Source organism: Solidesulfovibrio fructosivorans JJ] (genome assembly GCF_000179555.1).
Lineage (GTDB): Bacteria > Desulfobacterota > Desulfovibrionia > Desulfovibrionales > Desulfovibrionaceae > Solidesulfovibrio > Solidesulfovibrio fructosivorans.
Genome location: NZ_AECZ01000034.1, coordinates 1 through 43672, shown reverse-complemented (window position 1 = coordinate 43672; position 43672 = coordinate 1). Strand labels below are relative to the sequence as shown.

Annotated in this window: 37 protein-coding genes; 20 read left to right on the top strand and 17 right to left on the bottom strand. The window is 65.3% G+C overall.

Annotation, left to right across the window (positions count from 1 at the left end; genetic code table 11):
* Positions 1-54: 54 nt before the first annotated feature.
* The 9 genes from treY to DESFRDRAFT_RS17405 form a co-directional block, all read right to left on the bottom strand.
* On the bottom strand, positions 55-2874 hold the full coding sequence (gene treY / locus DESFRDRAFT_RS17445; RefSeq protein WP_005996145.1) for a malto-oligosyltrehalose synthase: 2820 nt from the start codon (positions 2872-2874) through the stop codon (positions 55-57).
* A complete protein-coding gene (locus DESFRDRAFT_RS17440; protein ID WP_005996143.1) occupies positions 2871-5297 on the bottom strand; it encodes a DUF3536 domain-containing protein in 2427 nt (808 codons plus the stop codon). Before DESFRDRAFT_RS17440 ends, treY begins: the two co-directional genes overlap by 4 nt.
* Entirely contained in the window at positions 5294-7156 is a 1863-nt protein-coding gene (gene treZ / locus DESFRDRAFT_RS17435; protein WP_005996141.1) for a malto-oligosyltrehalose trehalohydrolase, read from the bottom strand. Before treZ ends, DESFRDRAFT_RS17440 begins: the two co-directional genes overlap by 4 nt.
* A 67-nt stretch (positions 7157-7223) precedes the next feature.
* Entirely contained in the window at positions 7224-8564 is a 1341-nt protein-coding gene (gene radA, locus DESFRDRAFT_RS17430) for a DNA repair protein RadA (protein WP_005996139.1), read from the bottom strand.
* A gap of 46 nt (positions 8565-8610) precedes the next feature.
* Positions 8611-9657, bottom strand: a complete 1047-nt coding sequence (locus DESFRDRAFT_RS17425; protein ID WP_005996137.1) for a DUF3426 domain-containing protein — start codon at positions 9655-9657, stop codon at positions 8611-8613.
* A 60-nt stretch (positions 9658-9717) separates the two neighbouring features.
* Positions 9718-10236, bottom strand: coding sequence for a hypoxanthine phosphoribosyltransferase (hpt, locus tag DESFRDRAFT_RS17420; protein WP_005996135.1), 519 nt, complete (start codon positions 10234-10236; stop codon positions 9718-9720).
* A 30-nt stretch (positions 10237-10266) separates the two neighbouring features.
* A complete protein-coding gene (locus DESFRDRAFT_RS17415) occupies positions 10267-10734 on the bottom strand; it encodes an N-acetyltransferase (protein ID WP_005996133.1) in 468 nt (155 codons plus the stop codon).
* The gene (locus DESFRDRAFT_RS17410; RefSeq protein ID WP_005996132.1) at positions 10731-11204 is read right to left on the bottom strand and encodes a TlpA family protein disulfide reductase; all 474 of its coding nucleotides are present in this window, start codon (positions 11202-11204) and stop codon (positions 10731-10733) included. Before DESFRDRAFT_RS17410 ends, DESFRDRAFT_RS17415 begins: the two co-directional genes overlap by 4 nt.
* Positions 11205-11471: 267 nt before the next feature.
* Positions 11472-13880, bottom strand: a complete 2409-nt coding sequence (locus tag DESFRDRAFT_RS17405) for a homocysteine S-methyltransferase family protein (RefSeq protein WP_005996130.1) — start codon at positions 13878-13880, stop codon at positions 11472-11474.
* 201 nt (positions 13881-14081) lie between these two features.
* Between DESFRDRAFT_RS17405 and DESFRDRAFT_RS17400 the strand changes: the two genes are divergently transcribed.
* The 6 genes from DESFRDRAFT_RS17400 (at position 14082) to glpX (ending at position 21557) form a co-directional block, all read left to right on the top strand.
* Complete coding sequence (locus DESFRDRAFT_RS17400) at positions 14082-15116, top strand: sigma-70 family RNA polymerase sigma factor (RefSeq protein ID WP_005996128.1); 1035 nt, start codon at positions 14082-14084, stop codon at positions 15114-15116.
* Between the two features lie 69 nt (positions 15117-15185).
* Positions 15186-16889, top strand: a complete 1704-nt coding sequence (locus tag DESFRDRAFT_RS17395) for a tetratricopeptide repeat protein (protein ID WP_005996126.1) — start codon at positions 15186-15188, stop codon at positions 16887-16889.
* Positions 16889-17713 (top strand): hypothetical protein, encoded by an 825-nt coding sequence (locus tag DESFRDRAFT_RS17390; RefSeq protein WP_005996124.1) that lies wholly within the window; start codon positions 16889-16891, stop codon positions 17711-17713. Before DESFRDRAFT_RS17395 ends, DESFRDRAFT_RS17390 begins: the two co-directional genes overlap by 1 nt.
* Positions 17714-17764: 51 nt before the next feature.
* The gene (rpiB, locus tag DESFRDRAFT_RS17385; protein WP_005996122.1) at positions 17765-18220 is read left to right on the top strand and encodes a ribose 5-phosphate isomerase B; all 456 of its coding nucleotides are present in this window, start codon (positions 17765-17767) and stop codon (positions 18218-18220) included.
* 27 nt (positions 18221-18247) lie between these two features.
* Positions 18248-20245: a transketolase gene (gene tkt / locus DESFRDRAFT_RS17380; RefSeq protein ID WP_005996121.1), complete on the top strand. Its 1998-nt coding sequence runs from the start codon at positions 18248-18250 to the stop codon at positions 20243-20245.
* A gap of 328 nt (positions 20246-20573) precedes the next feature.
* Positions 20574-21557, top strand: a complete 984-nt coding sequence (gene glpX / locus DESFRDRAFT_RS17375) for a class II fructose-bisphosphatase (RefSeq protein ID WP_005996119.1) — start codon at positions 20574-20576, stop codon at positions 21555-21557.
* A gap of 103 nt (positions 21558-21660) precedes the next feature.
* Here glpX and DESFRDRAFT_RS17370 read toward each other — a convergent pair whose 3' ends face one another.
* The 6 genes from DESFRDRAFT_RS17370 to DESFRDRAFT_RS17345 all read right to left on the bottom strand — a co-directional run bounded on the left by DESFRDRAFT_RS17370 (position 21661) and on the right by DESFRDRAFT_RS17345 (position 26389).
* On the bottom strand, positions 21661-22008 hold the full coding sequence (locus DESFRDRAFT_RS17370; RefSeq protein WP_005996117.1) for a hypothetical protein: 348 nt from the start codon (positions 22006-22008) through the stop codon (positions 21661-21663).
* Between the two features lie 31 nt (positions 22009-22039).
* Positions 22040-22774, bottom strand: coding sequence for a SagB/ThcOx family dehydrogenase (locus tag DESFRDRAFT_RS17365; protein WP_233489645.1), 735 nt, complete (start codon positions 22772-22774; stop codon positions 22040-22042).
* A gap of 108 nt (positions 22775-22882) precedes the next feature.
* A complete protein-coding gene (locus DESFRDRAFT_RS17360) occupies positions 22883-23722 on the bottom strand; it encodes a 2-oxoacid:ferredoxin oxidoreductase subunit beta (RefSeq protein ID WP_005996115.1) in 840 nt (279 codons plus the stop codon).
* A gap of 9 nt (positions 23723-23731) precedes the next feature.
* Positions 23732-25411, bottom strand: a complete 1680-nt coding sequence (locus DESFRDRAFT_RS17355) for a 2-oxoacid:acceptor oxidoreductase subunit alpha (RefSeq protein WP_005996114.1) — start codon at positions 25409-25411, stop codon at positions 23732-23734.
* A gap of 84 nt (positions 25412-25495) precedes the next feature.
* Positions 25496-26008: a ferritin gene (locus tag DESFRDRAFT_RS17350; protein ID WP_005996113.1), complete on the bottom strand. Its 513-nt coding sequence runs from the start codon at positions 26006-26008 to the stop codon at positions 25496-25498.
* A 3-nt stretch (positions 26009-26011) separates the two neighbouring features.
* Positions 26012-26389 (bottom strand): desulfoferrodoxin, encoded by a 378-nt coding sequence (locus tag DESFRDRAFT_RS17345; RefSeq protein WP_005996112.1) that lies wholly within the window; start codon positions 26387-26389, stop codon positions 26012-26014.
* A gap of 227 nt (positions 26390-26616) precedes the next feature.
* On the opposite strand from DESFRDRAFT_RS17345, the gene DESFRDRAFT_RS22360 reads away from it, so the two are divergent.
* The 7 genes from DESFRDRAFT_RS22360 to DESFRDRAFT_RS17315 all read left to right on the top strand — a co-directional run bounded on the left by DESFRDRAFT_RS22360 (position 26617) and on the right by DESFRDRAFT_RS17315 (position 33306).
* Positions 26617-27186 carry a hypothetical protein gene (locus tag DESFRDRAFT_RS22360; RefSeq protein ID WP_144005074.1) on the top strand — a complete coding sequence of 190 codons (570 nt, stop codon included), beginning with the start codon at positions 26617-26619 and terminating at the stop codon, positions 27184-27186.
* Between the two features lie 14 nt (positions 27187-27200).
* Positions 27201-27860, top strand: coding sequence for a FlgO family outer membrane protein (locus tag DESFRDRAFT_RS17340; RefSeq protein ID WP_005996111.1), 660 nt, complete (start codon positions 27201-27203; stop codon positions 27858-27860).
* 244 nt (positions 27861-28104) lie between these two features.
* On the top strand, positions 28105-28893 hold the full coding sequence (locus DESFRDRAFT_RS17335; RefSeq protein WP_005996110.1) for a response regulator: 789 nt from the start codon (positions 28105-28107) through the stop codon (positions 28891-28893).
* Positions 28872-31220: a penicillin-binding protein 1C gene (gene pbpC, locus DESFRDRAFT_RS17330; RefSeq protein WP_005996109.1), complete on the top strand. Its 2349-nt coding sequence runs from the start codon at positions 28872-28874 to the stop codon at positions 31218-31220. Before DESFRDRAFT_RS17335 ends, pbpC begins: the two co-directional genes overlap by 22 nt.
* Before the next feature lie 15 nt (positions 31221-31235).
* Positions 31236-31529: an MTH1187 family thiamine-binding protein gene (locus DESFRDRAFT_RS17325; protein WP_005996108.1), complete on the top strand. Its 294-nt coding sequence runs from the start codon at positions 31236-31238 to the stop codon at positions 31527-31529.
* Between the two features lie 152 nt (positions 31530-31681).
* Positions 31682-32413 carry a hypothetical protein gene (locus tag DESFRDRAFT_RS17320; protein ID WP_005996107.1) on the top strand — a complete coding sequence of 244 codons (732 nt, stop codon included), beginning with the start codon at positions 31682-31684 and terminating at the stop codon, positions 32411-32413.
* 140 nt (positions 32414-32553) lie between these two features.
* Entirely contained in the window at positions 32554-33306 is a 753-nt protein-coding gene (locus tag DESFRDRAFT_RS17315; protein ID WP_005996105.1) for an N-acetylmuramoyl-L-alanine amidase family protein, read from the top strand.
* 202 nt (positions 33307-33508) lie between these two features.
* On the opposite strand, the gene DESFRDRAFT_RS17310 is transcribed toward DESFRDRAFT_RS17315, so the two are convergent.
* On the bottom strand, positions 33509-34489 hold the full coding sequence (locus tag DESFRDRAFT_RS17310) for a chemotaxis protein (RefSeq protein WP_005996104.1): 981 nt from the start codon (positions 34487-34489) through the stop codon (positions 33509-33511).
* A 207-nt stretch (positions 34490-34696) separates the two neighbouring features.
* On the opposite strand from DESFRDRAFT_RS17310, the gene DESFRDRAFT_RS17305 reads away from it, so the two are divergent.
* A complete protein-coding gene (locus DESFRDRAFT_RS17305; RefSeq protein ID WP_005996103.1) occupies positions 34697-35482 on the top strand; it encodes a substrate-binding periplasmic protein in 786 nt (261 codons plus the stop codon).
* Between the two features lie 63 nt (positions 35483-35545).
* On the opposite strand, the gene DESFRDRAFT_RS17300 is transcribed toward DESFRDRAFT_RS17305, so the two are convergent.
* Positions 35546-35995, bottom strand: coding sequence for a metal-dependent hydrolase (locus tag DESFRDRAFT_RS17300; protein WP_005996102.1), 450 nt, complete (start codon positions 35993-35995; stop codon positions 35546-35548).
* 112 nt (positions 35996-36107) lie between these two features.
* Between DESFRDRAFT_RS17300 and DESFRDRAFT_RS17295 the strand changes: the two genes are divergently transcribed.
* The 6 genes from DESFRDRAFT_RS17295 to DESFRDRAFT_RS17270 all read left to right on the top strand — a co-directional run bounded on the left by DESFRDRAFT_RS17295 (position 36108) and on the right by DESFRDRAFT_RS17270 (position 43587).
* Positions 36108-36470 carry a glutaredoxin family protein gene (locus DESFRDRAFT_RS17295; RefSeq protein WP_005996101.1) on the top strand — a complete coding sequence of 121 codons (363 nt, stop codon included), beginning with the start codon at positions 36108-36110 and terminating at the stop codon, positions 36468-36470.
* Between the two features lie 31 nt (positions 36471-36501).
* Positions 36502-37689, top strand: coding sequence for a pyridoxal phosphate-dependent aminotransferase (locus DESFRDRAFT_RS17290; RefSeq protein ID WP_005996100.1), 1188 nt, complete (start codon positions 36502-36504; stop codon positions 37687-37689).
* A gap of 117 nt (positions 37690-37806) precedes the next feature.
* Positions 37807-39471 carry a class I SAM-dependent methyltransferase gene (locus DESFRDRAFT_RS17285; protein ID WP_005996099.1) on the top strand — a complete coding sequence of 555 codons (1665 nt, stop codon included), beginning with the start codon at positions 37807-37809 and terminating at the stop codon, positions 39469-39471.
* A 72-nt stretch (positions 39472-39543) separates the two neighbouring features.
* Positions 39544-41016 (top strand): MFS transporter, encoded by a 1473-nt coding sequence (locus tag DESFRDRAFT_RS17280; protein ID WP_005996098.1) that lies wholly within the window; start codon positions 39544-39546, stop codon positions 41014-41016.
* 131 nt (positions 41017-41147) lie between these two features.
* Positions 41148-41561, top strand: coding sequence for a MarR family winged helix-turn-helix transcriptional regulator (locus DESFRDRAFT_RS17275; RefSeq protein WP_233489644.1), 414 nt, complete (start codon positions 41148-41150; stop codon positions 41559-41561).
* A gap of 49 nt (positions 41562-41610) precedes the next feature.
* Complete coding sequence (locus DESFRDRAFT_RS17270) at positions 41611-43587, top strand: monovalent cation:proton antiporter family protein (protein ID WP_005996096.1); 1977 nt, start codon at positions 41611-41613, stop codon at positions 43585-43587.
* The last annotated feature ends 85 nt before the right edge of the window (positions 43588-43672 follow it).

Sequence of the window (43672 nt, the reverse complement as noted above, 5' to 3'; positions counted from 1 at the left end):
GGGAGGGGGGTCCGGGGGGAACCCTTTCTTCAGAAAGGGTTCCCCCCGGATTCTCTATTCTTCCTCCGCTTCCTTCTTCCCACTGACGAGAAGCGCCACCGGGAAGTCCCGCAGCACGTCCTTGATGTAGCATTCGCCGCAGGAGAACCGCCGGCCGGTCATGACGTCGGTGAGTTCGGTGATGCCAGGGGCGGATTCCATAAGCCGCGTATCCTCCCAGATGCCGCCCAGGGCGAAGACGGACTCGCCCCGGGACAGCGCGGCGATGCGCCGGGGCACGATAGCCAGGGCGGCCTCGCCCTCGAAGGTGCGCCAGAAGCCGAAGAGGCGTTTGGCCTGGCTGCCTTCGAACCGGGCCGGAACATAGGCCCCGGAGGTGAAAAGCGCCGGCTGGGCGCGTCTGGCGCAAAGCCCCCGCCACAGCGTAAAAAACTTCACCCGGCCGTCCTCGGGCGCGGCGATGAGGGACGCGCAAAGCGCCGCCGGATCTGCGTCGAAAGCCTTCTCGAGGGCGGCGAGTCGCTTGGCCCGGGCGGCGAAATCCACGGGGCGCCGGTTGTCCGGGTCGACGAAGGACAGATCCCAGTCCTCGGTTCCCTGGTACAGGTCCGGCATGCCGGGACAGGCCATTTTGAGCACCATCTGGGCCAGGGAATAGGAAAAGCCCAGATCCGTCACGCGGCGGCAAAGCGGCGCGAACGCGTCCAGAAAGGCATTCCTGGGCGAAGCGCGCAACATGCGGGCGGCGAAATCCGTGAGCGCATTTTCGTATTCCAGGTCCGGATTGAGCCAGTTGGAGCGTTCCTTGCCCTCGCGCACGGCCTTGATCAGAAACGCGGCCAGCCGCTCCTTGAATTGCGGCAATTCTCCGGGATCGACCGGATAATGGGCCAAAATCGCCTGATAAAGCATGTACTCGTCGTTTTTATCCGGCGCGAGCTTGTCCCCGATCCGAGTCTTGCGGCGCTGGTTGGTACGCGAAAAGCGAATCAGCGCCGCCCGCCAGACGTCGGGAAGCTCGGAAAGCGCGGCCAGACGCAGTCGCGCATCCTCGCCGCGCTTGGTGTCGTGGGTGGCGGTAGCGCTCATAGCCGTGGGCCACTGTTTGGCCCGGTCCTCCATGACGTGGTGGAAGGCCCCCGCCGAAAGGCCGAAGGTCCCGGGCTCGCCGCCCACTTCGTTTAAGCAGAGAAGCCTGTTGAGCACGTAAAAGGCCGTGTCTTCCACGCCCTTGGCCATAAGCGGACCGGTCACCTGCTGGAAGCGCATGGCGATCCTGGCCCACTGCATCTTTTTCCCCTCGCTGAAGTTCTCGTCGTATTGCAGAAGCAGGAAACGCTCGAGAAAATCCAGCTCATAGGCCAGGTCGTCGTTGTGGAGCTTGGCGCTGCGCACGGCCGTGCGGATGTACTCGATGTCCACCGGCCGGATGGCATCCGGGGAGATGTAGGTGCGGTAGACCGGAAAATGGGCCAGCACCTCGGACAGCGCCCGCTTGGTCGAACGCAGGGTGATGTCGAAGCCCTGCCGGTCCAGGCTGGAAACGGCGTTTATCAACCGGGCCAGATTTTCCACGTCGCCATACATGTGGGTTTCGATGATGCGGCGCTTTTTCCAGACCACCAGATCCTCGGCCCGCTGTCGTCGGCCGGTGTAGCCGGCGTAGATCTTTTCAAAGGCCTTTTCCCTGGTCCCGTCCACGAAGAGATGACAGACGGCGTTCATGAAATCGTAGCCCGTGGAGCCGGCGATGGGCCAGAACGCGGGCAAGGGCTCGTCGCCGACGCAGATTTTCTCCACCACCAGATAGGCGTCGCCGACAGCCTCGCGCAGCCGGCGCAGATAGCGCGAGGGATCGTAGAGCCCGTCGATATGGTCCACGCGAAGCCCGGAGAAAAGCCCCTCCCGCACCAGCTCCAGAATCTTGCCGTGGGAGTGGCGAAAAACCGCCTCGTTTTCGACCCGAAGCGAGATGAGGTCGTTTATGGAGAAGAACCGGCGATAGTTGATCTCCTCGCCGGCCACCTTCCAGTAGGACAAGCGGAAGTACTGCTCGTACAGGATGTTTTCCAAAAGCGCCCGACGATCGCCCTGGCCCTCGATCTCCTCGGTGCCGTTGACCTTGGCCAAATTGCCCTGGACATACTCGCGCACGGGCGGGCTTGTCTCGATCAGTTCGTAGAGCATCTGCTTGACGAAATAGATCTGGTCGTAGCGGTCGGTCTGGGGATCGTCTGGCGGCAGGGACTTGATGGTGTAGAGAATGCCGAGGAGCTTGATGAAGTCCGGGGAATCGCGGCCGATCTTGCGGCGCAGCGCATCAAGGCCCAAGGTGAGGATCCGCAGGTACGAGTCGATGCGCAGCGGAAAGCGCAGGTCGTAGTAGCTCACGAAAAAGCCGTCGCGGTCGAACCCGATGGCGATCTCGCCGTTTTCCAGGGTGCGTCCGTAGAAGTTGCCGAGAAACGGGGCCAGCATCCGGCCCTTGATGCTTTCGTAGGGATGGTCCCAGTCGATGTCGAAGTAGTGGTAGTAGCGTGACGAAGGGCCATTTTCCAGGACGTCCACCAGCATGCGGTTGTCGCCGGAGACGGCCATGTGGTTGGGCACGATGTCCTGAATCCAGCCGAGACCGCGTTTTTTGGCTTCGGCGGCCAGGGCGCGGAACTCCTCTTCGCCACCGAGTTCGGGATTGATCTCCTTGTGGTCGCACACGTCGTAGCCGTGGGTCGATCCGGGGCGGGCCCGGAAGATGGGCGAAGCGTAGATATGGGTGACGCCGAGGGCGGCCAGGTAATCGAGGACGGCCCGGCAATCCGTGAAGGTGAAGGTCGGGGAAAACTGCAACCGATAGGTGGCAAGCGGCGCGCTCATGCCGGCACCCTCACATGCAACGCGTCGGCCACGGCCTTGAAGGCGGCCAGCCAGCGGCGGGCGGCCCCGTCGCCCCCGGCCGCTTCCCCGGCCTTGTCCGGGTAGTGGCTGCGCGAAAGTTCGAACACCACGTTCTGGGCCTTCCAAAGACTGAGCCCCATGGACAGGCCGCCAAGGCGCGCCAGGGCCTCCTTGACGTTGTCGAGGACCCTGACCTCCCGGGGCTCCTTGCCGAAGGCCGCCAACCGGCGGTTGACCCACTGGGCGGCCAGAAGCCCCAGGGCGTCGTTATCCAGGGAGAGTCCGAAGTCCCTGGCTTCCTTGATGCGCCCGTCCAGGCGCTCGAGGTCCATATCCTCTCCGGCGAGCAGCCGCTTGAGATCGGTTTCCACGACAAAGGCGGCGGCGTCCAGGAAGTGGCGCGGCGGCGGCACGGACAGCCATTGCAGGAAGCGCAGCACGGGGTAGTTGTTCTCGAAAACCTGGCGATAGGTGGCCTCGGCCTCCTGGTAGGCCGGGGAAAGCACCTCGGCCACCACCTTGCGCTGCTCGTCGCGGAACAGGTGCCAGATGGAATAGATGTTCTGCCCGAAATGGGCGTCAAGGGTGCGGATGGTCTCGGGCAGGTCGCCGCGCTCGAAGGCCCGACGCAGGGCGTCCTCCATGCCGCGCATGGCCTCGGGGTCCCCGAGGGAGGCGATGCCGCAGGTCAGGTTGTGGTCGCCGGCATGGATGACGGCGAACTGCACGTCGAGGTGCTCCAGCGTGACCACCGAGGCGATCGAGGCCCGTCCCGTCACCAGGCGCGACCGGCCGGCCCGCTCGCGAAGCGCGATGGTGCCGTTCACCGTATAGCAGCCGAAGGCATACTCTTCGGGATAGTCCTCGAACAGCGAGGAGATGGCGTAGTGCGCGCCGACCCTGGGCAGGGCCACGGCGGCCGGCTTGGCGTATTTTTCATAGGCGGTAAGCCCGCTTTGCAGCACGTTGCTCGGGGCCTGGCGCAACTTTTCGGCAAAGGCGCTTTCCAGGGAGACGCCGTCGAGCTCCAGGCCGAGCTGGATGGCCCGGGCGGCATATTGGAGGATCTGCACCGTCTCGATGCCGGAGATTTCGTCGAAGAACCAGCCGCAGCTGGTGAAAATGAGCATGGCGTAGCGCTGCAATTCCATGAGCTTGAGCGCGGTGACCATGTTTTGCGGCGAAAGACGCTTTCTGGAGTGGGCGGCGAGAAAGGCGGACACCCGCTCGGGGGAACGGTCGAGCATGACCTCGATGTAGGCGTCGCGGGCCTTCCAGATGCCTTTAAAATAGGCCGGGGCCAAGCGTTCGTGGATCTCGACGCACTTGTCGCGCAGCCAGTTCATGGCCTCCCGAAGCGGCGCGCGCCACTGTTGGTTCCAGCCGCCGTGCATGCCGGAATTGCAGCCGCAATCGGAACGCCAGCGCTCCACGCCGTGGATGCAGCTCCAGGAGGAATTCTCGAAGATCGCGGCCTCGAACCGGGGGGGGTGCCGGTCGAGGTAGGCGGCGTAGTTTATGAGCTCGACCGAAGGGTCGGCGTCAATAAGCGACAGGCAATAGGTGAGCGCCATCTCGCCGAAGGAGTGGTGGTGGCCGTAGGTCTCGCCGTCGGTGGCGATGTGCACGATCTGCGGCCAGTCGCGGCCGGCGTCGGTAAAGGCGGCCATGAGCCGGGAGTGGAAAGCCTCGCCCGTGGCCAGCATGTCGCCGAAGGCCAGGTCCTGGGAGATGGGGCCGTCGTAGAAAAAGACGCTGATGGATTTTCCCCGGGGAAGCTTCACGAGGTAGGGCGTGGTCGGGTCCACCCGGCTGTCGGAGACGTCCTGCCAGGCCCCGCCGCCAAGGGGCCGCACCCTGGCCGCCTGCCTGGGGGCCAGGACTGTGAAGCGGATGCCGGCGTCGGCCAGGATGGTCAGGGTCTCCAGGTCCACGGCCGTTTCCGGCAGCCACATGCCCTCGGGGTCGCGCCCGAACCGGGAGCGAAAATCGGCGATTCCCCAACGGACCTGGGTGATCTTGTCGCGCCGGGAGGCCAGGGGCATGATCATATGGGAAAATGCCTGGGCCATGGCCGAGCCATGCCCGTCGAAGCGCTCCATGGACAGCCTGTCCGCGTCCACGATGGCCTGATGGAGTTTGGGGTGGTGGCGGTGCATCCAGGAGAGCAAGGTGGGGCCGAAGTTGAAACTGATCTTGGAATAGTTGTTGATGATGTCGACGATACGGCCTTCGCCGTCCAGGATGCGGGAGGCGGAATTGGGGCCGTAGCACTCGGCCGTGATGCGTTCGTTCCAGTCGTGATACGGATGGGCCGAGTCCTGGACCTCGACTTCCTCCAGCCAGGGGTTTTCCCGTGGCGGCTGGTAAAAATGGCCGTGAATGCAGATGTAGCGGCTCATGTGGGCATGCTCTCCGAAAATTTGTACACGCAGGCGCAATGCGCCGGCAGGGAAAAAAAGCTCGAGGACAGACGCTCTGGCGACATGGCGCCCCAGCCGCCGAAACGGACCTCGGCGGCGTCCAGGAGCCGGACGTAGTCGCCGGGCCGGCCGGCCGTGCCGACCTTGACCCGGGTCGGACGCTTGCCGGCATTGAAGAGGCACAGGTAGCGGCCGTCGGCCCCCCGACGCTCCATGGCCAGGGCGCGGTAGGCGTCCAGGGGCCAGACCCGGGTCAGGCGGCGGCGCGTGTCGGACAGAGCCGGGCTTGCGGCGCGAAGGCGCAACAACTCCCGGTACCAGGCGAACATGGCGGCGTGATCGGGCGAGGCGAGCTTGGCCCAATCCGGACGGCTGGCCTCGAAGGTCGCCTGGGCAAAGGGGTCCGGCGGCTCGCCGCGCCAGCGAAACGAGGCGAACTCACGCTTGCGCCCTTTGCGCACCGCATCGACGAGTCCGGCGTCCAGATGACTGATACAGTAAAGAAACGGCCTGTCCTCGCCCCACTCCTCGCCCATGAACAAAAGCGGCGAGCCCGGGGATAAAATGAGCAGCGCGGCGGCAAGCCTGGCCGCTTCGGGGCCGACCAGCGTGACCAGCCGTTCGCCAAGGGCCCGGTTGCCGATCTGGTCGTGGTTCTGGATGCAGTTGATGAAGCGGTCGGCCGGGAGATGCGCGGCGTCGCCGCCCCGGCGGTGGCCGAAAAACGGGGAATGACGTCCGGCGTAGGCAAAACCTTCGGCCATGGTCGCGATCAGGTCGTCGCGGCTACCGTAATCGGCGTAGTAGCCACGCTTTTCCCTGGTTAGTAGCGCATGGACGGCGTGGTGGAAATCGTCGTTCCAGACGCCGTCGAGGCCCATGCCGCCGGCGGCTTTTTCGGTAATGACGGCCGGATCGTTGAGATGCGTCTCGGCCACGACGAAGACGCGCCGGCCCGCGCCGGCCGCCCAGGCCTGGACCCTGTCGGCCAGTTCGGCGGCCACATGGACCGGACTCTGGTCGTAGATGGCGTGCACGGCGTCGAGGCGCAGGCCGTCGATATGATACTCCCGCAGCCAGTAAAGCGCGTTGCCGATGAAATAGTCCCGCACCGGGCCGCTGCCCGGGCCGTCGAAGTTGACGGACTCGCCCCAGGGCGTGTGGTAGCGGTCGGTGAAATAGGGGCCGAAATCGCGCAGGTAATTTCCTTCGGGGCCGAGGTGGTTGTAGACGACGTCGAGGACAACGGCGATCCCGGCGGCGTGACAGGCGTCGACGAGCCGGGCGAGCCCTTCCGGGCCGCCGTAGGCCGCGGCCGGGGCATAGGGATAGACGCCGTCGTAGCCCCAGTTGCGCCCTCCCGGAAACTGGGCCACGGGCATGAGTTCCAGGCAGGTGACGCCCAGTTCGCGCAGGTGCGCCAAGCGCGTTATGGCCGCGTCGAAAGTGCCTTCCGGGGTGAACGCGCCGACATGGATTTCGTAGGTAACGCGATTCTCCGGCGCGGGCGGGGCAAAGCCGGCGTCGGTCCAGGCGAAGGCGTCGGTATCGACCAGGGACGAAGGGCTGTGGACGTCGTCGGGCTGATGGCGCGAGGCGGGGTCGGCCCGGCGAAGGTCGCCGTCGAGTTCGAACAGGTAGCGCGCGCCAGGGGCGAGCCCGGCTGTTTCGACCGTGAAATAACCGCCCGCAAGCGGCTCCATGGGGAGATTCAGGTCTTTTTCAGGCAGGATCAGGGCAAGTTTTTTGCGTTTGGGCGCCCAGACGGTGAAGCGCCAGGAATCGGAGCCGGTTTTTTGCGGGCCGACCGGCAACGACCCGGAGAAGATTCGCTGCATACATATTTGTATGCACCAATCTCAAGGAAGGGTCAAATCACGATGACAGCCGGATGCGCTGCGCGTGTCACGCCTTGGCGAAAAGCAGGCGCGCCAGATCGGGCAGGGTCTCGACCTTGGAGCCGAGCCCGGCGGCGTTCGGGCACAGTATGGGGCCGTAGCCCAGGCGCTCGGCCTGCTTGAGCCGCGTGTCATGGCCGGCCACGGGACGGATGCGGCCGGACAGGTCCACCTCGCCCCAGAAAACCGCCCCGGCCGGCAACGGCCGGTCGTAAAACGAGGACAGCACGGCGGCGGCGATGCCGAGATCCAGCCCCGGGTCGGGAATTTTGAGCCCGCCCCCGATCTTGGCGTACAGGTCCACCTGGCCGAGGTTCAGGCGCAGGCGCTTTTCCAAAACCGCCAACAGCAGGTGCAGCCGGCCGACGTCGAGCCCCAGCGCCGCCCGGCGGGGCATGGACAAAAAGGATTTGGCGGCGAGCGCCTGGACCTCCACGGCAAAAGGCCGGCGTCCCTCCACGGCCATGACCACGGCTGAGCCAGATACGGCCGGGTCGCGGTCGCCAAGGAAAAACGTGGAAGGATCGGGCACTTCCGAAAGCCCCCGTTCGCGCATCTCCATGACGAGCAATTCGTCGGTCGGACCGTAGCGGTTTTTGAGCACGCGCAGGATGCGGAAAAGATGGCGGCGCTCGCCTTCGAGGTAGAGCACGGTGTCGACCATGTGCTCCAGGAGCTTGGGCCCGGCGATCTGGCCGTCCTTGGTCACGTGGCCGACGAGCATGAGGCAGGCCTGGCCGCGCTTGGCCGCCTCCACACAGGAGGCCGCGACGCCGCGCACCTGGGAAACGGAACCGGGAGCGCCCTCCACGCCGGAAACATGCATGGTCTGGACGGAATCGACGATGACGAGGTCCGGGGCGGGCGTCGCGCCAAGGATGTCCACGGCCGCGCCGGCATCGGTGGTGGCGGCGGCGAGAAGCCCCTCGTGCAGGACGCCAAGGCGCTCGGCCCGGGCCTTGAGTTGGGGCAGGGATTCCTCGCCCGAAACGTAGACCACGCGCCGGCCGGAGGCGGCGGCAAGGCCCGCCAGTTGCAAGAGTAAAGTGGATTTGCCGATGCCCGGTTCGCCGCCGAGCAGCACGGCCCCGCCCGGGGTCAGCCCGCCGCCGAGCACCCGGTCCAGGCCGTCGATGCCGGTCGGCGCGGGAGTGAAATCCTCGCCCGGATGGCTGCCCAGCGGCACGGGCGTCGCGGAGGCGGAAGCAAGCGCCTTGGAGCCGCCCGGCCCGGCCAGGCCCTCGACCAGCGTGTTCCAGGCCCCGCAACGAGGACACTGTCCCCGCCAGGTGGGGGACACCCCGCCGCAGGCCGAGCACGTGTAGACTTTCTTGGCCTTGGCCGCCATGCCGTTGCCGCCGCTCCCGTCGCGCCCGGGGGAAAAGGGCGCGGCACTACTGCCGGGGAGGGTCCTTGACGTCGATGACCTTGACGCCGAATTCCTTGACCGCTTCGGGCGGATCGAAAAAGACGACCATGAACGGCGCTTCGCCGCCCGGGGCGATGTTGGTGTTGTTGGTGAGGATGCCGACCTGGGACGTCAGCGCGTTTTTCAGCTCGTCGCGGGTCATGACCTGCAACTGGAACAGCGAAACCGTATTGCCGGCCAGCTCCTGCTGGGAGGCGAGAGAATCGCCCTTCTCGTCGAAGAGCGTCGCCTCGAGCTTGATCATTTCCTTGGGCGTCTTGAAATTGTTGACCGCCTTGCCCTCGATCACGAAAAGCTGCCCCGCCTTCTCGTTGGACACGTAGTACTGGCGGACGTTTTGCAGCATGATGTCCTTGACCTTGGCCGTCTCCTCGGGCTTTTTCGCGCCCGCCTCCTCGGCGGGTTTCTCCGGCGCGGGCCTTTCGGCCTTCTCGGCCTTGCCGCCCTTTTCCGGCGTTGCCGGGGCCTCGGCCGCCGGTGGCGTCGCCTCCGGCTTGCCGGCCTTTTTGCCCGGCATCAGGTCGAGAAAATAGATGGCGGCGAACATGGCCGCGAGCACCAGCACCACGGCGCCGATGATGATGCCGATGCGACGGCGTCGGTCTTTTGACACCGCACTGCCAGGGAGCGGAATGTCCGCCACGTCGTCGAGGCTGAATCCCGGCTTGACCGGGCCGGTGTCGGGCTCCTCCTCGGGCTCTTCCCCTTCGGCCGGAGCCTCGTAGGATTCGGAATGAAAAAGATCGGGCGGCACGTCGTCCGAAGCGGCCTCGGCGACACGTTCCTCCGCTGCGGGAGCAGCCTCGGCCGCGCCCGCGGCGGCCGGCGTTTCGGCCATATCGTCGGGGAAATCGAAATCCGACAGGTCGTCCGAAGGGGCTGCCGCCGGAGTCGGCGGATCGACATGGAAGACCTTGCGGCATTTGCCGCAACGCAGCTTGGCGCCGTCCGGGCCGAGGCGGTCATCGGGCAGATTGAACTTGGACTGGCAATTCGGGCACTGTACTATCATGGCGATTTATCCCATGCCGGTTGCGGTTTGGGTCACGCTATGCAATTTCGAGGCCGCACGCTACCCAACCAACTCGTACACGCCGCGCAGCCGGCGCAATCGTTCCCCCACGTCCATGCCGTAGCCCACGAGATAGACGGGCGGCGCGGGGAACCCGACGAAGTCCGCCGTCACGTCCACCTCGCGGCGATAGGCCTTGTCCAGCAAGGTGCAGACCTTGAGGCTGGCCGGATTGCGCCGCGACAGGATTTCCAAGAGATAGGACAGGCTGCGGCCGGTGTCCACGATATCCTCCACCAGGAGCACATGACGTCCGGCGATGTCGGTTTGCAAATCCATGAGAAACTGCAGTTCTCCGGGCGCGGTGCCGGCGCCGTAGCTGGCCACCCGGATGAAATCGAGCACCGGGCAGAAATCCAGGGCCCGCAACAGATCGGCCATGAAGGGCAACGCTCCCTTGAGCACGCCGACCATGACCACGTCCTTGCCGGCGTAATGGGCCGACACCTCCCGACCAAGCTCGGCCACCCGCGCCGCGATGGCCGCTTCGCCGAACACCTCGCGCAATGTTTCCGCCATGTTCTCCGAAATCTTCCTTCGGTTTCGCGCCTACATTTCCATGATCAGCGCGTGTTCGTCGCACTCGGGAAATTTCGGGCAGTTGATGCAATCGGCCCAGACCTTCTGCGGCAGCTGTTCCTTTTCCGCCGGGACAAAGCCCAGGCGCTCGAAGAAATGCGGCCGGTAGGTCAGGGTGAAAACCTTGAAAATGCCAAGCGTCACGGCGTCGGACAGGCAGGCCTCCACCAGCTTGCCGCCCCAGCCCTGCTTCTGGATTTCCTCGCGCACGGCCAGGGAGCGTATCTCGGCGATATCCTCCCAGGTGATGGACAGGGCGCAGCAACCGAGAATGCCCGGGACATCGTGGCCGGCCAGGACGAAAAAGTCGCGTAGGTGGCTGTAAAGCTGGTTGAACGAGCGCGGCAGCAGGAATTCCTTTTTGGCGCAGTCCATAAGCAGCGCATGGATCTGCTTGACGTCCTGGATTCTCGCCTTGCGAATGAAAAGCTTGCTCATGAACCGATGTCTTTGAGCAGGGTATCTATGGCCTGCCGCAGCATGTCGCCGGGCATGTACCCGGCATGGTTGACCGCCTGTTGCCCCTTGCCGTCGTAAATGAGCGTCTTGGGGATCATCTTGACGCCGAAAGTGGACATCACGTCCGGATCGGCCAGATGGACCGGGAAATTGAACGGCGTCTGCTTGACGAAGCGGAAATACTCACCCTGGTCCTGGTCGAGGGAAACGCCGATGAAAACGACCTTGTCAGGCGGGTAATGCCTGCGGGCCTCAATGAAGTCCGGAATCTCCATCAAACAGGGTCGGCACCAGGAGGCGAAAAAGTCCACCACCACGACCTTGCCCTGGGCGGCCACAACGGCGTCGAGCACGCCCTGCCCCTTGATCGGGCCGGCATCCTGGGCCAACCCGCGCGATACCGACGCGAACAGCAAGGCCAGCATGAAAAAAACTATGCGTTTGCGCAAGGATAATCCTCCGAAATGACGACTTCAAAGCGGGCGCGGACGCCCGCTCCGTGCCAGATGCTTTTAGGATAAATGAAGCTGGGGGGAAACCTTGTCTTCCGAAAGGTTCTCCCCCCAGGCCCCCTTTCCAAAGACTTTCAATAAAACTCGCGTGTTGGTAAAAAACCAGCACCCTTTGAAAACTTGAGGAAGGGGAGAGCGCGAGAGGGGAGAACCCTTTCTTGAAAGGGTTTCCCCTCTCGCCTTCTCTTCATCTTCCATAAAATCTTACCCGCCGATGAGGGCCTTGGCCTGGCGGACGGCGTCCACGGCGTCCGCGGCGTGGGCGTCGGCTCCGATGGACTTGGCGAAGGCGGCGGTCACCACGGCCCCGCCGACCATGACCTTGGCCGTAAGCCCGCGCTCCTTGACCAGGCGCACGGTGTCTTCCATGCGCACCATGGTGGTGGTCATGAGCGCCGAGAGGCCGATGATATCGGCCTTGCGCTGCTGGGCCTCGTCCACGATGCGCGCGGCGGGCACGTCCTTGCCCAGGTCGATGACCTCGAAGCCGTGGTTTTTGAGCATCAGACACACGATGTTCTTGCCGATGTCGTGGATGTCGCCCTCGACCGTGGCCATGACGATGCGGGCCTTCTCGGCTCCGGACGTTTCGGCCAGAAGCGGCTCCAGGCGAGTGAACCCGGCGCGCATGGTTTCGGCGGCGACGAGGAGCTGGGGCAGGAAGAATTCCTTGCGCTCGTAGCGTTCGCCCACTTCCATGATGCCGGGGATGAGTTCCTCGCTTAAGATCGAGGCCGGGGAGCGCCCCTCAGCCAGGGCGGCGTCGATGAGCCCATCGAGTTCGGCCCGCCGGCCCTTGATGACGGCCTGGCGCAGGGGGCTGCCCCCCTCCTCGCTCTTGGCCGCGGCCGCCGGAGCGGAACCGCCGCCGGACGAGGACGACTTCCAGCCGGCGTAGCGCTCGATGAAGCGGCCGGCCTGGGGATCGCGGTCGAGAAGCACCTCGCAGGCCGCGCCGGTTTCCATGAGCCGGGCCACATTGGGGTTGGCGATGGCCGCCGCGAGCCCGGCCCCCAGGCACATGGCGAAAAAGGCGGCGTTGACGAGCTCCCGGGCCGGCAGGCCGAAGGAAATGTTGGACAGGCCAAGGACCGTGGGCAGACCCCAGGCCTCGCGGCAGTGGCGGATGGTCTCCAGGCAGGCGAGTCCCGCCTCGGCCTTGGAGGAAACGGTGAGAGCCAGGGCGTCGACCAGGATCAGCCGCCTGGGGATGCGCAGGGACTCGGCCTGGGCGAGCAGCTCCTCGATGATGGCCAGGCGCTCGGCGGCCGTGACCGGCAGCTTGCGGCCTTTAAGCGGCAGCAAAATGAACGGCGCGCCGTGATCGCGGCAGAGGGGGCCCAAAAGCTCCATGCGGCCGGGTTCGCCGCTGATGGAATTGACCAGCGGCGTTGCCGGCGAGGCCCAAAGCGCGTTGGTCAGCGCCTCGGCATTGTTGGAATCGAGGCACAGCGGCAGGCGCTGGCGCTTGGTCAGCTCCAGGGCCAGCCCGGGAAGCGTCTTGGTCTCGTCGACCATGGGCGCGCCCACGTTGACGTCGAGGATGGACGCGCCGGCGGCCGCCTGCTCCTCGGCAAAGGCCAGGGCCTTGGCGTATTCCCCGGCCACGAGCTCGGCGGCCAACTCCGCCTTGCCGGTGGGATTGATGCGCTCGCCGATGACGGCGCAGGGGCTTTTGCCGCCGAGCGCCACGGTCAGCGCCCGGGAGGCGACGGCCAGGACCGGCCGGTCCGGCGCCTCGGGCCGCGTCCAGGAGCGCCCGGAAAGGGCCTTGGCCAGGGCGGCGATATGGGCCGGGGTGGTGCCGCAGCAGCCGGAAAGGGCCTTGGCCCCGAGGTCGGCGAAGCGGGCCGTTTTTTCGGCGAATTCCTCCGGCCCCATGGGGAAGACGGTCTGGCCGTTTTCCAGACGCGGCATGCCGGCGTTGGGCTTGACGAAAAAGGGCGTGGAAAGCCGCCGGGAATAGACCTCGCCCACATGCCGCATGTCGTCGGGCCCGGCGCCGCAGTTGACGCCGATGAGGTCCACGCCCAGGTTCTCCATGACGTCGACGAAGACCTCCGGCGCGGAACCGGTCAGGCTGGCCGCGCCCTCATAGGTCATGCACACGGCCACGGGCAGGTCGCACACTTCGCGACAGGCCAGCACCAACGCCTTGGCCTCGGCCACGTCGAAATGGGTCTCGCCGACGATCAGGTCGCAGCCGCCGGCGGCCAGCCCCCGAATCTGCTCGACGAAGGCGGCCACGAGCTCACGCAGCGTCACCTTGCCCAAGGGGGCGACGAACTGGCCCGTGGGGCCGACCGAGCCGGCGACAAAGGCCGTGCTCCCGGCCGCCTGGCGGGCCAGGTGGGCCATCTCGCGGTTGAGCGCGACAACATCCGTGCCGGCGGGCAGCTTGTACCGGGAACCGCCGAAGGTGTTGGCGGTGATGACGCGGGACCCGGCTTCGATGTATTCCCTGTGGGTGGCCACGATGGCCTCGGGATGGGACAGCCCGAAAAGTTCCGGCGACTGCCCCGGGGCGAGCCCCCGTCCCTGGAGCAGCGTGCCCATGGCTCCGTCGAAAACGAGGAGGCCCGCGTCCGTCAGCGCTTTTCTGAAATCGCCCACGTCATCTCCTTAAAAGTCTTGTTGAACCGGCGGATTGGCAAGGTGAAACGCGGCCGGTCTACTGAAAATCGTTGAAAAGGACAAATCAAAACTTTACACTGAATGATAGGCATGCGAGACGGCGCTTCCAGGCGGGAGCGCCACGCCGTATCAGCTACCGACTGCGCGCCTGCCCGCACCATCTAACCCGGCCTTTATCCGATGGAACATCGAGACGATCAAGATATTTCACCTGACGACGCCGATATCGACATCGACATCGACGACACGGAGCATAACGACGCCCCGGACGACGCCGAAGAGAAGGTCATCGACGCCGCGCCCGTCGACGATTTCCGGCTGCCGGCCCCCAGGGCCGGTTCATCCGGTTCGCTTTCCACGCGCGACCCGCTCCAGCTCTATTTGCGCGAGATCGGCAAATTTCCCATGCTCAAACCCGAGGAGGAGCAGGAGCTGGCCCGGCGCGTGCGCGATTCGGGCGACGAGAAGGCGGCCTTCCGCCTCATCTCCTCCCACCTGCGGCTGGTGGTCAAAATCGCCATGGACTTTCAGCGCCGCTGGATGCAAAACGTGCTCGACCTCATCCAGGAAGGCAATGTCGGCCTCATGCGCGCCGTGACCAAATTCGACCCCGACAAGGGCATCAAGTTCTCCTACTACGCCGCCTACTGGATCAAAGCGTATATCCTCAAATACATCATGGACAACTGGCGCATGGTGAAGATCGGGACCACCCAGGCCCAGCGCAAGCTGTTCTACAACCTGAACAAGGAGCGCAACCGCCTCCAGACACTGGGTTTCGACCCCAGCGCCTCCCAGCTTTCCGAAGCCTTGAACGTCACCGAGTCCGACATCGTGGAAATGGACCAGCGCCTAAGCGGCAACGACCTGTCCCTCGACGTGTCGCTCGGCGAGGACTCCACGTCCACCCGCCTGGACTTTCTGCCGGCGCTGACCCCCGGCATCGAGGAAATTCTGGCCGGCGACGAAATCTCGCACCAGCTCGAAAAACACATCCAGACCATCCGGCCCTCGCTCAATGAAAAGGAACTCGACCTGCTGGACAACCGCATCCTGTCCGACTCCCCGGTGACCCTGCGGGAGATCGGGGCAAAATACGGCATCACCCGGGAACGCGTGCGGCAGATCGAGGCCCGTCTTCTGGAAAAACTCAAGGAACACCTGTCCAAGCGCATCGAGGATTTTTCCTCGGATTGGATCCACAGGGAAGAATAGCGGCGCGGACCTCCGCCGGCCGCAAGGCCGATGGCGGACGGTCCGGGTTCGCCGCATCGGACGCCGGATATGCCTGACGCAACGAAACGCCGCTTTTCCAAGCGCCTGCCCGTGTTCATGGTGCTGGTGCTTTTGCCGTGCCTGCTTTCCAACTCCTGCGCCTCCAGCCGGCCGGCCCGGTCGGCCTATGCCGCCAAGGGCCTTTCGGCCAACGCGGACAGCGCCTACCGTTTTCTCGTCTACCAGGACCTCATGCGCCAGGGGAAAAAGGACGAGGCCGTGGCCGCGCTGGAGGAGTTGGTCAAAAAATACCCTTCGCCGGAACTGGCCGTGGAGCTGGCCAATCTCCAGTGGGGGCTCAATCAGCGCGAAAAAGCCACCGCCACCCTGGAGGCGGCCGCGACCGCCTTTCCGGCCTCGCGGCAGCTGACCCTCTATCTCGCCAACGCCTACCAGATGCGCCGCATGGGCGATAAGGCCGTGGCCACGCTCGGGAAATTCCTCGCCGCCCATCCGACCGACGCCCCGGCCAGAAGGGAGTTGGCCTCGCTTCTGGAAGACGCGGGCAAGCACAAGGAAGCCTTGCAAGTCCTCTCGCGCATCCCCGAGGCCGACCGCGACGCCGCGACCTGCTACCTCATGGCCAAGGCCATGGCCGGGCTCGGCCGAAACGCCAAGGCCGTCACGCTGCTGCGCCAGGCCGTGGACAAGGACCAGACGCTTCTGCCCGCCTGGCTCGACCTCGGCGGACTGCTCGAAAGCCAGGGCGACCTGGCCGGGGCCGAAGAGGCCTACCGCAAGATGCTGTCCCAGGACGCCGGCTCCCCGGAAGTCCAAGCCAGGCTCCTGCGGGTGCTGCTGAGGCGCAAGCAGCCGGATCAGGCCCTGAAGCTTTTGCGCGACGAAGCACCGGACAAGCCCCATCTGCTGGACGCCATGTCGGCCTTCCTCGAGGCCGGCTATACGAAGCAGGCCCGGCAGGCCCTGGACATGCTCGTGGCCGCCGATCCCGGGAGCCCGGACCTGCCGTTCTACAAGGCGGTCCTGGCCTACGAAGGGGACAAGAACCCCAAGAAGGCCCTGGAGATCCTGGCCGCAGTCGCGCCGGACAACCCCAATTACGACAAGAGCCTGAGCTTTCGCATCCAGATCGCCACGGAGCTTGGCGACTACGCCAAGGCCGAGGGACTCGTGCGCGAGGCCAGGACCCGCTATCCCGACCGCAAGGAATTCATCGCCGTGGAGGCCGCCCTGCTCGACAAGCGCGGCGACACGGCCCAGGCGGCAAAGGTGCTGGAAAAGGCCCTGGCCGCCTCCCCCGACGACCTGGACCTCCTGTACCGCTACGGCGTGGCCCTGGAAAAGCTCAAGCGCCGCGGCGAGGCCAAGGCCGTGATGGAAAAAATCGTGGCCAAGGACCCGGTCAATCCCGACGCCCTCAACTACCTCGGCTATTCCCTGGCCGAGGAGGGGCGCGACCTGGACAAGGCCGTGGACATGATCCGGCTGGCCCTGTCCAAGGAGCCGGACAACCCCTTCTTCCTGGATTCCCTGGCCTGGGCCCAATACAAGCTCGGGCACATCGACGAAGCCCTGGCCACCATCCGCAAGGCCGCCATCCCCAAGGTCAAGGACGCCATCGTCTGGGAGCACTACGGCGACATCGCCGCCGCCGCCGGCCACAAGGCCGAGGCCCAGAAAGCCTACCGCACCGCCCTGGATCTGGGATCGGAAAGCCCCAAGGCGGTCAAGAAAAAGCTCGGAGCCCTGTGATGCGACGCTTCCCCCTGCCGCCGCGCCTCCTCGTGTGGATATTCCTGGCCCTGCTCGCCACGGGCTGCGCCGCGCCGCGTCCCGGCCGGATGGGCTCGGGCGAGGCCAAGGCCGTGTACGCGTCCTTCGTGGCCGGCCAGGCCAAAAACACGCCGGCCCCGGCCTTCTCCCTGGCCGGCTCCATGAGCTTTAGCCGGGGCTCCCGCTCCGGCCGCCTCAACTTCCGCTTCTACGGCAACTACGTCGATCCCGTGCGCCTGGACCTGAGTACGCCCATCGGCGGGGCCTACGCCCACCTGCGCGAGGACGGCGCGGAATTTTCCGCCTTCGTGCCCGGCCGCGACACCCTCTACCGCCACGAGGGCACGCGGGAAGGCGCGGCCCGGCTCGGCATGCCGCTGCCCTTTACCCTGCGCGAGATGGCCGCCCTGGTCTCGGGCCGCTTCGGGGAACTGGTCCCGGCCCGATACGCCTCGGCCCAAAATACCGCCGACGGCTACGAATACCACTTTACCGGGGACCCGCGTCTTTCCGCCCTGACCCTTGACTTCGCGGGCAATCCGCGACATCTCACCGGGGTAGGCGTGGAACCCTGGCGCGTGACCTTCGATAACGACGAAGCCGCTCCCGGCATGGCCGTACCGGTCGCCCGCAAGCTGGTTTTGACCACGCCCGGCGGCACATCCCTGATCATTCGCGTCAAAAGCCTGCAGGCGCGCCAGTCGCCCTACCCGGCCGCCGACCTGGAACTGCCCGTTCCGCCAAACGCCACTGTGCGCGGGCTCGACGCCGCCCCGGGCGATTCGCCCCTGCCGGAACTGTAAGCGCCGCCCGCGTCAAGCCCCCTGTCGTCAACCGCCAACCGCGGAGCAATCATGCCCAAAACCGTTTTCATCGGCTCCGACCATGCCGGCGTGTCGCTCAAGGCCGCCATGGTCGAGCACCTGCGCGCCGCCGGCCACGACGTGACCGACCTTGGCCCCGCCGACGCCAAAAGCGTCGACTACCCCGACTACGCCAAGGCCGTTTGCGCCAAGGTCCTCGACACCCCGGGCTGCGCCGGCATCCTCATCTGCGGCACTGGCATCGGCATGTCCATGGCCGCCAACCGCATGCCCGGCATCCGGGCCGCGCTTTGCGTCAACGAATACCTGGCCCGCATGACCCGCCTCCACAACGACGCCAACGTCCTGTGCCTTGGCGAACGCGTCATCGGAACGGGACTGGCCGCCTCCATCGTCGACGTCTTCCTCGCCACGGACTTCGAGGGCGGACGTCATCAGCGGCGCGTGGACCTCATCGAATCCTGCGGCCTGGCCGCATCCCTCTAACCCCAAAGCCCATCAGAGGATTCTGCCATGACCGCCAACGCATCCGCCATCGACATCAAAGCCGTGCGCGCCATCAAGGGCCTGATCATGGACGCCACCCGCAAGGCCTCCTCCGGCCACCCGGGCGGGGCCATGTCCTCGGCCGATATGGCGTATGTGCTGTTCAAGGACTACCTGCGCTTCGACCCGGCCGACCCGAAATGGTTTGACCGCGACCGCTTCGTGCTCTCGGCCGGACACGAGTCCATGCTTCAATACGCCCTGCTCTACCTGCGCGGCGTTTTGACCATGGAAGACCTCATGCATTTCCGCCAGTTCCACAGCAAGACCCCGGGCCACCCGGAAAATTTCGACACCCCCGGCGTGGAATGCACCACCGGGCCGCTCGGCCAGGGCTTTTCCATGTCCGTGGGCATGGCCGTGGCCGAGGAAATGCTGCGCCAACGCCTGGGCGAGGATATCGTCTCCCACTACACCTACGTGCTGTCCTCCGACGGCGACGTGCAGACCCCGGTCTTCCAGGGTTCCGCCGCGTTGGCCGGCCTGTGGGGCCTGGGACGGCTCATCGTGCTGTTCGACAAAAACAGCGTCCAGCTGGCCAGCCCCACGAGCGTGTGCGACGACACCGACCACAAGAAGCTTTTCGAGGCCCTGGGCTGGCACGTCGTCGAGATCAACGGCCACGACCACGCCGCCATCCGCCAGGCCCTGGACGCGGCCCGGGCCGAGACCCAGAAGCCGAGCATCATCATCGGCCACACCATCATCGCCAAGGGCTCCTTCTCCATGGAAGGCAAAAGCGCTTCCCACGGCGCGCCGTTTTCCGACAAGGAAATCGAGGAGACCAAGAAGCTCCTGGAACTGCCCGTGGACAAGACGTTTTACATGCCCGAAGACGCGGCCGCGCATTTCCGCGCCCGCTTCCCCGAGCTGGAAACGGCCGCCAAAAACTGGAACAAGGCCCTGGAAGACCGCTTGAACAGCGATCCCGTCTTCGAGGACCTCTGGCGGCAGATCAAGCGCGCACCCGGCAACCGCGACCTGGCCTGGCCGGTGTTCGAGCCGAGCAAAGCCGTGGCCACCCGCTCCGCCTGGGGCGCCTGCCTGGGCGGACTCATCGACCAGATGCCGCTTCTGGTCGGCGGCTCGGCCGACCTGGACCCCTCCAACCAGACCGAAAAGTTCCGCGACATCACCGGGATCTTCGGCAAGGCCAACCGCAAAGGCCGGGCGCTTTGCTTCGGCGTGCGCGAGTTCCCCATGACCGCCATCGTCAACGGCATAAGCCTCCACGGCGCCCTGACGCCCTTCAGCGCCACCTTCCTCATCTTTTCCGACTACGCCAGAAACGCCCTGCGCATGGCCGCGCTCCAGCGCACGCCCGCCCTGCACGTCTACACCCACGACTCCTTTTACGTGGGCGAGGACGGCCCGACCCACGAGCCCATCGAACAAATCAGTTCGCTGCGGCTCATTCCCAACATGCTGGTCATGCGCCCGGCCGACGCCAACGAAACCGCGGCCTGCCTGGACGCGGCCCTGTCCCAGACCAGCCGGCCGACCTGCCTGCTCCTGACGCGCCAGAACCTGCCCATCCTCGATCCGGCCGCGTACCCGGCCCTGAAGGACGGCGTGAAGCACGGCGGCTACGTGCTGGCCGAGGCCGCCTCGGGCAAGCCGGACATGATCCTCATGGCCTCGGGCTCGGAAGTCTCGCTGGCCATTGCCGCCGCCAAGCTCCTGCCGGAAATCTCCATCCGCATCGTCAGCATGCCCTGCATGGAGCTTTTCAACGAGCAGCCCGAAGATTACAAAAACGCGGTGCTGCCGCCGGACGTGCCCTTCCGCTACGCCACCGAGGCCGGACGGCCGGAACTGTGGTGCCAATACACCGGCCGCCTCGACCGCGTGCACGGCATCTCCCACTTCGGCGCATCCGCCCCGGCCGGCAAGCTGGCCGAAGCCTACGGATTTACCCCCGAACACCTCGCCGCCAAGATCAAAGCCGCCTACGCCGCAAAGTAAGGCAAGGGGAGAAGAGACAAGAAAGTGCGAGAGGGGAAACCCTTTGAAAAGGGTTCTCCCCTCTCGCGCTCTCCCCTTCCTAAACTTTTTAACGGGGGGAATTCCCCAACAGGCTTTCCCGACAGGGCGTTTTAAAAAGAACGCCCTTTTTTCTTTTATTCCTTTCCCTCTTCATCTTCTCCATCTCGAAAGTTTAGACTTTCCACCTCGTTTCCAGTATCCCCCTTGAAAAGTTTTTTGGGGGGGAGGGGCGCGGGGAGGGGACCCTTTTTTTCAAAAAAGGGTCCCCTCCCCGCACGCCTTTTCTCAATAAAAGGAGCACCACCGAATGGAAGCGCCGGACAGAAATCTCGGGTTGGACTTGGTACGTGTGACGGAAGCGGCGGCGCTGAGTTCCTCGCGCTGGCTCGGTCGCGGCGACAAGAACTCTGGCGACCAGGCGGCCGTGGACGCCATGCGGCTTTCGTTCAACACCCTGCCCATCGAGGGCATGATCATCATCGGCGAAGGGGAAAAGGACGAGGCCCCCATGCTCTACAACGGCGAGCGGGTGGGCAGCGGTCAGGGCCATGCCGTGGACGTGGCCGTGGACCCGGTCGAAGGCACGAATCTGCTTGCGTACGGCCGACCGAACGCCATTTCCGTGGTCGGCGTCGCGCCGCGCGGGTCCATGTACGATCCCGGGCCGAGCTATTACATGCAGAAGCTGGTGGTCCCGTCCGAGGCCAAGGACGTGGCCGACCTGGACGCGCCGGTGGGGGACAATCTCAAAAAGATCGCCAAGGCGCTCGGCAAGGACGTGGACGATCTGGTGGTCTTCGTGCTCGACAAGCCGCGCCACAAGGCGCTCATCGAATCCATCCGGGCGGTCGGGGCGCGCATCCAGCTCCATACCGACGGCGACGTGGCCGGGTCGCTTATGGCCGTGGACCCGGACAACGTGGTCGACGTCATGCTCGGCACGGGCGGCACCCCGGAAGGCGTGCTCTCGGCCTGCGCCATACGGGCCCTGGGCGGCCGGCTGCTGGCCCGGCTCGATCCCCAGAAGGAAGAGGAAAAACAGGCCCTGGCCGCCGCCGGCATCGACTGCAAACGCATCTTCACCGAGGAGACGCTGGTCAAAAGCGACGACACCTACTTCGCCGCCACCGGCATCTCCGGCGGCACGTTCCTCCATGGCGTCAAATTCACCGGCACCCACGCCATCACCCACTCCATGGTCATGCGCGGCAAAACCGGCACCATGCGACGCATCGAAACGCGCATCCGGCTGGATAAGTTGATGGAAATCAGCGCGGTGAAATACGACTAGAGAGCCTCCGGCGGCCAGGGGGAAACTTTTTGAAAAAAGTTTCCCCCTGGACCCCCTTTAAAAACTTTCCCAAGGAGGCAGCATCTCCCCCGGAAATCTTTCCCTAAAAAATCAACACGGTAAAACCGTCGTTCATGTAGCGGGCCATGCCGGGGTGACCGTGCATATCGTCGAGCAGCGCGAAACCTTCGGCCACGGCCGCCTCCTGGCTGCCGAGCTGATGCGAGCAAGCCCTGCACACGCCGGCGATAAGCCCCAGGGCTTTGGTTTTCTCGAAAATCGCGTGCATGGGATTGTCCTTTTTGGCCAGCTCGGCCACGAGCTTGGTCGCCTCGCCTTCCAGGATCACCTGCACCTCGTAGTCTTTTTCCCGAAAATCGATGGCGTTTAAAAGCACGTGGATAAAGCAGGACAGGTCGCCGCGAAAAGCGAAAAGCGCTACCTTTTTCATAGCAAGCCTCCTTTGCGGCGCGGGCCGGGCGTCACACCTTGCCGACAGGCGCCAGGTAGATGGTGAATTCCGTTTCTCCGTCGAGCCCGAGCAGGGCGTCCATGGCTTCCTGGTCATAGGCGGCGATGGCGCAGGTGCCGGACCGGATCGCCTCGCAGGCCAAGTACAGGTTCTGGCAGACATGGCCGGCATCCAGGGCGATGACCTTGTACGAAGCATCCCCGTAGCGCCATTCCATGCGCGCGGGAATGGTCGTCCAGATAAACGTCGCCGCGCCCCGGGCCACGAAGCGCTGGTTGAACGCGGCCTGCCCGAGCTGCATTTCCAATTGATCGGACGCGGCCAGAGGCAACAGCGCGTGCTCCACCGGCAAATAACGGTACAGCCCCGGAGCGACGCCCTCCACCCGAAAGATGGCGAGATAGGTTTCCAGGGCATGGCGGCAGCCGGCCGAGGGCACGGTCCGATACGCGACCGTGGACAGCGTCCTGCGAATGCCCTGGGTGCTCCACAGCAGGAAGGACAGTTCCTCCAGGGACAGCGCTTCGGGCTTGAAAGCGCGGTGGGACTTGCGGTCGGCGATGGCCCTTTTGACGGACACGTTGCCGACGCCGGGCCAGCCGTTGGGACCGGGAAGGGCGAAAAGCGTCGCCGACGCCGGATAGGGCTTTTGCAACGGCGGCGGCTCGATGCCCCGGCTCTGCTCCGTTGCCGTGAAATCCACCATCTTGCGGATGGTGTCTTTCAAGAAAAACTTCAAGTCCATACGCATCCAATTCCTCCCGGTTTTTCCACTCCGCGACGCCAGGACCGCCGGTAAGACCTCACGACGCCAAAACGGCGCGACAGCCGTCCCCGCGTTCCCCCTCCCGGATCAGGCGTAGCCCGCGATGATGGCGGCCAGAGCCGCCATGTCCGGTTCACGGGCGGCAAGCGGTCCCGCCTCCGTCAGCGGAAAGGCCGGCCGGTCGCTTTTCCACAGCACGCCGATGGGGATATTGTCCCCGAATTCCATGGCCTTGGCCAGGGCGGCCTGGAAGTTCGCGGGGTCGTGGTCGCCGCCAAGCTTGTAACAGCGCTCCTTGTACCAGGCAAAGGTGTTGACCTTGTTAAAGGACACGCACGGTTGCAGCACGTCGACGAGGGAAAACCCGGGATGGCGCGCGGCCTGGACGATAAGGTCGGCCAGATGGTCGATCTCCCCGGCGAATCCCCGGGCCACGAATCCCGCGCCCATGGTCACGGCCACGGCCACGGGATTGAAGGGGGCGGAGGCCACGCCGTGGGGCTGGGTCTTGGTTTTCTGGCCCATCATGGTGGTGGGGCTGGCCTGGCCTTTGGTCAGGCCGTAAATCTGGTTGTCGTGGACGATGCAGGTCATGTCCACATTGCGCCTCAGCGCGGCCAGAAAATGGTTGCCGCCCTCGCCGTACGAGCAGCCGTCGCCGGATTCGGCGAAAACGGCCAGATCCGGGTTGGCCAGCTTGATGCCCGTGGCCGCCGGCAGGGACCGGCCGTGCAGGCCGTTTATGGTGTTAACCCGAATGTAGTGCGGAGCCTTGGCCGCCTGGCCGATGCCCGTGGAAAAAGCCGCCTTGTGCGGCGGCAGGTCGAGCGCAGCCAGGGCCTTGACCACGGCCTTGCGGATGGAAAAATTGCCGCAACCGGGACACCAGGCCGTTTCGAATTCGCCGTAATCCTTCGCTGTCACCATGGCGTCCTCCTAAAGCCTCTCGAGTATATAGTCCGCCGTGAAGGGCAGGCCGTCGAAGCGGGTTATGAGCGCGTCGCAGACGGAGCCGGTTTCGCGCCGGATGAGCCGGGCCAACTGGCCGGCGAAATTGCCCTCCACCATGACCGTGCGTTTGGCCGTCTCCAGGATCGGCAAAAACGCGTCCGACGCCAGGGGATAAACCTGTGAGAAGTGGAGCACGGCCGTTTTTTCGCCCTGGGCGTTGCGTATGGCCGCCGCCTCCTGGGCCGCCCCGAGGGTCGTGCCCCAGCACACGAGCAGCGTCGCGCCGTCGGCGTTGCCATAAAGGTCCGGCGGCAGGGCCGCCCGGGTCAGGCCCGTGAGCTTGCGCATGCGCTTTTCCTGCATGGTCACGCGCACGGAAAGGTCCTCGGTGATGTGGCCGTCCGGGGTGTGTTCGTCGCTGTCGAGCACCACCGTGGCTTCGGTGAAGCCGGGAACCAGGCGCGGCGACACGCCGGAATCGGTCACGGCGTAACGCTGGTAGCCCGCCGGATCGGCCATGGTCATAAGCGGCCGGGCCACTTGCGGCAACGCGGCAAGGTCGAAGGGGACGACGTCGCGGGAGCTGTCGGCCAGAAACTGGTCGGTGAGGATGAATACCGGCGACTGGAAGCGCTCGGCCGTGTCCACGGCCCGGTGGGCCAGGTGGAAGCACTGCTCCACCGTGCCCGGGGCGAAAATGGCCCTGGGAAATTCGCCGTGTCCGGCGTGGAGCGCCAGATCGAGGTCGGCCTGCTCGGTGCGGGTGGGCAACCCCGTGGCCGGGCCCGGACGCTGGGCCACGACGATGGTGATCGGCGTTTCGAGCATGCCGGAGAGGCTCACGCCCTCGACCATGAGCGCGAAGCCGCCGCCCGAGGTGGAAACCAGGGGTCGGGCCCCGGCATAGGACGCGCCTATGGCCATGATCACGGCCGCGATCTCGTCCTCGGCCTGTTCGCAGACCACGCCCATGCGGTCGCTGTGGTCGATGAGCGCCTGCATGACCGAGGTGCCGGGGGTCATGGGGTAAAACGAGCCGAAGTTGACCCCGGCGGCCAGTCCGCCCAGAGCGATGGCCGTGTTGCCGTTGAGCATGACCCGCTTGCCCCGGGACTGGGCCGGGGCAAGGCAAGCAAAAGAAGTGTTTTGCGCGGCGGTCCAGTCCGTGGCCGCCTGAAATACGGCCAGGTTGTCGGAAACGATCCGGTCGCCCTTCTTGGCGAATTTTTCCCGGATAAGCCCGATGATCCAGGCCGGGTCCAGGCACAAGAGGCTCCCGAGCACGCCCAGGGCGGCCGTATTCTCAAAAAGCGGCTTGGGACACAGTTTTTTGTAGGGAACGGCCAGGCCGGGATGATCGCCAAGGCCGTGGGCCGCGTCGGCCAGGACCAGGGCGCGCGGCGTCAGCCTGTCCCCAAGCAACGAAAGGGTCTGCGCGGAAAGGGCCACCAGCAGGTCGATGCCTTCCGTCGGCGCGGTCACCTCCCGGCTGTCCACGCGGATGGCGTACGTATTGTGTCCGCCCCGGATACGGGACAGGTAATCCTGGGTGACGACGATGGCGTAGCCGGCCCGCACCAGGGCGCGGGACAGAAACTCGCCCACGGTGACGAGGCCTTGTCCGGCTTCGCCGCCGATGACGATGTTGACGGATGCTTCGCCCATATCCAACCACTCCTTGTCCGGCGCAAAAATGACGGCCGCCCACGACGGGCGCGGGCGGCCTGGGTACGACACTCGAAACCGGAACTAGGCCGTGGTGGTCGGCGGGGTGTATACCCGCGTGGCCAGGTCCTTATCCAGCATGAAAGCCCCGCCCGGGTTCTGGTCCACGAGCTTCAGCTTGGCGATCACGTCGGACACGTTGGCCTCTTCCTCGACCTGTTCGTCGATGAACCACTTGAGAAACGACGCCGTGCCATGGTCCTTTTCTTCCAGGGCCAGATCCATGAGCTTGTAGATGCGCGCGGTCACGCCCTCTTCATGGGCCAAGGCCTCCTGGAAGACGGCCAGGGCCGACTCCCAGTCATGGGGTGGGGCGTCGATGGCCTGCAGGATGACCCGGCCGCCGCGTTCCACAATGTAATTGTAGAACTTTTCGGCGTGGGACTTCTCCTCCTGATCCTGGACATGCATCCAGTTGGCGAATCCCATCAGTCCCTTGTCCTCGAAATAGGTGGCCATGGAGACGTAGAGATACGCGGAATAGAGTTCCCAGTGGACCTGATCGTTCAGGGCCTTTTCCATGGTCTTGGAAAGCATGGACTAGTCCTTTTTCCACAAGCCGTGGAGGTTGCAGTATTCCCGGGCGGCCACCGTGGACGCCTCGATGCAGAACAGGGCCTCGGGCTTATCGCCCGGTTTGAGGAACTGGCGGTAGGCCTTGCCGTCGGCGAGAAGCTCGATCCACTCGATGTAGTGCTTTTCCTCCATGGGGTGGGCCACGGCGCCGACCTTGACCAGATAGCCTTTGTCGGTCTTCTCGATGACCGGGACGTGCTTTTCCTTGGCCGCGTCCACGGTGTTCTCGGCCATGAGCTTCATGGGCTGGCCGCAGCAGACCAGCTCGCCGGCACCGCCATGCAGGACCTCGACGATATTACCGCACACTTCGCATTTGTAGACTTGCAGTTGTTCAGCCATGGATTACTCCTTTAGAAGCCCCGTTTTTCGGGAAAGTTGATCGCGACCGGGGCGGGGCGTCCCCGGACGCGGGATGAGCAACACCTTGTTTTTTCATAAAACACTTCTTGGCCGGGTGCGCAACCCCCAAAGGGCGACGGAAGGGAAGGACATAAAGATTTGGCCAAACCGGCCGATGACGCTCACAGAAGGCCCATCCGGGCCGGGGGGGATCGAATATGGAAGGGATGCGCAAACTACTCATATGCGGCGTGGCGACCGTATTTCTGGCCGCTGCCGCGCCGCAATCGCCGGAAACGGCCGAGGCCGGCACGCCGGCACCCCTGCCGACGCAGATTCCCATCCGGGACATAGGTTCCCCGCCGACGCCCAACACGCCGCCCGTACCCTTTACGCCGAAACCCAAGCGCGTACGGCCCCGTCGCGCCACGCGGCACAAAAAACGCGCGCCAAAGCATCCGCCGGTGAAAACGCCAGCGCCGCCGCGGACGCCGGACAATCCATCCATGCCCAAGCTCGAACAGCGCTACGAAGCGCCGACCGAGTCATTGTACCTGCCGCCCGCTCCCGCTCCGGCTCCGGCCAAGGCGGCGGCCAAGGCCCCAAACCCGAATCCCGGACAAGCGCCCGCGCCGGCCCAATTTCCGCCCGAACCCGCGCCGGCCCCGGCGCCTTCCTCCGGCGCCGCATCGACACCAACGCCCGCGCCGCAACCCGCGCCCATGCCGGCCCCGGCAGCGCCCGCGACGCCCAACCAGGCTTCAACGCCGGCCCCCAAGCCGGCTCCGGCCCAATAACCAAGGAGGCCGCCATGACGACAAAACTGCTGCGCCGCCTGTCCCTGGTCCTTATGCTGCCGCTTTTCGCGCCGCTGCTCATGGGCGCGCTTTGCGACCGGACCCCGCCCCCGCCGCCCCAGTACCCGGACGTGGCCATGGCGCTCGCCGCCGACCTCGACCGCCAGCTCGTGCCGCGCCTCGGCATGTACACCCGCGACAACAGCCGGGGGCTCTACTGGGTGGTCATCACCACCCCGGCGGACCTCGGCGACCTGGAGCGGGCCTCGCCCCTGTCGCGCCTCGTCGGCCAGGAGCTTTCCACCGCCTTCGTGGCCCTCGGCTACAACGTGCAGGAAATTCGCAAGGCCAGCGACATCATCTTCAGCCGCCGCCAGGGCGAATTTTCGCTCACCCGCGACGTGCGGGCCCTGGCCACGTCCCGGGCCACCGCCACCCTGGTCGTGGCCGGCACCTACGTCGTCACGCCAAGCGGGGTGCGCTTCGCCATCGAGGTGGTCGACGCGCGCAACAACAACATCGTGGCCGCGGCCAACCGCACCCTGCCCATGGACGCCACAGTGGGTGCGCTTGCCGGCGGAGAGGCGAGCTTTGTCTCGCCCACGGTCTCGACCACCGACCGGACGAGCTTCGAGCGGGACATGCTGCCCTACTCCATGAGCCGGCACTGGTAGGAGCTGTATTTTCACTGGATAATGCCTGGCACTCCAACCAAGCCGGGGCACCGCCGTCATTGTCCCTGCCTTTCCCCTCACCGTAAAAAGTTTTGGGGAGGGGAGAGCGCGAGAGGGGAACCCTTTTTGGCCAAAAAGGGTTCCCCTCTCGCATCTCCGTCCGCCTCCTCCCCCCCCGCCGCCGGCTTGCCAGCGGCGGGGCCATCCCCTATGATTCTTCGCAATTCGGGAAAAGGATGGGAACATGATGGAAAACCGCCATGTCCTGGTCGTGGAGGACAGCCGCGTCCAGGCCAAGATCATAAGCCAGCACATTGCCGAAGCCACGCCCTTCCCCACCATCGTGGCCCACACCCTGGCCGAGGCCGAAGAGGTCATGACCGGCCGCCGCGACGCCATCTTCGTGGCCATCCTGGACCGCAACCTGCCCGACGACCCGGACGGACGCATCGTGCCCCTGGCCACCTCGCTCGGCATCCCGTCGGTGGTCATGACGGCCTCGTTTTCCGAGGAAGTCCGCCAGCTGCTGCTCGAACAGCACGTGGTGGACTACTTCATCAAGAACTACTCCGAGATGGTCGCCATGGAGCGGCTGATCGAGCGGCTCTACAAAAACCAGTTCGTGCGCGCCCTGGTGGTCGACGATTCCAAGCTTTTCCGCCACCGCCTGAAAGAACTGCTCGGAAACCTCAACATCGATGCCCTGGAAGCCGAGGACGGCAGGCAGGCGCTGGAAGTCTTGGCCGCCAATACGGACGTGACCCTGGTCATCACCGACTACAACATGCCGAACCTTGACGGCTTCGGCCTGATCGAGGAAATCCGCCAGACCCGGGACAAGGACAAACTGGCCATCATCGGCGTTTCGGCCGAGGACGGCAGCCACACCGTCAAGTTTCTCAAAATCGGGGCCAACGATTTCCTCATCAAGCCGGTGCAGGTCGAGGAATTCTCCTGCCGGGTCAACCAACAGCTCGACATGCTGGAGATCCTGACCAAATATCGGAAATTGTGCGGCAAGCAGAACAAATAGCACGACCGGCGAAACCGCGTCGCCGCTGGCGCATCCCGGCGTTTGCCGCCGGGCTGGTTCTCGCGGTCGGGCTGGCCTTTTTTTGGGCCACCGCCTCGCCGCCCTTTCCCCTGGCCGCGTTGTCGCCGCCGGGCGCGACGGTGGTCGCGGCCCGAAACGGCACGCCGTTGCGCCTGTATCTGGCCCCGGACGACGCCTGGCGCTTTCCGGTCAAGCTCGCCGCCGTATCCCCCATCCTGCCGCGCCTGATCATCGCCGCCGAGGACAAGCGCTTTTACGACCATCCCGGGGTCGATCCCCTGGCCGTCGTTCGAGCCGCCTTCTCCAACTTGCGCGCCGGGCGCGTGGTCTCCGGCGGCTCCACGCTGACCATGCAGCTGGCCCGGCTGGCCGATCCCAAGCCGCGCACGCTGGCCGCCAAGATCGAAGAGGCGCTGGCCGCCCTGGCCCTGGAGCGCAAGCTGCCCAAGCGGGCCATCCTCGAGCGCTATCTCAATATGGCTCCCTACGGTGGCAATATCGTGGGCGTCGGCGCGGCCAGCATGTTCTACTGCGGCAAGACGCCGGACCGGCTGTCCCTGGCCGAGGCGGCGCTTTTGACCGTCCTGCCGCGCGCGCCTTTCGCCCTGGACCCGACGAAGCACCCGCAAAACGCCAAGGCGGCCCGCGACAGACTGCTTACGGCCCTGGCCAGACGAGGCGTGATCACGGCGGCAGCGGCGGACCAGGCCAAGCGCGTCCCGGTGCCCAAGCGCCTCTACCAACCGCCCTTTTTCGCGCCGCAATTTTGCGACATGGCCCGGGACGAGGCCGGGGCGCTCCCGCGCGTGGACACCACCCTCGATCCCGAGACCCAGAAGGCGGCAACGGACATCCTGCGCGGCCGCAAGGCCTGGCTCGCCAGCCAGGGCATCGGGGCCGTGGCCGCGGTGGTGCTCGACCCGGCCAGCCACGAGGTCCTGGCCATGGTCGGGTCCACGGACTTTTTCGGCGACACCCGCTTTGGCCAGATCAACGGCGCGACCATCCGCCGCTCTCCCGGCTCGGCGCTCAAGCCCTTCCTCTACGCCTACGCCATGGACCAGGGCCTCGTTTTTCCCCAAAGCCAGATCCTCGACATCCCGACCGGATTCGGCAACTACAGCCCCAAAAACTACGACGGGCATTTCCGGGGACGGGTCACCACCGAGCAGGCGCTGGTCACCTCGCTGAACGTCCCCGCCGTGCGGCTATTGAATACGGTCGGCACGTCGCCCTTCCTGGAACTCTTGCGGCGCGGCGGCCTGTCCAGCCTGGACCAGCCGGCGGCGCACTACGGCCTGTCGCTCATTCTCGGCGGCGGCGAGGTGACGCTACTCGCGCTCACCAACCTGTACGCCGATCTGGCCGGCGGCGGCGAGCACCGCCCGCCCCGGCTGCTTCGCGACACGCCGTCCGTACCCGCGATCCGGCTTTTTTCGCCCGAAGCCTGCGCCCTGGTGACCGAGATGCTGACCAAGGTGGAGCGGCCGGACCTGCCGACCTCCTGGGAGCGGGCCCTGGCCGTCCCAGCCGTGGCCTGGAAGACCGGCACCTCCTACGGCCACCGCGACGCCTGGGCCGTGGGCTATAGCGCCGGCCGGGTCATCGGCGTCTGGGTCGGCAACATGGACGGCACGCCGGTTTCTGGCATCTCCGGCACGGTCTACGCCGGGCCGATTCTCTTCGAGCTCTTCCGGGCCCTGGAGCCCCACGGGTCGCGTCTGGCCGCGCCGCCGGGACTCAATATCCGCGAAATCGAGGTCTGCGCCGAAAGCCGCCAACTGCCCGGCCCGGACTGCCCCAGACGCGTGACGGCCAAAATCATCCCCGGCGTGACCAGACTCGGCCCCTGCCCCGTCCACCACCGCCTGCTCGTGGACGCGGTTTCGGGGCTGGCCCTTTCCGGGGACTGCCTGGCCACCCACGCGGCCAAGTCCGTGACGGTGACCAGCTACCCGGCCGAGCTGGTGTCCTGGTGGCGCGGGGTCGGCATTCCCTTTGTCCCCCCACCCGGTCCGGAACCGGGCTGCGGCGCGCCGCGCGGGGAAGGACCGCGCATCGTTTCGCCAAGCCCCGGCACGCCCTACGTATACCGCCGCGACGCCCCGGCCGCTTTCCAACGCATCGCGCTTACCGCCGACGCCCCGGCCGGGAGCCGGCGGCTGTCCTGGTACGTGGACGGAACGCTGACCGCCCAGGGCGCGCCCGGAGCCACGCTTTTCTGGCAGCCGAGCCCCGGCAGCCACCGGCTCGTGGCCGTGGACGACCAGGGCCGGGCCGACGCCGTCACCGTGCATATCGAATGAGAAGGAGGAAACGCCATGAGCGCCGTTTTGGATTTCTCGATCTTTCCGCTGGACAAGGGCGTGAGCCTGTCCGCCTACGTGGCCAGGGCCATCCGCATCGTCAAGGAAAGCGGCCTGCCCTACGTGTTCTCGCCCATGTCGACCAGCGTCGAGGGGGAATGGGACGAAGTGCTGGCCTTGGTGACCCGCTGCAAGGACGAGCTGGCCAAGGACTGCGACCGCATTCATGTCGCCATACGGGTGGACTGGCGTGACGGCCCCGGCGGGCGGCTTTCGGCCAAGGTCAAATCCGTGGAGGAAAAGCTGTAGACCGGCCGCGCGACCCGCAACCGTTGCCAAGCAACGTACCCGGGGTTACACAAGCAAAGGCGCAGGCATCCCGCAAGCGCCTTTGCCCAGGTCCGCCCCAGGCCGGCCGTCGGGTCGGCATACCCGCACACCGCAACATCCGAGGAGTGATCATGCTCAATCAGCTGGCGCAAATGGACATGAGCATATACTTCCAGTCTGTCGTCTTCCTGATCTTTATCGCCATTTTACTAAGACTGCACTGGAAAATCGGCTCGTTCATGCACGTTGCCTCGGCCATCGTAAAATATGTGGTGCTAATCTGCATCTTCATCTATATTTTTCTCAACTGGGCCAGTGACGTCAATCCGAGCCTGCGCAACAGCAGCCTGCTCATCATGACGCTCATCAATATCTATCTGCTGTGGCATATCATCATCTCCTCCGTGGAGCTTCCCTATCGCCGGGCGCTTAGAAGCTGTGTGGACGGCGTCTGCACCATGACCGACCTTGAACAGGCTTTCAACAACGGAAAGCGCTACTACAAGATCCGTTACTTGTGGACTTCTCTCGGCAGCGGCGTCGCGCCCTGGCGGTTTCTGCGCGGCATCGCGGCCGAACGCACCCGCGACGACCTGCATCGCGTGTTCGTCGGTCTCGATCCCAAAAGCTCCATCTTCGGCTCGAGCCTCTTCAACCATTTCCTGCTCCAGCAGCTAGACGCCGACAAGTCCATGGACGCCGCCAAGCGGGCCGAACGCCGCCGCGCTATAGAATTTCTGGGCAGCGACCCCTGGCTGTCGGAAAAGACCGGGGAATTTTTGAACCACCTGCTCGCCACGCCGGAAGGCCTGTTGGAAAAAGGCCTCAAGGACACGTTGCAGGACGCCGGCAAGATCGCCTGACGCCGCTACGGCTCCGGGGGCGAGAGGCAACCGCCCGCAACGCGCATCGTCTCTCGCCCGCGCCTCTCCCCTGTTTTTGCCTCACGGGCCGTCAGAGCGGAAGCCACAACCAGCCCAATCGAAACAACGGGAGGGCGAACATGGGCGCACGCGCAAAGAGCCCCCTTTTCCTGGCAGCGCTCGTTCTGGCCTGCCTGCTTTCCCCGATATCAGCCGAGGCCAAATGCCGGCCGGCGGCGCTGTCCATCGCCGTGGACGCCGGGCACGGGCCGAAAATTTCCGGCGCGACCAGCGCCACCGGCCAGCCGGAATACGCCTTCAACCTGCGCCTGGCCAAACAGGTCGTCGCCGCCCTCAAAGCGGCCGGTTTCAGCCGCGCCTTTCTGCTCGATCCCAAGGGAGCAGACCTGCCTCCGGCGGCCAGGGCCGCCCGGGCCAATGCGGCGGGAGCAGGACTTCTGCTCTCCATCCACCACGATTCGGCGCAGCCCCAATTCTTCGAGACCTGGACCGTGGACGGCAAGACCCGCCGCTACTGCGACCGCTATCACGGCTATTCGGTGTTCTATTCGGGGAGAAACCCCAGGGCGGCGGCCAGCCTGGATCTGGCCAAACGCATCGGCGGCCGGATGACCGCGGCGGGCTTTCCCTTCACCCGCCACCACGCGGCGGACATCCCGGGCGAACGCCGGCCGCTTGTCGACGACAAGGCCGGGGTCTACCGCTACGACGGGCTGGCGGTGCTGGCCAGGGCGCGCATGCCGGCCGTGCTGCTGGAGGCGGGAGTCATCGTCAACCGGGAAGAGGAAAAGGAACTCGCCGGCGGCAAGCGACAGGAAAAAACCGCCCAGGCCATCGCCCAGGCCGTCACGAACTGGTGCGCCGCGCCATAGGCGCTTGAAAAGAGACTGGGGGGAAACCTTTCTTGCAGAAAGGTTCTCCCCCCAGCCCCCCTTTCCAAAGACTTTTAATAGGATACTTTGCCTATTACGAACAAATTCAACCTATTATAAAGTTTAGGAAGGGGAGAGCGCGAGAGGGGAGAACCCTTTGCAAAAGGGTTTCCCCTCTCGCACTGTCTTCATCTCCCCTCCTCTAAACATTCGCGGCCAGGCGCTCCCAGGCCAGGGCCCGGGCGCGTTCGGCGAGCTGGAGCATTTCGGGCTTGGAGATCTGGTCGTCCGCTCCCACGGCCTCGCCCTTGTGGCGCAGGCTGTCGGTGATAAGCGATGAAAAGAGGATGACGGGCAGTTGCTTGAGCACCGGGTCCTCTTTGACCTTGCGGGTGAGACTGTGACCGTCCATGGCCGGCATTTCGATATCCGACACCAGGACGTGCACGAAATCGGTGATGGGCCTGTTTTCCCTGGCCGCGGCTTCTTTCCACTCGGTCAGTTGCTCCCAGGCGATGCGGCCGTTGATCGTGCGCGTCACCTCGAAGCCGGCCTTTTCCAGCGACGTCCCGATCATGCGGCGGATGGTGGTGGAATCGTCGGCGATAAGGGCCTTGAACACCATATCCTTGTCGGGCAGCTCCTTGTGGCGCTCGACAAAGACCTCATGGTCGAGTTCCTTGAGCGCCAGATTGGGATTGAGTTCGGCCACGATCTTTTCCATGTCCAGGATGAAGACCACCCGCTTTTCGAGCTGCACCACGCCCGTGACGGAGTTGCCGGAATAGGTCTGGACCTGGATGCTCGGCGGCTCGATCCGCTCCCAGCTGAGGCGATGGATGCGGGTGACGCCGGAAACGCGAAAAGCGCTGACCACCCGGTTGAATTCCGTCACCACCACCTTGTCGGAATCCGCTTCCGATCGCTCCTTGCCGAGCCAGACCGCAAGATCGACCAGAGGCACCACCTTGTCGCGCAAATTGAAGGTGCCAAGCACGCAGGGATGCGGCGCCTGGGGCATCTCCGTGACTTTGGGCAGACGGATGATCTCCAGCACCTTGGCCACGTTGACCCCGTAATACCCGGTGTAAACCTTGCCGGAAGGCGTTGGCTCCTCCAGAAAAAACTCCACGATTTCAAGCTCATTCGTACCAGACTCAAGAAGGATATTCGTATTGCTCATGGCGCAGGGGCTCCGGGGCGGACTGTGCGGGCGATAAAGACCTTCTGGAAAGAATATTGGAAATATTACGCCGTTGTCGAGAAAAAAAGCAAGAACCGGCGAGCAAGGGAGGGCGAATTGACACATCCCGCGCTTCCTGGCAGCCTTGCAAAAGTGGAAAGGTTATAAAAAGGCATGCCTTCATCCTGAATTATCCGGGATAATGCCATGAAGAAATGTCTTTTCCGTGCCATTTTGGCGCTTCTTGCCATGGCGCCCTGCCTGACCGGCCCGGTTCGGGCGGCCGGTGAGCCGGTCACGCTTTTCGTTTTCGACAGGCAGCCCTATTACCATCTGGATAGCGGCCGCCCCGACGGCGGCTTCCTCCTCACCCTGGCCCAAATCGTCTTCCGGCGGGCCGGCGTGCCCTACCGCATCCGGGAAATGCCGCCCGGCCGCATCCTGGCCACGTTCGAAACCGAGGACGTCAATTCCTGCGCCGTGGGTTGGCTGCAAACGCCCGCGCGTCAGCGCTTCGCCCGCTTCAGCGCTCCCATCTACGTCAACAAGCCTCTAGGCGTCGCCGTGCGCGCGCCGCTCGCGGCAAAGGACGGTCCCCAACCACTCGGCGACCTTCTCAAAAAACATTGGAAATGGGGGCTCCGCCTGGGCTTTTCCTATGGCCAAGCCCTGGATGCGGCGTTTGCCGCCGCGCCGGCCGGCACGGTCACGCGTTTTTCCGATCCCACGATCATGCTGCGTCTTTTGGCCAAGGGCCGGCTGGACGCCATACTGATCGAGCCCGAGGAACTCTCCTGGCTGCTTGAGCGGGAACCGCGATTGGCGGCCGCAATGCGTTTCGTGCCGCTAGCCGGGGCCAAGCCCCGGGCCCGGCACATCATGTGCGACGACGCCGTTTCACCGGACGTCATGCGCCGGCTCGATGCCGCCATCGACGAAATCCTCGGCCCCGCCTCGGACACAATCCGACGGACCGAGGCCATGCGGCATTAGATCCGGCAGGCGAATGCTCTATTCGTGTATAAGGTCCGACGCCCAGCTGTAAAAAAGGCGGATTCAGGCGATACGGTCAAGCAGCAGGTGGGAAAAATAGCCGAGCACGGCGGCGATGTAATACGGCAGGAACGGCCGCCACGGCATGCCCAACAGCAGCATGGGCCCAAGCAGGATGGTGCACGGCACGAGAAGCGCCGCCCACCAAGTGTGGGTCCAGCCCCGATGGGAGCCGATGGCCGGCAACAGGCCGCAAAACCCGAGCACAGCCGCGTAGCGGTATTGTTGTCGGACAATAAGGATGGCATCGGCCAGAAGCGCCGCGCCGTAAAAAAACCGCCGTCCCGTGGAGTCGGTGTCCACGTCGGGGAAAAGGCCCCCCAGGATGGCGAAAAACCCCAGGCCGGCCATGGTCTCGTAGCCGGGGCGGTAGACGCCGAGCCACCAAGCCCCGGCCACCGCCGCGCCGGTCACCACCGCCGCGCCGGCCATATGCGTCTTGTATCCCGGCATGGACAGGCTGGTAGCATTGCCGACGCCCCCCTGGCAAGGAGCGACGCTTCTTGACGCCGTACCCGGCCGCCGCTACCACCAAACATCCGCAACACCCAACCCCGGAACCCCAATGTCTGTGAAAAAAACCGTTCCCGCCCTGTCCGCGTTTTTCGCCATCCTGCTTTTCGCCCAGGCGCTCGCCTTCGCCGCCGGCCCGAAAGTGGAGATCTTCATGACGAGCTGGTGCCCCTACTGCGCCAAGGCCGAGGCTTTCTTCAAGGCCAAGGGCGTGCCGTTTACCGCATCGGACATTGAAAAGGATGCCGCCGCACGTATGCGCTTCCAGCGTTACGGCCAGCGCGGCGTGCCGCTCGTGGTCATCGGCGACGTCGTCATCCCCGGCTACTCCGTGGCCGAATACGAAAAGGCGTTGGCCGTGGCCAAGGCCGGACCGTCCGCGTCGTCCCAGCCCAAAATGGTTTACGGCAAATAGGCGGTTGCGCCATTTTTTTAAGGAGTACCCCGTGCCAAGCGCCATCCAGCACGCCTTCACCCAGCGGGCGAAGGCTATCAAGATATCGGCCACCAAGCTCATGCCCATGATCGCCGCCGGCGTCGGCGACTGCGTCTCCCTGGGCCAGGGCGTACCCTCGTTCGGCACCCCGGCCCATGTGGTCGAAGCGGTCTGCCGGGCCCTGCGCGATTCGCCGGCGGCGGGCAAGTACTCGCTGCAACCCGGCATGCCCGAACTGCGCTGGGCCGTGGCCGAGAAGCTCGCGACCGAAAAAGGCCTGCAAGCCAATCCGGAGACAGAAATCGCCATCACCGTCGGCGGCATGGAGGCGCTGTTGTGCGCCGTCCTGTGCCTGTGCCAGGAAGGCGACGAAGTCATCGTGCCCGAGCCCTTCTACCCCTCCCATGTGGAGCAGGTCTGCCTGGCCCAGGCCACGCCCGTGCTCGTTCCCCTGCGCCGGGGCGACTGGAGCCTCGACCCCGCCGCCGTGGCCGCCGCCGTGACCCCGCGCACCAAGGCCATCATCATCAATTCGCCCCACAACCCGACCGGATCGGTCTTTGCCGAAAAAGACCTGCTGGCTGTGGCCGAAATCGCCCTGCGCCACGACCTCTACGTCATCTGCGACGACACCTACGACGCCCTGTCCTACGACGCGCCGGCCTTTTCCCTGACCACGGTCAAGGAGCTGCAACCGCGCCTCGTGGCCGTGGGCAGCTTTTCCAAGCGCTACGCCCTGACCGGCTGGCGGGTGGGCTTCGCCTTCGCCCCGGAACCGATCATGGCGCAAATGCTCAAGGTGCACGACTGCACGGCCATCTGCGCCCCCACCCCGGCCCAGATCGCCGCCCTGGCCTCCCTGACCGGCCCCCAGGGCATCTTCGAAGGCTTTGTGTCCACCCTGGCCGCCCGGCGCAAGCGCATGCAAAAACACCTCGACGCCATGAGCCCGACCGTGCGCTACAACAAGCCGGGCGGCGCGTTCTACGTCATGGCCCGCTACGACCTGCCCGCCGCGCCCATGAACGTGGCCACGCGGCTGATCCGCGAGGGCAACGTCATCACCATCCCCGGCGACAGCTTCGGCCCCGGCGGTGAAAGCAGCCTGCGCCTGTCGTTCGGCGGCGACGAGGCCGATATCGACGCCGGCTGCGAACGCCTGGCCGCCTGGTTCGAGGCGGAACGGAAGAAGAGCTGAGACTGTGGGGGAGGGAGGCCCCTTTTTGCAAAAAGCCTCCCTCCCCCACACCCCCACCCTCCCCGAAAAACTTTTGACGGGAACAGCCGGGAGGTATGCTTTGCCGTTGGAGACGCCATGACCGAACAGGGACCGGAGGTGACGCTCGGAGAGGGGACCATCGGCTACCGCGACGGCGCGGAAGCTTATCTGCTGCGCTTTTTCAGCGAACATACCGTTGGCGAGTACGAGCTTTTCCCCAAGGACGCGCCCTGGGCCATCCACTACCACCTGACCCCGCGCCGCAAGACGCTCCTGTCCTGGATCGATTTCGGACCGGGCGGACGCATCCTGGAACTCGGGGCCGGCTGCGGCGCGCTCACCGCCCACCTCGTCACCCTGCCCCATGCGATAACGGCCGTGGAAGGCTCGCCCGAACGGGCGGCCGTCATCAAGGCCCGCTGCCGGAATGCCCGCAATCTGGAAATCGTGGCCGCCAACGCCGCCGGCCTGCCCTACGAGCACCAATACGACGTGGTGACCCTCGTCGGCGTGCTGGAATACGCCGCCGCCTTCGTCGACGGCCCCAGGCCCCATGAGAGGCTCCTCGCCGAAGCCCGACGCTATTTGAAGGACGATGGCTGCCTGATCCTGGCCATCGAAAACCGCATGGGCCACAAATACCTGGCCGGCCTGCCCGAGGACCACACCGGCCGGCCTTATGCCGGCATAAACGGCTACCCCGGCCCTGGCGCGGCCCGCACTTTCGACCGACCGGCCCTGACCGCCCTGCTCGCCCGGGCCGGATTCCCCGTCAGCCAGTGGTATTATCCCTCCCCGGACTACAAAACCCCGGACGCCGTGGTGTCCGAACGCGCTCTGGGCATGGCAGGCATCGACGTCCTGCCCGTGCTCGAGCTGCCGACCCGGGACTACGACGGCAGGCATTGGCCGGCGTTTAGCGAACGTCAGTTTTTGCGCTCGGCCCTGGCCGCCGGCACGGCCGGCCATTTCATGAATTCCTTTCTGGTGCTGGCCGCCGCCACGGACGATGCGCCGCTGCTCGCCGCCAATCGCGGCACCCTGGCCGTGGCCGTAAACGCCGATTCCTGTCCGCCGCGCTTCCAGACCATGACCCGGTTCGTGGCCGCCGGCGACGGCGTGGACGTGCTGCGGCGAAATCTCCACGACCTGCCGCCGGCGACCTTCACCTCGGGCAGCCAGCACATAAAAGCCCGCGAACCCTACCGGCTCGGCTACGTCAGTTTCCTTCAGGCCACGCTTTGCGCCGTGGAGGACTGCGACATGGCCGGCGCGGCCAAGACACTTGCGACCTGGATGGAGCACATCGCCTCCCGGGCCAGGCCGGCCGGGCCGCAAAGCGCAGCCGGCTTCGCCGCCTTTTGCCGCGACCACCTCGGCCGGGCCATCTACCCGGACCGGGAGAGCGAAGGCTGGCTGCCGGGAAGCCTGCTCGACGCCCATCCGGGCAACGTGCTCTTTCACCCCGAAACGGGCGATATCCGCTACATCGACCTGGAATGGCGGCTTCGCTGCGACATCCCCCTGCAACTGCTCATCGACCGGGGCGTGAACCTCGTCGGCCAGAAGCTCGGCGCGTTGGCGCCCTATCTGGACCTGCCCCCGGGAGCCTCCCTGCCGCCGGGCCTCGAAGCCCGCATATCCCGCCATCCCCTGTGCCGCCGGTCCGACGCGGCCTCCCTCGACGCCGTCACCCAGTGGCTTTTCGCCGCCGTCACCCACGGCGACCTGGACTACCGCCAGCAGGGCCGGGCCCTTTAAGACCTCTTCCCCCTCGCCGACCAATGGCGTATGGGGAAACCGGACTTTCTCACCGCAAGGACATTTCCCTTTATGCATGTATTCGATCACGGCTCCGGCGCGCCCGGACCGCAGCCCGTCACGACTGCCCATTCTCCCGCGCTGGCCATGCTCGGGGTCAACCTCATGGTGTTCATGGCCACCCTCGACATGAGCATCGTCAACGTGGCCCTGCCCACCCTGGTCAAGGCGCTCCATACCGATTTCGCCGTCATCCAGTGGGTGATCCTGAGCTACGTGCTGGTCATCGCCAGCCTGCTGCTGCTGGTTTCCCGCCTGGGCGACATGCACGACAAGAAACGTATTTTTTCCACAGGGCTGCTCCTCTTTGTCGGCGCATCCCTGTGCTGCGGGCTGGCCCCGTCGGTGCATTGGCTCATCGCCTTCCGGGCCGCCCAGGGCATCGGCGCGGCCATGAGCCAGTCCCTCGGCATGGCCATCGTCACCCAGATTTCCCCGCCCTCCAGCCGGGGCCGGGCCCTGGGGCTCATCGGCGGCACGGTGGCCATGGGGCTCATGCTCGGCCCGCCCCTTGGCGGCGTGCTGATCGGCTTTGCCGGCTGGCGTTCCATGTTCCTTTTAAACGTCCCCATCGGCATCGCGGCCCTTTTCGTGGTGCACCGCTTCATGCCGTTCCTGCCGCCGATCAAGGAAGGAGAACGCTTCGACATCCCGGGCGCGATCACGGCCAGCCTGACGCTCGGCAGCTATTGCCTGGGCATGACCCTGACCCAGCGCAACGGTTTTTCCGATCCGACGGCGATGGGGCTGCTGGGCGTCGCCCTGGCCGGACTGGTCCTTTTCCTCGCCATCGAACGCCGGGCCAAAGCGCCCATGCTCGACCTCTCGCTTTTCGCCAATCCCTTCATAAGCCTCGGGCTGGCCATGTCGGTGCTGGTCTTCATCACCGGGGCCAGCGGTTTCATCATGCCGTTTTTCCTCCAGTCGGCCCAAGGCCGGACCGTGATGGAAATGGGGCTCATGATGATGATCCTGCCCTTCTCCATGGCGCTCACGGCCCCCATCGCCGGCAGTCTGGCCGACCGCTACGGCTCGTGCCTGATCCGCATCATAGGGCTTTCGATCCTGTGGTGCGGCACCATGGCCCTTGGCGGCCTGACCGTAACCACGCCCTGGTGGGGCTACATGTTGCGCTCCATGCCCGTGGGACTCGGCATCGGCATTTTCCAGGCCCCCAACAACTCGGCGATCATGGGCGAAATGCCGCCGCACCGGCTCGGCGTGGGATCGGGGCTGGCCAACTACGCCCGGGTCTTCGGCCAGTCCACGGGACTGCCGCTGGTGGGCACGGTCTTCACGTCCCTGGTGCTGACCTCGGGTCATGTCGGACCACGCATGGAGCTGACCAGCGCACCGCCCGACGTGCTGGCCGCCGGTGTGGCCGGAGTGTTCCGTTGGCTGGCCGGACTGCTGCTCGTGGCCATCGGCCTGGGCGCGCTCACCTGGCTGCTGACGGCCCGGCGCAACCATGCGCAACGCGGCTGAAACGCCGCCGCCTTTATGCCGCATTGACAGGGCCGACATCCCTCACCTACATATTTTCCCACATGAGCGATCACGCCGTTATTATGGATACGCGCGTCCCCGAAAGACAGGCTCAACGGCTCCAGGAGGCCGTGGAGAATCTTTTTGCCTGCTGCCAAGCCCGCATCGCCATGCAAAGCGAACGGTTCAACCTGCCGCCGGCGGCGCTGCGGGCGCTGCTGACCCTGGGCGAAACACGCTATCTGGCCCCGGGCGAGCTCGGCCGCAGGCTCGGCGTGACCAAAAGCCGGGTGACGGCCGTCACCACCGGGCTCTCACGCCAGGGGCTCATCGAAAAGCATCCCGATCCGGCCGACGCCCGGGTCACCCTGCTCTCCCTTACGCCGGCCGGAAAGCGCGCCTGCGAGGAAATCCGCACCTTCATGACCGGCCTTTTCACCAGCATCCTGTCCATGGTGGAACCGGACAAGCGCGAGGGGGTGCTGGCCTCGCTCGAATCGCTGCGTCGCTGCATGGACGCCGTGCGGGCTGATCTCAAGACCTGACGGGGGGATCCCACTTCCCAAGGACCGACGTTTCGTCCATAGTCCCGCCATGGACATCCCGCTTCTTCCCGACGTCACCATCATCTTCGCCCTAGCCGTCCTGGTTATCCTGGTCTGCCATCGGCTGAAGATTCCGGCCCTGGTCGGCATGCTCCTGACGGGCGTGGTGTGCGGCCCCCACGGCCTGGGGCTGGTCCAATCGGCCCACGATGTCGAAATCCTTGCCGAACTCGGCGTCATTTTGCTCCTTTTCACCATCGGCCTGGAGCTTTCCCTGTCCGACCTGTCACGGCTCAAGCGACCGGTATTTCTCGGCGGCGCGGCCCAGGTGCTTTTGACCTGGGGCTTTTTTTTCGGCCTTGCCATGTTCCTGGACGTTTCCGGCGGCGCGAGCATTCTGCTCGGCATGCTGGCCGCCCTCTCCAGCACCGCCATCGTCCTTAAAACCTTGCAGGAACGAGCCGAGATGGAGGCCCCCCACGGGAGGGTTATCCTCGGCATCCTGATCTTCCAGGACCTGCTCGCCGTGCCGTTGACCCTGGCCGTGCCGCTTCTGGCCGGCCGGACCTTCGGATTCACCAATTCCATCGTGTTTACGGTGTTCAAGGGCGCGGCCGTACTGATCCTGCTGGTGGTGCTCTCGCGCAAGCTCATGCCGCGCCTTTTGCTCTCCATCGTGCGCACGCGCAGCCGGGAGCTTTTTCTGCTCACGGCGCTCGGCATCTGCCTGGCCGTGAGCCTGCTCACCGCCGCCATCGGCCTGTCGGTCTCCCTCGGGGCGTTTCTGGCCGGGCTGCTCCTTTCCGGCTCGGACTACCGGGAAAGCCTGCACGAGGCGGTCCTGCCCTTCAAGGACGTTTTCACCTCGCTCTTTTTTATCTCCATCGGCATGCTGCTCAATGTCGCGGCGGCCTGGGACCACGCCGGCCAGATCCTCGGCGCCGTGGTCCTCATCCTGTGCGTCAAGGCGGTCATGGCCGGCATCGCCACGCGCATCCTGGGCTACCCCGCGCGCACGGCCGCGCTGGCCGGCGTGGCCCTGTGCCAGGTGGGCGAATTCTCCTTCATCCTGGCCAAGGCCGGCTTTTCCCACCACGTCATTTCCGAGCATTTCTACCAAAAATTTTTGGCCGCAAGCATCGTGACCATGGTGCTCGCCCCCTTCCTCATCGCCGCCGCGCCGCGTCTGGCGGCGCTTTTTTGCCGCCTGACCGGCATCCGGGACACGCCCGCGACCACGCCCGAACCCGGGCTTGCCGACCACATGATCATTCTGGGTTTCGGGGCCGGCGGACGGCAACTCGCCCGGGCGGCCAAGGCGGCGGATATCCCCTACGTCATTTTGGAGATGAACCCGGACACGGTGCGCAACGAAGCGAAAAAGGGCGAGCCCATCCATTTCGGCGACGCGTCCAAGCCCGGCGTGCTGGTCCATATGGGGGTCCGCGACGCCAGGGCCCTGGCCGTGGTCATCTCCGACGCGGCCGCGGCCAGACGCGCGGTGGAAATCGCCCGGTGCGAAAATCCCGCCCTGTATATCGTCGCCCGCACGCGGTTCAGCTCCGAGATCAAGGCCCTGCTCGACCTCGGGGCCAACGACGTCATTGCCGAGGAGTTCGAAGCGTCACTGGTGGTTTTCGCCCGGGTGCTGGCCAAGTTCATGGTGCCGCGCGACGACATCGAGCACATGGCCCAGGACATCCGGCGCGAGGGCTACCGGGCCATGCTCCCGGATTCCCTGGCCGCCATGGCCACGTTCTCGCCGGACAAATCCCTGGCCGGACTCCATGTGGCGATCTTTACGGTGGATGCGGCGTCGGCCCTGGCCGGGCGCACCCTGGAGGAAGCCCGGTTGCGGCGCGACCACAACCTGACCGTGGCGGCGGTGCGGCGCGGCAGGGAGTTTCTGCCCAACCCCGACGGGCCGTTCGCCCTCTCCCCGGGGGACAGGCTCTACGTCATGGGCACGGCCGAATCGCTCAAAGAGGGAGCCTCCCTCTTCAACGCCGCCCCGACAGAGGTGTAACGTAGGGAGCTTTGGAAGAGAGGCCCCCGGGGGGAAACCTTTCTTGCAGAAAGGTTCTCCCCCCGGACCCCCTTTCCAAAGACTC

Bases quoted from the DNA above. Each gene is read 5' to 3' on its own strand.
- treY (WP_005996145.1), bottom strand. From the start codon at position 2,874: ATGAGCGCGCCGCTTGCCACCTATCGGTTGCAGTTTTCCCCGACCTTC.
- DESFRDRAFT_RS17440 (WP_005996143.1), bottom strand. From the start codon at position 5,297: ATGAGCCGCTACATCTGCATTCACGGCCATTTTTACCAGCCGCCACGG.
- treZ (WP_005996141.1), bottom strand. From the start codon at position 7,156: ATGCAGCGAATCTTCTCCGGGTCGTTGCCGGTCGGCCCGCAAAAAACC.
- radA (WP_005996139.1), bottom strand. From the start codon at position 8,564: ATGGCGGCCAAGGCCAAGAAAGTCTACACGTGCTCGGCCTGCGGCGGG.
- DESFRDRAFT_RS17425 (WP_005996137.1), bottom strand. From the start codon at position 9,657: ATGATAGTACAGTGCCCGAATTGCCAGTCCAAGTTCAATCTGCCCGAT.
- hpt (WP_005996135.1), bottom strand. From the start codon at position 10,236: ATGGCGGAAACATTGCGCGAGGTGTTCGGCGAAGCGGCCATCGCGGCG.
- DESFRDRAFT_RS17415 (WP_005996133.1), bottom strand. From the start codon at position 10,734: ATGAGCAAGCTTTTCATTCGCAAGGCGAGAATCCAGGACGTCAAGCAG.
- DESFRDRAFT_RS17400 (WP_005996128.1), top strand. From the start codon at position 14,082: ATGGAACATCGAGACGATCAAGATATTTCACCTGACGACGCCGATATC.
- DESFRDRAFT_RS17395 (WP_005996126.1), top strand. From the start codon at position 15,186: ATGCCTGACGCAACGAAACGCCGCTTTTCCAAGCGCCTGCCCGTGTTC.
- DESFRDRAFT_RS17390 (WP_005996124.1), top strand. From the start codon at position 16,889: ATGCGACGCTTCCCCCTGCCGCCGCGCCTCCTCGTGTGGATATTCCTG.
- rpiB (WP_005996122.1), top strand. From the start codon at position 17,765: ATGCCCAAAACCGTTTTCATCGGCTCCGACCATGCCGGCGTGTCGCTC.
- tkt (WP_005996121.1), top strand. From the start codon at position 18,248: ATGACCGCCAACGCATCCGCCATCGACATCAAAGCCGTGCGCGCCATC.
- glpX (WP_005996119.1), top strand. From the start codon at position 20,574: ATGGAAGCGCCGGACAGAAATCTCGGGTTGGACTTGGTACGTGTGACG.
- DESFRDRAFT_RS17370 (WP_005996117.1), bottom strand. From the start codon at position 22,008: ATGAAAAAGGTAGCGCTTTTCGCTTTTCGCGGCGACCTGTCCTGCTTT.
- DESFRDRAFT_RS17365 (WP_233489645.1), bottom strand. From the start codon at position 22,774: ATGGACTTGAAGTTTTTCTTGAAAGACACCATCCGCAAGATGGTGGAT.
- DESFRDRAFT_RS17360 (WP_005996115.1), bottom strand. From the start codon at position 23,722: ATGGTGACAGCGAAGGATTACGGCGAATTCGAAACGGCCTGGTGTCCC.
- DESFRDRAFT_RS17355 (WP_005996114.1), bottom strand. From the start codon at position 25,411: ATGGGCGAAGCATCCGTCAACATCGTCATCGGCGGCGAAGCCGGACAA.
- DESFRDRAFT_RS17350 (WP_005996113.1), bottom strand. From the start codon at position 26,008: ATGCTTTCCAAGACCATGGAAAAGGCCCTGAACGATCAGGTCCACTGG.
- DESFRDRAFT_RS17345 (WP_005996112.1), bottom strand. From the start codon at position 26,389: ATGGCTGAACAACTGCAAGTCTACAAATGCGAAGTGTGCGGTAATATC.
- DESFRDRAFT_RS22360 (WP_144005074.1), top strand. From the start codon at position 26,617: ATGCGCAAACTACTCATATGCGGCGTGGCGACCGTATTTCTGGCCGCT.
- DESFRDRAFT_RS17340 (WP_005996111.1), top strand. From the start codon at position 27,201: ATGACGACAAAACTGCTGCGCCGCCTGTCCCTGGTCCTTATGCTGCCG.
- DESFRDRAFT_RS17335 (WP_005996110.1), top strand. From the start codon at position 28,105: ATGATGGAAAACCGCCATGTCCTGGTCGTGGAGGACAGCCGCGTCCAG.
- DESFRDRAFT_RS17325 (WP_005996108.1), top strand. From the start codon at position 31,236: ATGAGCGCCGTTTTGGATTTCTCGATCTTTCCGCTGGACAAGGGCGTG.
- DESFRDRAFT_RS17320 (WP_005996107.1), top strand. From the start codon at position 31,682: ATGCTCAATCAGCTGGCGCAAATGGACATGAGCATATACTTCCAGTCT.
- DESFRDRAFT_RS17315 (WP_005996105.1), top strand. From the start codon at position 32,554: ATGGGCGCACGCGCAAAGAGCCCCCTTTTCCTGGCAGCGCTCGTTCTG.
- DESFRDRAFT_RS17310 (WP_005996104.1), bottom strand. From the start codon at position 34,489: ATGAGCAATACGAATATCCTTCTTGAGTCTGGTACGAATGAGCTTGAA.
- DESFRDRAFT_RS17305 (WP_005996103.1), top strand. From the start codon at position 34,697: ATGAAGAAATGTCTTTTCCGTGCCATTTTGGCGCTTCTTGCCATGGCG.
- DESFRDRAFT_RS17300 (WP_005996102.1), bottom strand. From the start codon at position 35,995: ATGCCGGGATACAAGACGCATATGGCCGGCGCGGCGGTGGTGACCGGC.
- DESFRDRAFT_RS17295 (WP_005996101.1), top strand. From the start codon at position 36,108: ATGTCTGTGAAAAAAACCGTTCCCGCCCTGTCCGCGTTTTTCGCCATC.
- DESFRDRAFT_RS17285 (WP_005996099.1), top strand. From the start codon at position 37,807: ATGACCGAACAGGGACCGGAGGTGACGCTCGGAGAGGGGACCATCGGC.
- DESFRDRAFT_RS17280 (WP_005996098.1), top strand. From the start codon at position 39,544: ATGCATGTATTCGATCACGGCTCCGGCGCGCCCGGACCGCAGCCCGTC.
- DESFRDRAFT_RS17270 (WP_005996096.1), top strand. From the start codon at position 41,611: ATGGACATCCCGCTTCTTCCCGACGTCACCATCATCTTCGCCCTAGCC.